We start from the raw sequence: 55,558 nt of genomic DNA on the forward strand, positions 1-55,558 counted from the left end.
TTGCCTGCTAGGGGGCAAGACGGTATCTGCCATCGAGACAGGACATCATGCCGAGCCGCGGCAATGATGCGTCATTCGAGGTGCCCTGAAGTCGCTCCTGTACAGGCGGCGATCTTGCGCTCCATTTGCGTGGATCTTCGTAGGCGCGGCGTCAGCCGCGCCTACGTACACATCGGCGTCATGTCGATGGTGTCGCCGCCGGCAGACAGCCCAGCCCCTGCAGCGTCGCCTCCACCGCCACGTCCAGCGGCGTATGCGGTTCTTCGCCGAGCAGTTCCAGCAGCCGCGCATTGCGCATTCGCAGCGGGTGCCGCCACAGCGGGCGCATCTCGTGCAGTTCGCGCGCCAGCGGCCAGAACGGCTGGGCCAGGGTCAGCAGCGGCCACGGAAAGCGGCGCGTGCGCGGCGGCGCCAGGCCATGGCGCTGCGCCACCCGCGCGATCGCCGCGGCCATCTGCGTGCCGTCGGCGTCCCAGTGCCCGTCCATGTGCAGGCGGGCGAACGCCGGCAGGCGCGTGCGCTGTTGCAGCAGCGCCAGCATGGTCCGCGCCACGTCCGGCACGTAGGCCCATTGGTGGCCGACACCTGGATCGCCCGGCAGGGTCACCGTCGTGACCGGCCGTCCCGGTCGCACCAGTCCCTGCGCGAACCAGCTGTTGCCCACGCGCGGGCCGAAGAAGTCGCCGGCGCGCACCACGATCGCCTGTGCGCCCTGGGCGGTCGCGGCCTGCAGGCGCCGCTCCAGTTCCACCCGGATCGCGCCCTTGCGCGTGACCGGGGCCTGCGGCGCGTCTTCGTCCGGCGCCGGATAGGCGTCCGGGCCGTAGTTGTAGACCGTGCCCGGCAGCACCACGGTGGCGCGCTCGGCGATGGCCGCGGCCACGGTGTTGTCGATCATCGGCAGCACCAGCTCCGACCAGCGCCGGTAGCCGGGCGGGTTCACCGCATGCACGATCACCGCACAGCCCTTGGCCGCCTGCCGCACGTCGGCCTGTCGCATCGCATCGCCGCGCTGCCAGTGGATGCCGTCGCGCTCCTCGCTGGGGTGGGCGAGGCCGCGCTGCAGGGCGCGCACCTGCCAGCCGGCGTCGCGCATCTGCCGCGCCAGTTCGCCGCCGATGCCGCCGCTGGCGCCCAGCACCAGGGCCGTGGAAGAAGAAGAGGACATGGCAGCGCTCCGTCGGGGTCGGCGCTCAGTCTCGGTGCGGGTGCCGCAGAAGAAAATTGGCGAAGAGCGCCGACCAGCTATACATTTCTGTATGGACAATACGATCGGCTGGGAACTCTACCGCTCCTTCCTGGCGGTGCTGGAGGAGGGCTCGTTGTCGGCGGCGGCACGCGCGCTGGGGCTGACCCAGCCCACGGTCGGCCGTCACGTGGCGGCGCTGGAACAGGCGCTGGCGGTGCCGCTGTTCGTGCGCTCGCAGACCGGCCTGCTGCCCACCGATGCCGCCCTGGCCTTGCGCGGGCATGCGCAGGCGATGGGCAGCCTGGCCGCGTCGCTGCAGCGCGCGGCGGGCCGCCACGGCGATGCGGTGCGCGGCACGGTGCGCATCGCCGCCAGCGAGGTGATCGGCGCGGAAGTGCTGCCGCCGGTGCTGGCGGCCTTGCGCCGCGCGCATCCGCACCTGCGGCTGGAACTGGTGTTGAGCAACCGGGTGCAGGACCTGCTGCACCGCGAGGCCGACGTGGCGGTACGCATGACCCGGCCCACCCAGGACGTGCTGGTCGCGCGCCGCGTCGGCGAGGTGGCGGTGGCGCTGTTCGCGCACCAGGACTACGTGGACCGGCATGGCCTGCCGCAGGCGCTGGAGGAACTGCCGCAGCACGCGCTGATCGGATTCGATACGGAAACGCCGTTTCTGCGCGCCGCCCGCAGTGCGCTGCCGCCGTGGCGGCGCGAGGCGTTCGCGTTGCGCGCCGATAGCGACCTGGCGCAACTGGCCTTGCTGCGCGCCGGCTGCGGCATCGGTTTCTGCCAGGTCGCGCTGGCGCGGCGCACGCCGGCGCTGCTGCCGGTGCTGCCGCAGCAGGTGCGCGTCGGCCTGGAGAGCTGGATCGTGATGCACCAGGACGTGCGCGGCAGCGCCTCCTGCAGCGCGGTGTTCGCGGCCCTGGTCGAGGCGATGACCGCGCACACCGCCTGAGGTGCGCGCGCGATGGCGGCCGGCCGGCGCACACGCGCCGCCGGCCGCCCCAACCCGGGCAGGGATGTCAGGACGCTTTTACCAATCCCGACTCCCCACTCCCGAATCCCCGCTTACGGCAGCGTCAGCGCGATCGGGTTGGCCTTCATGCTGGCGCTGATCGCCGGGAACGGATCCACGCCGGACATGGTGATGACGTCGTTGATCGACACCACGTCGCAGTTGATGGTGCTGTCGTTGACGCACATGTAGGCGGCCGCGCCGTTGCCGGGTTCGTACACCGCCTTCCACACGTAGTCCGGGATCTGCACGTGGTCGGCGCCGATGCTGCTGCGCGTGCCGCTGTCGAAGGCCGGGCCGGTGACCACGTAGACCTCGCCGCGCTGCTTGGCCAGCTGACGCACCTGCTCTTCGATCCGCGCCCACTCGCCGGTGTTGAGCTTGTGGTCCTGCGGGACCACGTTGGCCATCGAGAAGGTTTCCTTCTCCGAGTTGGTGGTCGAGGCATCTCCGGCCGGGGTCATGTGGCCGCGGTCGAAGCCGGAGTTGGTGTAGTCCGAGGTGTGCGAGCGGTCGGCGGCCGGGATGCCGGTCTCGTCGTGGAAGGAGCCGACGCGGCCGATCGATTCGGCGCCGGCGACCTGCTGGTCGGTGATGTGCTCGGCCGAGTACAGCGGACCCTTGGTCACGCCGGAGGCCATCAGCACGTATTCGGTATGGCAGACCTCGGTGGTGCGGCTGGTGATCGACGCGTCGAGCGTCGGCGCCTTGCCGCCGGCGTAGAGCGTGGGACAGCTGGTGGCGGCGCTTGCCGCCTGGGCGGCGAACAGCGCAAGCAGGGCAAGACAACCGCGCAGGGAGACGGACATTGCAGGAACCTCGGCTGGTCAGGGGAGGTGAAGAAACTGGCGAGATTCGATGTCTGTCGGGTGACCGCTGGATGTGCCGCAAATGGCAACTGCGCCGTGGGTCACGCTTGGCGGTAGACGCCGCGCGGCGACGGATCAATCGCATGCGATAAGCGTTCTCATTTACAATGCGCGACCGCCCTGTCCCGCACCGCGCCGACGTGATCAAGTCCTTGTTGTTCCAGCTGCACTGGCTGCTCGGCATCAGCGCCGGGCTGGTGCTGTCGGTGATGGGCCTGAGCGGGGCCACGCTCGCCTTCGAGGACGAGATCGTGCGCCTGGCCAATCCGCCGCTGGCCGCCATCGCCGCGCGTCATGCCGCCGGCGAGCAGCCGCTGCCGCTGGCCGAACTGGCGCGGCGCCTGGACCTGGAAGGTGCGCACCGCAGCAACCGCGTGTTGATCGATCCGACCGGCACGCGGCCGTCCGCGGTGCGCCTGCCCGGCCGCGACGGCGGCCGCCTGTACTTCGACCCCTACACCGGCGCGGTGCTGCCGGCGCCGCGCCTGGATGGGTTCTTCTCCTTCGTCGAAGACCTGCACCGGCGCCTGGCCGCCGGCGAGCGCGGCAAGGCGGTCACCGGGGTTTGCGCCTTCGTGCTGATCTTCTTCTGCCTGTCCGGCCTGTACCTGCGCTGGCCGCGGCGCTGGTGGAGCTGGCGCGCCTGGTGGGCGGTAGAGTGGAACCGGCAGGGGCGCAGCTTCCTGTGGAGCCTGCACTCGGTGATCGGCACCTGGTGCCTGCTGGTGTACCTGCTGATCGCCGCGACCGGGCTGTACTGGTCCTACGACTGGTACCGGCAGGGGCTGGTGGCGATGCTCGGCGGCGATGCCGCACCCAAGGAGAAGGAAGGCGGCCGCGGCGGGAAGCCACCGGCGGTGGACTACGCGCGGCTGCAGGCGGCCCTCGCCACCGTGCCGGCCGCGCAGCGCGCCTACCTGGACCTGCGCCTGCCCGGCCGCAGCGGCCAGCCGATCGTGGCCCGCTACCTGCCGCCCAATCCGGCGCACGACCGCGCCTACGACAGCGTGGAGGTCGATCCGGCCAGTGGCCGCGTCCTGCGCCACCTGGAGTATCGGCAGCAACCGCTGGGCCGGCGCCTGCTGACCAGCATGTTCGCGCTGCACAGCGGCAGCTTCTTCGGCCTGCCCGGGCGCGTGGCGATGCTGCTGGCGAGCCTGTGCATGTCGCTGTTCTTCGTCACCGGCTGGATGCTGTACCTGGACCGCCGGCGCAAGAAGCGCGCATTGCGCGCCGCGCGCCGCGCGCTGCCGGGGCTGGTCGGCGATGCCGCCGGCGCCTGGCTGGTGGGCTTTGCCAGCCAGAGCGGCCTGGCCGAGCGCCTGGCCTGGCAGACCGCCGCGCAATTGCAGGCCGCCGGGCTGGCGGTGGAGGTGCGTTCGCTGGCGCAGCTGGACCTGGCCCAGCTACGCGGCAGCCAGCGCGCGCTGTTCGTGGTCAGCACCTTCGGCGACGGCGAACCGCCGGACGCGGCGCGCGGCTTCGTGCGCCGCGTGCTGCGCCAGGCGCAGGCCCTGCCGGAGCTGCGCTACGCCATGCTCGGCCTGGGCGATCGCCAGTACCCGCAGTTCTGCGGCTTCTCGCGGGAGGTGCAGCACTGGCTGGACGCGCAGGGCGCACAGGCGCTGTTCCCGCCACTGGAAGTGGACAACGCCGATCCGCAGGCACTGGCGCAGTGGCAATGGCAACTGTCCGCGCTCACCGGCGTGGCGGCGTCGGCGCCGGTGCTGCAGGCGCCGGAGCCGCTGGACTGGCGCCTGACCAATCGCGTCCTGCTCAATCCCGGCAGCGCCGGCGCGCCGGTGTGGCGTATCGACCTCGTGCCGCCGCCGCAGGCGCACTGGCATGCCGGCGACATCCTGGAAGTTCAGCCCTGCCATGCGGCCGACGCGATCCGCACCTGGCTCGCCGCACAGGCGCTGGACGCGGAACAGACGGTACAGGCCGATGGCCTGCGGCAGCCGCTGTGGCAGGCGCTGGCGTCACGCGCGCTGACGCCGCCAACGCCGGGCGACGACCTGCAGGCCTGGCTGGACGCGCTGCCGACCCTGCCGCTGCGCGAATACTCGATCGCTTCGGTGCCGGCCGACGGGCTGCTGCAACTGGTGGTGCGCCTGACCCTGCGCGACGACGGCCGCCCCGGCGTGGGCGCCGGCTGGCTGTGCCAGCATGCGCCGGTGGGCGCGGTGCTGCGCGCGCAGGTGCGCGCCAACCCCGGGTTCCGCCGGCATGGCGATGCGCCCATGCTGCTGATCGGCAACGGCACCGGTATCGCCGGCCTGCGCAGCCTGCTGCGCGAGGCCGCGCAGGCCGGTGTGCAGGGGCACTGGCTGTTGTTCGGCGAACGCAACGCTGCGCACGATGCGCTGTTCGGCGACGAACTGCAGGCGTGGCAGGCCGCCGGCCATCTGCAGCGCCTGGACCTGCTGTTCTCGCGCGACCAGGCGCACAAGCGCTACGTGCAGGACGGGTTGCGCGAGTCCGCCGACGCGGTTCGCGACTGGGTGGCGCGCGGCGCCACCGTGTACGTCTGCGGCAGCCTCGCCGGCATGGCGCGCGGCGTGGATACGGCATTGCGCGAGATCCTGGGCGAGGACACGCTCGATGCGCTCAGCGCCGAGGGGCGCTATCGGCGCGATGTGTATTGAGGCGATGCGCCGATCGCAGTGCGATCCAGGCTCTTGCGTGCCAGCCCTGATCGTCGCTGCGCATCATGATGCTGGGCTGAGGACGGTGGCAGCAATTTCAGCGAGCCACTGATCCGAGCGGAATGCGCGCGTGCAGCGACCCGGGCGATGCGTCCGAGTGCCATGCGTCGGGACTGAAGTCCCTCCCACAACGCCCTTCTGGTCCCGCTTGTTGTGTGTCGGCGCGGCAGCAGACCGGCATCTGCCGCGCGTCGCCGCGCAATCCGCTTACCTGCAGTCGCCGCTACCGATGGCGGCCGGCGCCTTGATCCGGTACAGGTCGCGCTTGCCGGCCCTGGGCGCGCGGGCGCTGCCGGACAGCAGCAGCTCGCTGGGCTTGGACGCATCCAGCACGGCGCCGGCGGTGTGGCCGTCGCTGCCGTTGAACGATAGCGACAGCGGCTGCGGATCTGCGTAGCGGCCACCGGCGCATTGCGCCAGCAGCACCTGGCTGCTCGTACCGCCACGGGCACGCGCGAACAGCAACGCACGGCCGTCGCCCAGCCACGCAGCATCGGTCTCGTCGTCGGCGCTGTTGACCCCGGCCAACGCCTGCGGTGCTGCGAACGCCTGGCCCTCCTGGCGCGCCACGAACAGGTCCAGGCCGCCGGTGCCGCCATGGCCGTCGCTGGCGAACAGCAGCCGCGTGCCGTCCAGCGACAGGGTCGGCGCACGCTCGTTGCCCGGCGAATTCACTGCCGCGCCCAGGTTCTGCGGCGCGCCGTAGCCGCCGTCGGCCAGCACCGGCGCCCGGTACAGGTCGGTGCCGCCGTGGCCGCCGGGGCGATCCGAGGCGAAGTACAGCCAGCGCCCATCGGCGCTGAAGAACGGGTCGCTGTCCAGGCTCGGCGAGTTCACGGGGGCCGGCAGCGGTTGCGGGTCGCGCCAGCGGCCGTCGCGCAGCACGGCCTGCCACAGGTCGCCGCCGCCGGGCCCGCCGGCGCGGTCGGGACTGGCCCAGACGATGCGCTGGCCGTCGGGCGCCACGCTGGCGCGGGTCTCGTCGGCGGCGGTCGATACCACGCCCATGCCCTCGATGCCGAATTCGGAAAGCGCGAACGCACACGGCGCGCAGAGTAAACTCGCGGCCAGCGCGAGCGGCAGGGCAGGGGTCCGCATGAGGGATTCCATGGAATGTCGCCGCCAGTCTAAAACAACCAACGAGCGCTCCATGCCCAACTCCCGTTTTGCCGTGTTCGGCCATCCCGTCGCCCATTCGCTGTCGCCGCACATCCATGCCGCCTTCGCCAAGCAGACCGGCATCGCCCTGCAGTACGAGGCGATCGACGTCCAGGCCGACGGGTTCGCCGCGGCGCTGGCCGCCTTCGCCGCCGCCGGCGGTGTCGGCGCCAACGTGACCCTGCCGCTGAAGGAAGCCGCGTTCGCCCACAGCGTGGTGCACAGCGCACGCGCGCAGTCGGCCGGTGCGGTCAACACCCTCAGCTTCCGCGACGGCCAGTGGCATGGCGACAACACCGACGGCGCCGGCCTGGTGCGCGACCTGACCGGCCGCAACGGCCTGGACCTGCGCGGCCGCCGTGCGCTGCTGCTGGGCGCCGGCGGCGCCGCGCGCGGCGTGGCGCCGGCGCTGCTGGAGGCCGGCGTACAGCAACTGGTGGTGGTCAACCGCGCGCCGGAACGCGCCGACGCGCTGGTCGATGCGCTGGGCGAGCCGGCGCGCGCGATCTCGCGCTACTGGGAGGACCTGCGCGAGCTGGGCGATTTCGAGCTGATCGTCAATGCCACCACCATCGGCCGCGACCCGGCCGCCAGCTTCACCCTGCCGCTGTCGCTGATCAACAGCATGACCCTGGCAGTGGACCTGAACTACGGCGAGGTCGCGATCGCGTTCCTGGCCTGGGCGCGCGCGGCGCACTGCCGCGACACCGTGGACGGCCTGGGCATGCTGGTGGAACAGGCCGCCGAGAGCTTCGAGGCCTGGCACGGCGTGCGCCCGGACACCGACCCGGTGTACGCCGCGCTGCGCGAGCGCGATGCCGTGCTGGTCAGCGCCGACTGAAACACTTCGCCTCCACCCTCTATCCGGGAATAAACGCATGGACGAATCATTGATGCTGCAGGTGCTGACGCGACTGCTCACGCAGTTGCCGCTCGCGCTGGTCTATGTGGTCGGACTGGCGCTGCTGTTCACGCGCCGTCCTGGCCGTGCGCGCACCTTGGGAATCTGCGGGCTGGCGATCCTGCTGCTGGCCCTGGGCCTGGGGCTGGCGTTGTGGTTCGTGCCGATGTGGTTGATTTCCCAAGGCCATAGTTACTCGTCGATCTCGAGCTTGTTGGGCATCGTCAACGGCGCGGTCGCCTTGATCTTCGCGGTGGGCATGCTGCTGCTGGTGCTGGCGTTGCGCTTCGCCATGCCGCCGCGCGTCGCAAACCCGCACTGATGGCGTCGCGGCGACCCGCGTCCAGGGAGATCGTGCTGCGAGAACCGCAGGGACGCCCGGGTCGCGCCCATGGCGTGGTCCTGGTCGGCGCCGATCGCCCCGTTCGCTGCCCATCAAGAGGAGACCCTGCGTGGACTCTGTCGCCGTGAACTATCTCTTGCTCACCGCGCTGTTCCAGTTCCCGATCCTGGCGATGTCTGCGGTCGGGCTGGGGTTGCTGGCCACGCGCGGTCCTGGCCGGCCGCGTACCCTCGGCTTGTGGGGGTTGGGCGTGCTGGTGCTGGCCGTGGTACTGACGACGGGCATGTCGTTGTTGCCGGCGTGGCTGATGTCGCGCGCGGCGAACGCGACCGAATCCAACCTGTGGATGGTCACGTCGGAGGCGATCGTCGCGCTGCTGACTGCAGTGAGCGCGCTGTTGCTGGTGCTGGCGTTGTGGTTCGCTCTGCCGGCGCGGCGGGCGCCATCGCACTGAAGAACAAGGGCGTGCGTCGTCCAGGGAGGCGAGGATGTTGGCGATGAGCGTGCACCCGGTGCTGGACATGAGCGTGCTGACCGGCGGGCTTGGCCTGCTGGCGCGGCTGTTGCTGCCGCTGATCGCGTTGCTGCTGCTCCCGCGGCTGGCGCCGGGCCGCGCACGCACGCTGGCGCGGCTCGGGCTGACGGTGCTGCTGATGGGCGCGATCCTGCCACGCCTGTTGAACGCGGTGCTGGGCTGGGTGGAACTGATGACGCCCCAGTTCCGCGGCACCCATCCGGACGCCTATGCGCTGGTGCATCTGCTGGACGATGCGCTGTACGTGGCCGGGCTGGCCTTGCTGCTGCGCGCGCTGTGGCTGGCGCTGCCGCGCAAGGCCGCGCCGCCGCCATAACGCGGCGCGCAGCGCCGTTCATTTCCCGCGTTTCAGTCCTTGCGACGGGACGTGAGAAAATGCCGGGATGACCGATTCCGCTTCGCCGTCGACGCCGCCCGCGTCCGGCCCGTCCCCGCGTCAGCTCACCGAACCGGTCAAGCTGGCGATCCGCGATGCCTACGCCAAGCTGCAGGCCAATACGCCGGGCTTCCGCGTGCGCCGCGCGCAGAGCCAGATGATCGGCGTGGTCTCGCGCGCGCTGGGCACCTCCGGCGGCGTGGGCGTGGCCGAGGCGCCCACCGGTGTCGGCAAGAGCCTGGGCTATCTGACCGCCGGCGTGCCGATCGCGCTGGCGAGCAAGAAGAAACTGGTGATCAGCACCGGCACGGTGGCGCTGCAGTCGCAGCTGGTCGAGCGCGACATCCCGGCCTTCCTCAAGGCCACCGGGCTGGAGGCCACGGTGGCGCTGGCCAAGGGCCGCACCCGTTACCTGTGCACGCGCAACGTCGCCGAGCTGCATGGCGAGGCCGCGCAGGACAGCATGTTCGAGGACGAGGCGCCGCTGTACGACCGCCCATTGAGCCCGGCCGAGGCCGAGCAGGCGCGGGCGCTGGCCAAGGCCTACGCCGACCGGACCTGGAACGGCGACCTGGATGCGGCGCCGGAGCCGGTGCCGCCGTCGCTGCGTGCGCGCATCACCACCAATGCGGCCGGCTGCGCCGGGCGCCGCTGTTCGTTCGCGGTGCAGTGTCCGGTGCTGAAGGCGCGCAGCGAGGTGCGCGATGCGCAGATCGTGGTCACCAACCACGCCCTGCTGCTGTCGGCGCTGTCGCTGGGCGACAGCGACAACGGCCAGCCGCTGATCGCGCCGCCGTCGGACATGCTGCTGGTGCTCGACGAAGGCCACCACATCGCGGGCGTCGCCATCGACCAGGGCGCGGCGAACCTGCCGCTGGACGAGATGGCGCGGCGCACCGGCCGCCTGCAGGCGCTGGTCGGCGCCGCCTACCGGCTCGCCGACAAGGACCGCATCGGCAACCAGTTGCCCAACGAGGCGGTCGAACTGGCTGCGCAGGTGGCCAAGGGCCTGAAGGCGTTCCGCGCCGAGATCGAACGGGTGTGGGTGCCGGAGCCGGGCCAGGACGAACCGATGTGGCGCGCGCCCAACGGCCGCCTGCCCGAGGACTGGAAGCCGCTGATCGATGCGCAGGCGCAGGACACCGGGGCGCTGCTGAACTGGGTGCAGGCCGCACACCAGATGGCGGCCAAGTCCAAGCAGGAGGACGCGGCCAAGGAACGCCTGCAGCGCAACCTGGGCATGGCCCTGGAGATGGTCGAGCAGCAGTACGCGCTGTGGCTGGGCTGGCGCCGCGAGGACCAGGACGGGCAGCCGCCGATGGCGCGCTGGATCACCGCCTCGCGCGATGCCGATCTGATCTGCCATTGCTCGCCGGTGTCGGCCGCGCAGGTGCTGCGCTCGCTGCTGTGGAGCGAGGTGGATGCGGCGGTGCTGACCTCGGCCACGCTCACCGGCGGCGGCGACTTCCAGGCGCTGGCGATCGACAACGGCCTGCCCGCGCATGCGGAGATGGTGTCGCTGTCCTCGCCGTTCGACCTGCCCAACCAGGCCGAGCTGATCGTGCCGGCGTTCCCGGTGGCGCCGGACGACCGCGAGGGCCATCCGCGCGAAGTGGCGCGCTACCTGGTGCGCGAACTGGACTGGGGCAAGGGCTCGATCGTGCTGTTCACCTCGCGCTGGAAGATGCTCAAGGTGGCCGACCTGCTGCCGCTCGCGCAGCGCAACCGCGTGCTGGTGCAGGGCGAGGGCTCCAAGTCGCAGATGATCGGCGAGCACATGCGCCGCATCGGCGCCGGCGAAGGCTCGGTGCTGTTCGGCCTCAATTCCTTCGGCGAGGGCCTGGACCTGCCGGGCGAGGCCTGCACCACCGTGGTCATCACCCAGGTGCCGTTCGCGGTGCCGACCGATCCGCAGACCGCCACGCTCGGCGAATGGTTCGAGAGCCGCGGCCTCAACGCCTTCAACCTGATCGCGGTGCCGCACGCGCTGCGCACCCTGACCCAGTTCGCCGGCCGCCTGATCCGCACAGCCGACGACCACGGCCGCGTGATCATTCTCGACTCGCGGCTGCTGACCAAGCGCTACGGCAAACGCATCATCGACGCGCTGCCGCCGTTCAAGCGGGTGATCGGCTAGGCGATGTGACGTCGGTTGGGTTGTCGATGTGACGCCGTTTGCCGAGCTGGCATCGCACTGAGGGCAACGGCGTGCGGTCGCCGCCGCGGCGCGGACAGGGCGCGCGCGCTGGTCTAGTATCGCGGGCGACAGGGGGAATCATGATGCGAATCGCCAGACAGTGGGCGTTCGGAGCGGCGTTGTGCGTGCTGACCGGCATCGCCGTGGCGCAGCCGACGGGCGCACCGACAGAAGACGCAGCAGCGGCAGCGCCGGCCAATCCGGCCTATCGCACGCAACTGCTGCAGTTGATCAGCGACGACGCACAGGTCCGCGCCGATCTCAAGCGCGACTATTCGCCGCAGCGGCTGCAGCACGACACCGTCTCGTTGCGCGCGTATGCGCGCGAGGTGCGAACGGCGCAGAAGGAAAGCCAGGAGCGCCTGACCGATCTGATCCGGCGCCAGGGCTTCCCCGATGCGCAGGCGGTCGGCGCCGACACGGCGCACGCGGTGTTCCTGATCGCCCAGCGCATCACCGAGTCGGGGTTCCGCGCCGACTTCCAGCGGGGCATCGATGCGGCCGTGCAGCGCGAGGCCTACAGCCGCGCCGATCAGACACTGTTCGCCGACCGCAGCCGCGCGCTGAGCGCCAAGCGCTAGCGTCCGCCATCGCGGCGATACGCGCGGTGCATCGCGCCGCGGTGCGCTTGCGGCCGCATCGCCAGGCATCGCCGCTGCCGCTGGCACGCGCGCGCGTCTACATTTTGCGGTCGATCTGCGGCTGCATTGTCGTCGAGTGACGCAGCGACGACGCTGCCGCTGCAACGGATTGCGCGCTCTACCAATGGTCGCGATCACAGTGCGCGGACGCGATTGGCCGCGTCGATGGCACCGATTGCAAGGAACGAATGTTCTGCGCGTCGCACTCCCGCCATGCTGCAGTTCCCTTCACGCGAGCCGACGCCATGCGCCCTGGATCCCTGCTGTTGCTTGTCCTGTTGTCGCCTTCCCTGATCCTGTCGGCCAGCGCCGCGCAGTCCACGCTCACCCGCGACAACGGTGCGCCGGTGGGCGACAACCAGAACTCGCAGACCGCCGGGCCCAACGGCCCGACGCTGCTGCAGGACGTGCAACTGATCCAGAAGCTGCAGCGTTTCGACCGCGAGCGCATCCCCGAGCGCGTGGTGCACGCGCGCGGCACCGGCGTGCATGGCGAGTTCACCGCCACCACCGATATCTCCGAGCTGAGCAAGGCCAAGGTGTTCGCGCCGGGCACGACGACGCCGGTATTCGTGCGCTTCTCCTCGGTGGTGCACGGCAACCATTCGCCGGAGACGCTGCGCGATCCGCACGGTTTCGCCACCAAGTTCTACACCAGCGAAGGCAACTGGGACCTGGTCGGCAACAACTTCCCGACCTTCTTCATCCGCGACGCGATCAAGTTCCCGGACATGGTGCACGCGTTCAAGCCGGACCCGCGCACCAACCTCGACGACGATGCGCGCCGCTTCGACTTCTTCTCGCACGTGCCCGAGGCGACCCGCACCCTGACCCTGCTGTACTCCAACGAAGGCACGCCGGCCGGCTATCGCTTCATGGACGGCAACGGCGTGCATGCCTACAAGCTGGTCAACGCGCAGGGCCAGGTGCACTACGTCAAGTTCCACTGGAAGAGCCTGCAGGGCCTCAAGAACCTGGATCCGCAGCAGGTGGTGGCGGTGCAGGGCAAGGACTACAGCCACCTGACCAACGACCTGGTCGGCGCGATCAAGCGCGGCGACTATCCGAAGTGGGACCTGTACATCCAGGTGCTCGCGCCCGAGGACCTGGCCAAGTTCGACTTCGATCCGCTGGATGCCACCAAGATCTGGCCTGGCGTGCCCGAGCGCAAGATCGGGCAGATGGTGCTGAACAGGAACGTGGACAACTTCTTCCAGGAGACCGAGCAGGTGGCGATGGCGCCGGCCAACCTGGTGCCGGGCATCGAGCCGTCGGAAGACCGCCTGCTGCAGGGGCGGATCTTCTCCTACGCCGACACGCAGCTGTACCGCGTCGGCACCAATGGCCTGAGCCTGCCGGTGAACCGGCCGCGCGTGGCGGTGAACAACGGCAACCAGGACGGCGCGATGAATGCAGGCAGCACCAGCAGCGGCGTGAACTACGAACCGAGCCGACTCAGCCCGCGGCCGCAGGATCCGAACGCGCGCTACAGCCAGTTGCCGCTGTCCGGCACCACCCAGCAGGCCAGGATCACCCGCGAGCAGAACTTCAAGCAGGCCGGCGAACTGTTCCGCAGCTACAGCAAGAAGGAGCAGCAGGACCTGATCCAGAGCTTCGGCGAATCGCTGGCCGGCACCGACGACGAGAGCAAGCACCTCATGCTGTCGTTCCTGTACAAGGCCGACCCGGCCTACGGCAGCGGTGTGGCGCGGGTGGCCAAGGGCGACCTGGCGCGGGTCAAGCGATTGGCTGCGCAGCTGCAGGATTGATCCGTCCCACGCGCGGCCCGGCGGCGGCATCGCCGCGCCGCGCACTTTCTTGCGGAGACTCCCCATGCGTCGTGTTGTCCTCTTCCTTCTTGGCCTCGCGGTCAGCGCCACGGCGGTCGCTGCACCGGCCGCGCCGGCGGCGCCCGATCCGGCCGCGGTGCAGGCGCAATTGCGCAGCTACTTCTTCGATGCCGCGCGGCAGGGCCGCCAGGACATGCTGGCCGAGTTCATCCGCGCCCATTACGACCTCGATACCCGCGACGACAAGGGTTACACCGCGCTGATCCTGGCCGCCTACCACGGCCAGCAGGCGGCGGTGGAGCAGTTGCTGCGCGCCGGTGCCGATCCCTGCGCGCAGGACAAGCGCGGCAACACCGCGCTGATGGGCGCGATCTTCAAGGGCGAGCTGAGCATCGCCAAGCGGCTGATGCAGGCCGATTGCGCGCCGGACCAGCGCAACAACGCCGGTCAGACCGCGGCCATGTATGCGGCGCTGTTCCAGCGCACCGAGGTGCTGAAGGACCTCGCCGCCAAGGGTGCCGACCTGCAGGCCAGGGATGCGCAAGGCAACGACGTGGCCAAACTGCAGCGCGGCGAGTTCGCGACCGCACCGGCGCGCTGAGCGGTCCCGCCTCGCTCCACCTCCGGAGCGGAGGCCGGGACCGGCAATCGCACGGCGCGTGGATCGCAGGCCGCGGATCGGCGAAAATGCCCGGGTGGCCGGTTCCTCCGGCCCGCCGCGGCCCGTGCCGCCGCTGTTCCCGCTCCGGCGGGCGGTGGCGCCGCAGGGCCGCGTGCTGCCCTGTCGGCATCGTGCCGGCGCTCTGCCGCGGCCAGCCGTCGCCCATCCCGGATCTGTCTTGAACGCCACTGCCCCCGTTTCGCCCGACCACCTGCCCCTGGCCGAGCGCCTGCGCATTGCCCTGGACCTGCTCGAGACCATCGCCGCCGACCGGCGCGTGCTCGATACCCTGCCGGAAGCCGAGCGGGTGCGCCTGCTGCAGGTGGTCGCCCAGGTCTTCAATCCCGAGCCCAAGGCGCGGCGCAAGCTGCTCAAGGAACAGGCGCGCGAGCGCCACCAGGAGAAGGTGCGCAAGGCCGAGGCACTGCTGGCGCAGACCGGCATCCGCGCGCTGCGGCGCAAACCGGTGTTCAGCACGCCCAACTATTTCCCGCCGCACACCCCGGAAGCGCTGACCCATGCGCAGGCCGTGGCCGAGGCGCCGGCGGCGCATTCGCCCGAGTTGCGCCACTGCTACGTGTGCAAGCAGAAGTACACCGAGCTGCATCACTTCTACGACCAGATGTGCCCGCCCTGCGCCGAGCTGAACTACTTCAAGCGCACCGAGACCGCGGACCTGCGCGGGCGCGTGGCGCTGCTCACCGGCGGCCGGGTCAAGATCGGCTACCAAGCCGGGCTCAAGCTGCTGCGTGCGGGTGCGGAGCTGATCGTGACCACGCGCTTCCCGCGCGACTCGGCAGCGCGCTACGCGGAAGAGCCGGATTTCGCCGAGTGGGGCCATCGCCTGCAGGTGTACGGGCTGGACCTGCGCCACACGCCCAGCGTCGAGGCGTTCTGCAGCGAATTGCTGGCGACCCGCACGCGCCTGGATTTCATCGTCAACAACGCCTGCCAGACCGTGCGTCGGCCGCCGCAGTTCTACGCGCACATGCTGGCCGGCGAGACCGCCGCGCTGCACGAGCTGCCCGAGCACGTGCGCCGGCTGGTGGGCCAGTACGAAGGCCTGCGCGGCCCCGATCTGCTGCCGGCTGGGGGCAGCACGCAGATGGCCGGGGCGGGCCAGGGGCGCAGCGGTGCCGACGGCCTGCTGCGCGCCGCCGAACTGTCGCAGGTGCCGCTGCTGGCCGACGACCTGCTCGCCCAGCAGCACCTGTTCCCGGAGGGGCGCCTGGACCAGGACCTGCAGCAGGTCGACCTGCGCGGGCGCAACTCCTGGCGCCTGCTGCTGGACGAAGTGTCCTCGGTGGAACTGCTGGAGACGCAACTGGTCAACGCGGTCGCGCCGTTCGTGCTCAACGCGCGGCTCAAGCCGCTGATGCTGCGCACGCCCGAGCGCGACAAGCACATCGTCAACGTGTCGGCGATGGAAGGGCAGTTCTACCGCAACTTCAAGACCACCCGGCATCCGCACACCAACATGGCCAAGGCCGCGTTGAACATGATGACCCGCACCTCGGCGGCCGACTACCAGAACGACGGCATCCACATGAACAGCGTGGACACCGGCTGGGTCACCGACGAGGATCCGGCCGAGATCGCCGCGCGCAAGGTGGAGGAAGAGCGCTTCCATCCGCCGCTGGACATCGTCGACGGCGCCGCGCGCATCGTCGATCCGATCATCCACGGCTTCAACACCGGCGAGCACGTGTGGGGCCAGTTCCTCAAGGACTACGCGCCGACGGACTGGTGAGAGACGGCACGCGGGGGCGGGCTGCGCCAGCGCGTCCGCGTCCCTGTTTCGACGATCGCCGCGGCCATGCCGGCGGCGTTGTCGTGCTTTCGGATGTCAGTCGCCGGCGGCCGCACGCCGCATGGTGCCGCTGTAGCCCCAGGCGAATTGATGCCACTGATCGGTCGGGGGAACGTCGAGATTGTTCACCGTGCGCTGCCAGTAGACGATCATCTCGTCATTGGATGTCCGCGCAAGCGTGAACGACGACGACTCGACCCAGACGCCATCCTCATCGCGTCCCGAGGTGGTGCTGTAAATGAGCGCATGCGGGCCGGAATTGCGCATGCGGAACTGTCCCGGCTTCATTTCCCGCCACGCGCCACTGACCAGGTTGTAGACGCGCACGTGCCAGCGCGAAACCACGAAGCGAAAACGCATGGGAAAGCCTGCGCTATCCACGTAGTGCGGCGCGTCGAAGCCGTCGAGCACGCCTTCCCAGCTGCCTTGAAAGTCGAAGCTGGCATCGCTGGGGTGGGCCAGGACGGGGCGTGGCCGATACGAGTAGAGCGGCGCGGTGATGGTGGCGCAGGCGCTCGTCAGCAGACACAACGCAAGCGCAACGGCCCAGGGTCTACATGCTTTCATGGCACATGGCATCCGATTCGATCGGCCGGCAGCCGGTTCGACATGGTTGGTTCGTAAAAGGCGCATCCGGAGCGGAAAGATCGGACGATGCGCTCGAGGCTTGCCCAACGCCGCTCAACGGGATGGATCGGAGGTGGCCGTCGCTTCGCCTTGGTCGCGTTCGCGGCCCCAGAACTCCACCATGATGGTCATCATGGTCCACACGATCAGCGTCGGCTGCACCTTGTCCGGCAGCAGGGCCTGGCCCTTGAGCATCACGTCGATCACCTTCGGCGGTGCCAGCACCATCAGCAGGGTGTAGATCGCGTACGCCACCCGGTGCCGGCTGCTGGAAATGAACAGGATCGAGATGACCAGGCTGGCGAGGACGCCCAGGACCACACCGAACTGCCAGGCGTTGAGGCGCTCGGTGCCGGTGAGCACCAGGCCCAGGACGGCACCGAAGGACATGTTCAGGCCGTTGAGATTGGCCTGGTACTCGTCCCTGGTCATGCGGCCGAGGCCGACCTTGCCGAACACGTTCCATCCCTTGCGCATGCTCGCTCCCCATCGCATTGCCGCATCCTGGCGTCGCCACGCCTTCCGCTGGCCGCACGCCTCCCCGCCTCCACTGTAGCGAAGATCGCGCGCGTTCGTCGCCTGCCCGCCGCGTGTCGCGTGTCGGTGCGCCCCGGCGCGGGAGCCGCCTGCGCTAGCCCAGGGTCTGCAACTCGCCGCGCGGGCCGGTCGGTGTCAGATACAGGTGGCCGAGGCTGATCGGCAGGCGGAAACGGCGCGGTCCGGCACTGCCCGGGTTGAGGTAGAGCACGCCGTCGTGGGTCTCCAGCAAGGGCTTGTGCGAGTGGCCGCTGATCACCACGTCCACGCCGTCGACGACGCGCGCCAGGGTCTTCAGGTCGTGGCGCACGTGCAGGCGGACGCCGTCGATGTCCAGGTCCAGGGTCTCGGGCAGCGCCTGTGCCCATGGCGCGGTGTCGATGTTGCCGCGGATCGCGTGTAGCGGTGCCAGTTCCCGCAGTGCGTCGAGCACGTCCGGTTTGCCGATGTCGCCGGCATGCACGATCGCGGCGCAGCCGCGCAAGGCCGCCAGCGCCTCGGGGCGCAGCAGGCCATGGGTGTCGGCGATCACGCCGAGATGCAGCGGTCGAACGGGACGCATCGGTGGCGCTTCCTGGTGCGTGACAGCGTGCAGGCTACCCGTTCGGACGTGGTGGCGTCGTTGCGACCTGCGCGTGCTGGCCTGTTTCGTGAGGCGCTGGCGCCAGCGAGCCGAGAGCGGACGTAGAGATCGTATCGACATCGACAGCGACGCTTGGTGCATCACCGGCGCGTATCGGGATGCACCCGATGTTGCATCAGCGGCAGTTCCGGCCTGGGCGTCGTACCGCTGTGCATTAACCCGCACGTAGCGGCGTGCAGCGTCATGGCGGCATGCGCACGCGACGTGTTGTACCGTTGCCGCGCGCCGCCCTTGCTGTCGCACGACATCGCAAGGCAGTGCCGTTTCTTCTCCAGCAGACTTCGACCGATGACCGCTTCCGCACCATCCCCAGCCGAGGCCGCGCCGCACGGCGCCGCCGCCGTGTTCCGCGTGGTCACCGGCAACTTCCTCGAGATGTACGACTTCATGGTCTATGGCTTCTATGCCACGGCCATCGGCCATGCGTTCTTCCCGTCGCACAGCGCGTTCGCCTCGCTGATGCTGTCGCTGGCCACGTTCGGCGCCGGCTTCCTGATGCGGCCGATCGGCGCGCTGGTGCTCGGCGGTTACATCGACCGGCACGGGCGTCGCAAGGGCCTGATCCTGACCCTGGGGCTGATGTCGGCCGGCGTGCTGTTGATCGCCTTCGTCCCCGGCTACGGCACCATCGGCGTGCTGGCGCCGTTGCTGGTGCTGCTCGGCCGCCTGCTGCAGGGCTTCTCCGCCGGCGCCGAGCTGGGCGGCGTGTCGGTGTATCTGGCCGAGATCGCCACGCCGGGCCGGCGCGGCTTCTACGTGGCCTGGCAGTCGGCCAGCCAGCAGGTGGCGGTGGTGTTCGCCGCTGCGCTCGGCGTGGCCCTGCACGCGCTGCTCTCCGACAGCACGATGGACAGCTGGGGCTGGCGCGTGCCGTTCGCCATCGGCAGCTTGATCGTGCCGCTGATCTTCCTGATCCGCCGCTCGCTGCAGGAAACCCCGGAGTTCGCCGCGCGGCAGGCGCCGGACCTGGCCGGCATCGCGCGCTCGCTGCGCGCCAATGTCGGATTGATCCTGGCCGGCGTGGGCATGGTGATGATGACCACCGTGTCGTTCTACCTGATCACCGCCTACATGCCGACCTACGGCCGCGCCGAACTGCACCTGAGCGAGCTGGACAGCCTGGTGGTGACCGGCTGCATCGGCCTGTCCAATTTCGTCTGGCTGCCGGTGATGGGCGCGCTGAGCGACCGCATCGGCCGCAAGCCGCTGCTGGTGTTCGCCAGCGTGGCGATGCTGCTGACGGTGTGGCCGGCGCTGCAGTGGCTGGTCGACGCGCCCTCGTTCGCCCGGCTGCTGCTGGTCGGCGAGTGGCTGTCGCTGCTGTACGGTGCCTACAACGGTGCGATGGTGGTGGCGCTGACCGAGGTGATGCCGGCCGAGGTGCGCACCACCGGCTTCTCGCTGGCCTACAGCCTGGCCACTGCGACGATGGGCGGCTTCACCCCGGCGGTGTCGACCTGGCTGATCCACACCACGCACAGCCGGGCTGCCCCGGCGCTGTGGCTGTCGCTGGCGGCGCTGATCGGCCTGGCCTGCACCTTGCTGCTGTTCCGCCGCCAGCGCGGCGCTGGCACGTTACACGCCGCCTGAGTGCCGCATTGCCTGGACGCGGGGCAGGGCGGCGGCAGTCCGCCCCGCCCTGCGCAACCTGCGCCGGCCTAGCCCAGATCCAGCGCGGCGGTGAGGTCGCCCGGCACCACGCCGCTGGCAGCGTGCATCGCACGTTCGCGCTCGACCAGGCCCGGCAACGGCTCCAGGCCGAAGCGGCGGGTGATGAAGCGCAGGATCGAGCCGGTGTCGTAGACGCTGTGGTCGACGTGGCCGCGCTTGGCGTGCGGCGACACCACCAGCGCCGGGATGCGCGAGCCCGGGCCCCAGCGGTCGGCCTTGGGCGGCGCCACGTGGTCCCACCAGCCGCCGTTCTCGTCGAAGGTGATGAACACGACGGTCTTCTCCCACAGCGGGCTGTTGCGCAGCGCGTCCACCACCATCGCGATGTGGCGATCGCCGGCGGCCACGTCGGAGTAGCCGGCGTGCATGTTGAGGTTGCCTTGCGGCTTGTAGAACGTCACCGGCGGCAGCGTGCCGGCCTGCACGTCGGCGAGGAAGCGGTTCTCCGGGGCGGTGTCGCCCAGGCCGCCGTCGCGCAGCCGGCGCGCCCGCGCCGGCGTGCCCGGGGCGAGGTTGGCGAAGTAGTTGAACGGCTGGTGGTGGATCTGGAAGTTGGGACTGCCCGGGAACTCGCTGGTGTCGCCGGTGTCGCCCTTGCCCTGCACCGCCAGCGCCCAGCCGCCGGCGTACCAGGCCCAGTCCACGCCCTTGGCGTCGAGCGCATCGCCGATATGGCGGTGGGTCTGCGCCGGCAGCGTATTGGGGCTGTTCGGGTCGGCGTAGTCCGGGCGCGTCGGGTCCTGGCTGGTGCTGGGCTGGAACGGCGGGCTCAGGGTATTGATCGCCCAGAAATCCGGGGTCAGCGCGCCGTTGCGCACGAAGCGCGGCCGGCCGTTGAGCGCGGTACCCGGCGAATCGTCCTGCACCGCCAGGCGGATCTCGTCGGGTCGGTCGCTGGCCAGCACGCTGATCTGCGTCCGCCCCGGGCTGGTGTCGGCCTTGGGGTAGTACGGCGCCTGCGCGGCGATCAGGTACTGATGGTTGAGGAACGAACCGCCGAACGCGCCCATGAAGAAGTTGTCGCACAGCGTGTAGTCGCGTGCCAGGCTCCACAGCCGCAGCGTGGCCGGCGCATCGGCGTAGTGGCCCATCACCAGGCCGCCGGCGTCGCTCCATGCTGCGAAGCCGTCGTTGCGGCCGCCGTTGATCTGCATCTGATTCTCGTAGAAGCGATGCACCAGGTCGCGGGTCACGATGCCGTGCGGCAGCAGCTGGCCGTCCGGCGTGCGCAGCGCGAACGGCGCATTGGGCAGCGGCCCGATCGCGTCCTCGCCGATCTTGTAGCGGCGATGCGCCACCACCTGTTCGTCCGGCGCCAGTCCGCCCCAGATCGGCGGCAGGATGTCGAGCACGCTGCCGTCGCGGTCCACCTGCCGCGCCTGCGCCGGCGTCACCTTGGACAGCGGCTGCTGCAGCCCGGGGAACTCGGGGAACAGATTGTTGAAGCTGCGGTTCTCGGCGTAGATCACCACCACGTGCTCGATCTTCTGCCGCAGCTGCCGATCCAGTTCCGTCGGCGACAGCGCACGCGCTGGCGCGCGCTTGGCGCTCTCGGCGTGGGCCTCGGCGGGGCCGCCGAGCGCCAGGGCGCTGCCGGCCAGCGCCAGGCCGCCGAGCAGGCGCCGGCGTTGCGGGTTTTCGGGGGGGGTGTCGGTGTCGGCGGGCGGGGTGGACGCGGGATCCTGGGGCGGCTTCTTCACGGGGTCATCGGGCGAGGGAAAGGCACCCGCCAGTGTGGGCCGCGTGAATGACAAGTCAAAGCCAGCCTGTCCCAGCGCGGGACCGGCGTTCAGCGGCCGTATCGCAGGCCGCGCTCCCGTGACGCTGGATGACGCTGCGCCAGTCGGTGCCCGAGGCCGTCAGCGGCGCACCCGCGCGCGGCCGAATACCTGCTCGCACAGCACCACATAGTCGCCCGAGCCGTCGCGCGCGGCCGCGCCGCTGGCGATGGCGGTGCTCAGCGCCGCGCCGAGTCGCGCCTCGCCCAGGCGCGCGGCCAGTTCCGTCAACTGGGCCTGGAACCGGTGCTGCATGTCGGCGATCTGCTGGGCATCGTGTCCGAGCCAGGCATAGCCCTTGTCGTTGTACGCGGCGGCACAGTGCAAGGTCTCGGCCAGATCGCGTTGCAGGTCCTGCAGATCGGTGGGCATCGTCGCGTGCGGGGCGGGGCGGGGCGGGGCGGGAGCACGCACCGCAGATCAGGCGGCGGGCTTTCCGGCGCCCTCCGCGCCCTCGGCATCGCCCAGCGCGTGCTGCACGTACAGGCGCTTGACCAGCACGTAGAGCACCACGGTGAGCGGCGCCGCCAGCACCACGCCCATCGGCCCGAACAGCACGCCGATACCGAACAGCGAGAACAGCAGCAGCGCCGGCGGCAGGTCCACCGCACGCGCCTGGATCAGCGGCTGCAGCACATGGCCTTCGAGTTGCTGCAGCACCACGAACAGCAGCAGCGCGCCCAGCGCCACCTGCGGGCTGACGGTGAAGCCCAGCAGGATCGCCGGGACCGCGGCCACGATCGGGCCGACGATGGGGATGAAGTCCAGCAGCGCGGTCAACAGGCCGATGCCCAGCGCCACCGGCACGCCCAGCAGCCACAGGCCGATGCCGGTCAGGGTGCCGATCACCGCCATCGCCAGCAACTGGCCGGTCAGCCACGCGCGCAGCGCCTGGCCGCTGGCGGTCAGCGCTTCGTCGGCGACGCCGCGACGGTCGCGCGGCAGCAGGTGCAGCAGGCCCTGGCGATACAGCCGCGGCTGCGCGGCCAGGTACAGCCCGCCGACCATCATCAGCACCGCGTCGGTGACGCCGCCGCCGGCCGACAGCACGATGGCGCCGGCATGCGTGGCCAGGGTCGAGGCGCCGTCGCGCAACTGGTCGGGGATGCGCTCGATCTGCGGCCCCAGCGGGCCGGACTGCAGCCAGGCATGGAACTTGTTCCAGGCTGCCGGCAAGGTGGCGCGGAAGGTGTCGATCTGCGCGGCGACCTCGGCGCCGAACAACAGCACGATCGCCGACAGCGCCAGCACCAGCACCAGGATCACCAGCGCCAGCGCCGCCCATTCCGGTAGCGGCAACCATTTGCGCAACAGCGTGGCCAGCCCGTGCAGCAGCACGCCCACCACCACCGCACCGAACACGATCAGCAGCAGCTCCGACAACTGCCAGGCCAGCAGCGCCAGCGCGCCCAGCGCCATGACGACCAGGACCCGCGCCGCGAAGGGACGCAGGGGCGAGGGGGAACTCGGGAGGGAGGCATTCATCGGTGGCGCGGATCCCGATCAGGACAATGAGCGCGGACAGTAGTGATAGCGCAGTGCAGGGCGAGCGAAGATCATGTGCCGCCGGTCGGTGGCGCCAACCCGCCGGTCGGCGTGCACGGGCGATGTCGGCGGGGCTGGTTCGACGCTGACCGGTCGGGCGTCCCGTGCTACCGGCCGGCCAGTCGACCGGCCGGAGCGGGCACTACTGCCCGGCGGGCGGCTGCCAGAGCTCCACCTTGTTGCCTTCCGGGTCGATGACCCAGGCGAAGGCGCCGTATTCGGACTCATCGATGCGGTCCAGCACGTGGCAGCCTTCCTCGCGCAGCGCCGCGACCAGCGCGTGCAGATCGTGCACCCGGTAATTGATCATGAAGGGTGCCGTGCCGGGCGAGAAGTGCGGCTCCTGCGCCGCCGCGCCGATCGACCAGACGGTGGAGCCGGTGACCGGCGCGCCGCTGCCGTCGTTCCAGGCGAAGGCGGTGCCGCCCCAGGCCTGCACGTCGATGCCGAGATGCCGCTGGTACCAGGCCTGCAGCGCGGCCGGGTCCTGTGCCTTGAAGAAGATGCCGCCAATCCCGGTGACGCGCTTCATGGAGCCTCCGCTGGTCCGATGGTGGGCTGGGCGGGCAGGGGCTCGTAACCGTCGCCGCGGCCGCTCAGCCAGCGCAGTCTACGCTTGCCGGTCTCGCCCAGGTACGCCGCGGCGGCCAGCAGCAGCGGATGCCGCAGGTCCGCGTCGATCATCAAGCGCACGTGCCCGTCCACTTCGATGTTCAGGAAATGCGCATGATCCGCATCGTCGTCGTAGCTGCGCGCCAGCAACCGATCGCTGCCGTCGCTGAAGCGGTAGAGGGTGTAGGCATAGTAGTAACCGTACCCGTCGTCGGGCTCGCTGGCGTCCACGTGGTGGGTGATGTCGATGTGCATGCGGATATCGTGTGCCTGTCAGGCCGCCCTCAAGACCACGTGGCCTGTCCCTTCGCTGCCGTTCGCCCAGAGCGTGAAATCGGCGCCCGCCGGGAAGTGGGCAAGTGCGTCAGGCATCAGCAACTGTACCCCTGCGCGGAACGTGACCCCGGGCGCCGGGCTGCCGGTGAAGGTGAGGCGGGCCGACCACTGTTGCTGGTCGATGCAGAGAATGGCGCACCACTGGCCGGAGACGAGCGCAGTCGCCTTGCTTCCTGGTTGCGCAGGATGCAGCAGCAGATCGGCCAGGAAGTGATGCGGAAGGTCATGCATCAGGTCGATGTCCGGTCACGGCTTGCCCCAGCGCTCCTCGACATTGAACAGCACCTCGCAATCGCAGAAGCCTCCGTGCGCACCGAGCCAGGGGATGACCGACTCCGGAGCGACATCCTGGGACGCGAGGAACTGTGTGGTGAGCCGCAAGGAGTGATCGCAGCCATCGGCGAGCGCGTCGTTCAAGTAATCGAACAAGGCCCAGAGCGTTTCCTTCGGAAGGGGAAGCGCAGTCTCTTCGGATGCGCGCGGCTCGGACTGCACCGTTGTGCGGGGCGCGTTGCGACGTTGGGCTTCCGGATTCTCTGTCATTGTCGACTGTCACGGGGAGGACGCTGCGGCGAGGATTGCCATCAGTGTGAAAGCTGAGATTGAAGTACCGCGCCAATGAATCGCTAACCACCCTCAGACACATGATGAACGATGGAAGGATTGTCCTCGCAATTCCTCAAGACGGCATACTTGCCATCCGTCTTGCCAACTAGCGAAATCGGGAAGGACGTGTTGCCGCCATCGACGGAGATTCTGACCTCCATGTCCTGGTTCTCGAATGTCTTGAGCTCTTCGATCAACTGCGCGACCGATTTGCCTCTGGTTGTCCAATCTGGATTGATCATCTGCGAGTGTCAGGTATCGGAGCAGTAGGCACGTGCCGGACAAGCAGTCGGCTTATCCATCATCTCAGCCGCATCGCAATGGGATCATGCATCGGTTCTGTTCTTTGCCGCTAGCCGCTCGATCGCCTTGATCCCAAGACGCATCTTATCTCCCGCTGAAGTGTTTGCAGAATGGACGTGCATCCTCGGCGGGACGAAGGACCGAAGCGCTACCGCCCTCTCGATCCAGAGCACCACGTCGTAGCCTGTTCCGCGCGCATCATCGCCGAGATCGTGGTCCAGGCTGAGTTCCTCCACCTTCCCGGTTTGGAGCAGCGCGATGACGTCATCCGGCCAATAGGCTCTTGTCCATCCATCGGGTGTCTCGCGCTCGTCGTCCAGAAATACACGCATGGCAATCGGCACCTGTCTTCGGGTCGGCGGGTCTGCCCATCGACCCGTACGCGATGAACCTACTACAGTCCGAGCGTCGGCGCGATCTCGCAATGCTGCGAGAAAAGGGCGACGGCGCGCTGCATCAGCCGGCGAATCGCCATAAAATTCAGCACATCCGTAGCAGCGTATGTCGGACGCAAGGCCTTCCGGCGGGGATTGGTGCCGGCGTACTGCATCGTGTTCCGTAGACGGCGGCAGTTCGATACGCGATCGGATACATCACACCTTCAGGCTTGCAAGGGCGATGATGTGTCTGGCCTTCTCGTCACCAAGCGCGCCTACTTCCGCTTCCTGAATGATGCCGCGACGCAAAAGGGCGGTAGTCGTATGTCTGAGCGATTTCGCGCTGCTTTTTGACGGTTTGGTTGACCAGGGGCCATAGAGCGTCCGGCGTGTCGATGCTTGCGGCACTGCGTTTGAACTCTTGGAGGTAGGCTTGGAGTTCGCGTTGAAGCGCGGTGTCGAACAGTGCCTTGGCTGCCTTTTTCGCGGAAGCGCTCCAGGTCATGTCATGCATGGCGGCTTTCTCTTTCCGGGTGCCCAGCTTGTCATGGATCCTGCCAGAGCGGGGCTGGATGTGATAAGGGGTGGCTTGCGCTGGCGATGCCGGTCGGGGTGCATCCGCCGATTGCCGGATGTGGCTTGCGCAATGCAGTTGGCACGATCAGAAGAGTTGCGTTGATTTCCAGGTAGAACACCCAGGACCGTCAGTCGCTCTGATTCCAGGCCTTGATGGCCAGGGTGACGCGCTGGCGAGTCTCGGCATCCACTTTGCGGGCGAGATACGGCGACCGGCTGCCCAGTACCCCTGGCGCGGTCCATTGCACCTGTTCGGCGAGCTGCACGATGACATCGCGCCCGAGCGCGTGGTACTGCGCCGCTTCTTCCTCGTTCAACGCCATGGTCCATGCGTAGCCGACCGGCCCATGGCTGCAGTTGACGTCGAGCAGGAGCGTGTCGTCGTCGCGCAGTAGAAACCAGGCCTGCGGCGAATGATCCTCTACCTGCATGACGTGCCCATCCGTTGCGCAAGGACGATACGCCGCGTCCCGTCGCTCCAAGCTACTCGCATGAGGTGACCGCTCCTGTCGATCAGGTCGACGGCTTGTTCTTGCTGTACACGATCTTCTTGCTTCCCGCCGCACAACTGCCGATGACCTTCCGATCCTTGACGTCGGCGTTGTCGACGATGTTCAGCGTGTAGTCCTTGACGCCGTGGGCATCGAGTTTCGCGGTGAGCTCGGCCTTCAACTCCTCGCAGGATCTGCCCGCCGCGAAAGCGGACGAGGAGGCGAAGGCAAGCAGCAGAAGCGCGATGGCTTGTTTCATGATGGCACCGATAGTCGATGAGGGAGAAAGAGGTTGCGGAAAAAAACGTAAGGTGTGGCGGCTTTGGCATGGCGGTCGACCTGGTCGCTCGCGGGAGCCGGGCCGTCGCGCCGAGTGTAGCAAGCGCAGATTGCGTCGACCGCTACCGCCACCGCAGTCGGCGGGCGGCCGGTCCGGACGAGCGGGACACCGACACTGCGACATGGATCATCGCATTCAGGGATCGACCCAGACGCCTGCGTCGTACATCAGCCGCATCGTGTAATTGAGCTGCAGCGTCTGGTTCGGGCCGCAGGCGATCTGCGTGGTCTTGTCCGCCGCTCCAGGTCCGGAGACGGAGATGGACGAAGCGGATCTGAGCGGGTCGAACAGGCTGTACCGGTAGCCGCTGTTGCTGAACTCGATCGATGCGTTTCCGTTGGGAAACGTGTTGTAAGTGAAAAGCCCCGTCGGCGGCTTTTTCTCCGCAGGGTACTGCAGCACCAGCTTGCCGCCATCCGACGCTCGGTACTGCAGGTAGCCCGAGGTCCGGTTGAGCGCCTTCGACGAGCATAGTGAAAACTCTCGCTTGCGTGTCTGGCACGTCCACAGGGTGAGTTCGTCCTTGCCGCACAGCGGGCTGTGCTGGTATTCGCTCTCGGACTCCTGCAGTGTCGCTTGGCTGATGGATGGCATTGGCTCAGACGCTGGTGCTGCGAGCGGCAGGCTCGTCAAGGTCGCTGTCATTGCGATGCTTGCCATTGCCTTCTTCATTTTTTTCCTCCTGCGGCAGACCATGTCAAGGGAGGGTGGGTGTGTGAACGACGGCGTTGTCCTACTGTGGTGCGCAGGAGGGTTAGCGTGGATGCGGGGTCCTCGCGAGTAGGATCAGAGCCCGATCAGCCAGCCTGCCGGGATCTCTCAAGTAAATCGTAGGGGCATGGGTGATCGCAATGGTAGTCGCCGCCTGCATTGGTGAGAGCTGGCTAAGCGGCTTGCCGAATTAGCGGTATGCAAAGCTGCGCAGCCCATTGTCGATGCCGTTGTGGGAAAGGATGCAGTAAAGCCCGTACATTGCGAACTGTCGAAGTGCATCGGTAGGAGGATGCTCCAAAGTGCGTTGCGCACCTGCCCCTTACCTTGTGTCAGGTCCGGGTGGACACGTGAAACGACCGCGCGCGCTGCATGCGAGAAGGGGGGGGGGCGTATTGGCGTCGATTAGTTAACGGATCGTCTGGGGAGAAGAGGAATCCTCGGGGGTGGCGTGGGCGAGTGCATCGCGGATCAGAGCCAAATGCGGTCGGATCGCTAGCGCATCGTAGGCAGCGAATACCATACGCGTTGCCAGAATGAGTAGCGCCGTTCCTGTTCCTAGGTAATTGATGACTTCAGCATGGGTGTCAATCAGGTATCGGTGGGCATAGGCGGATGGATGCTTGGTGGGCGCGCAGCTATTGCATTCGGCGTTGATCGGCGACGGGCTGGAACAACCGGCCAACGAGCAAGCCGAAACCTGTGGAGGTGAGCAGTTGTAGTCATTCCAGTCTGAAAAGTACGGTCGGTTCGGGTGGCGAAAGCGCCGCGACCACAGCTGCTTGGGCGGCGCAAGCGACACGGTAGAGGTGGGCATGCGCGAGGCGGTGCTGTGCCGCGCGCTGCGCCAGGTGCCCGAACAGCGCGGCGCATAGCAGGAGGGAGAGGATGGTTCCGGCATTGACCAATCCTCCGAGGTCGAAGATGCCGCTAAAAAAACCAACGTCGCAAGCAACGACAACCGCGCGAATTGCCGCATCGAGGCGACCTCATGCAGCGCATCCTCCGTCGATGTGGGGAGAATTGTTCAGAGCTTCACTAGCTGATGAGATGCTGCTTCAACTTTGCCGACGGTACGTGGTATGGGCGCTAACGTGGAAGTAAAGCGCAGCCGGAGCAATGCGGAGAGAACCACAAGCGCAGCTTGTGGCCGTCCGGCCCGACTGTAGGTTTAGGCTTCAACAGGGAACCCACAGTTTGGTGGCTCGTCAACCATGAGGTAAGGCCAGTCCGATCGTTTTGGCAATGCGGCCCGCGCCTTTGCGACCTGATCCTCAGTGAGAAACATTCCGCTCAGATCGTTGCCACCATAGAAGGCATAGAAACGGACGTTCGAATTTTCGAGGCTTCGATTGACAACGTCGAACAGCGCAATCGATGCCCTCGTCCAGCCCTCGCCTCTCTCGCCGTTTTCGGACCAAATTGTGTAGACCTGTTCCCCGGCTCTTGCCCTGAAGCTTCCATCTCATTCCTCAAACTCCTCTATCGCGGCAATAGGATCTGCGGCGAACTGAAGAATCTCTGGCAACAGCTTCTCGTAGGCGGCAGCGAGACCACCCTCTGCAAGCTCCTCGGCGTCGAGGTGAACCATTTTGTCGTAGTCCAATGGATCCACAAGCTGCACGGCTTGGTGAGGCCGAACCCAAAGGTGCAAGATACTTCTGAGCAAACGTGAAAGGAACGTCTTCATGTTGGCCTTACGCCTGAACTAAGCCGGGATCGCGAGGCGGCGTCGGCTTGAATGAATTGTTAGGCATCATACCCTGGAACCCAAGGATGCGACTGGATAGCCGCGATTTGCCCGTCTGACAGAAGCAGCCAAAGATCGAGTGCATGTTGCGGCGAGGGAAGCTGCATGTGCCAGGGCCCTTCACCGGTCTCAACGTTCTCAAGAACCACGAGGCCGCTACTGAATACGCTCGCGCACCATCCCGACTCGTGACTAAGCGAAACGTCCGGGTGTTCGGGATCCGGCATGACCAAGGAGCTTAGAAGCAATGACATTGCCGCCGCATTTGGCGAGGCGAATGTCCTTCCCATTCTGTCGTAAGCGAAGTAGCTCATATTGGTCCTAACGACTGAAGTCACTAACAGAGCCTAGTTGAGCACAGATTCGCATGTGGCAACATTGGCCGCATGGCCCGCCGCAAAGAGACCCGCCGCGCTGTGGAAGCGCATCGAACCGCTGATCCCATCAGTAACGCCTTCGCCCAAAGGAAGGCGGCCTCGCGTCAGCGATCAGCAGGCCCTCAACGGCATCGTCTATGTCCTGCGTACCGGCATCCCATGGGAAGAACTTCCCCTGGATTTGGGCTACGGCAGCGGCATGACCTGTTGGCGCCGGTTGCGCGACTGGCAGGCCGCCGGCGTCTGGCATCGCCTGCATCAGGTCCTGCTGTCCGAATTGCGGCGAGCCGACAAGCTGGACCTGAGCCGAGCCAGCCTGGACGCGGCCAGTGTGGCCTCCCCCCCCCCCCGCCCCGGGGGGGGGGGCGAACACCGGGCCGAACCCGACCGATCGCGGCAAACTCGGCACCAAGCGGCATCTTCAGTGAGCGAGATGGAAATTGAACGAATAGCGTTTAGGTCGGGCATTGATCATCATATTTTCAAAGAAACGCTGTTTGGGCCTTGGCGCCTGAGTTAATTCGCGCCGAAGGCGTCGGCTTGAATGATTGGTTAGGTTGCGCCCGCGGCAAGATCGTACGGAAATGTCTTTCTGGTGACCACTTTCATGCCGCTGATACTCTCGATCTGCCGGCTGCCCTGGGATCGCCACACAGTGCGCGCGCCAGTCCATTGATGCATTACTTCCGATGAATCCCATACTAGTGACTCCAAAAGGCTCTCGTAGGCCACTATCCATTCCTCCTCTAGATCCCAAAATTCTTTGTAGTAGGCGGCGAAGTGGATGAGATGGCCGTAGTAACTATGTCCGCGATGGTTTGGTAACAACGAGAACATGGGCCTGACTAGCAAAGATCCTGTATCGCCAAGACCTTCAAGCACCCTTCTGTTATGGGCCTCGACGTCAGTCTCCGAGCGGAAGCAGTGGATGTAGCCGTTCACAATGCTGGACATTGGGGGTGCAACCTTACGCCTAAGTTAAGACGCACCGCGGAGCGGGGTCGGCTTGAATGAATAGTTAGACGGTCGTGCCAGGAGGTGGTGAGCAAGAAGCGTGCTCCCCAGCACTTGCGCCAATAGCCGAGCATGCCACAAATAGCGGTATTGGGGCTCGCCCGAGATGCTGGCCGCTGGATGTGACCGAAACCATAGGCAATGAGCGCAGCAGAGCAACGAAGCTGGATGACCAAGTAGCGGGCGATCCGATGGCGGTAGACGTGAGGATTGCGAACCGAGGCCGACCGCTGAAGCGCTATCGCTGTCACCGATGGCGTAAGTCGCGCCGCACGCACAACACTACCGCCTAACACCTGAGTTGGCGGCTTCGTGAAGCGGCGCCGGCTTGAATAAATTTTTAGGCCCCGTAACAACGCAAAACAATACGCCACAAACGAGACCGATAAAGCCGCCAGCTGCGAAATTGGCAAGATAGGGCTGTGAGCCAACGCCTAGAAGCATGAGACTGCCCGGCAGCGAAAATGTTCCGGCTATGAAAGCACCAGCGCATACACTGAGCCAGCTCAAATAGCCAGCGCACCGAAGCCACGTGACGTAGGGTAAGCCGAGAGCGGCCATCGCTCCATATGCGATGGGTAGACCGAAAGAAAAATAGATTACAACGGCAATGGGCCAATCCTTGAGCCCTGGCAGCCCTTCCCGCACTAGAGCGGACGCCAGCGAGTACAGCAAGAATGCCACTGGTGCCCCGAGAGGAGCGATAAGTGCACCGAACAGGATCGATCTTTTGGTCTGCAGTGAGTTCATGCCAACGGCCTAACACTGGAAATAAGCCGCGTGCCGTAGGCACGTCGGCTTAATTGACTGGTTAGGCCGGGATGGCCCAACGAAGATGGCGCGCCGAACTAATACGTCGACGACCGTGTTGTCTGGTGCTGCGTCCGATACAGGGCCTGCCACGTTGACCATTCGATGAGGTGACACAGCCAAGTGTCAGCCGGCGATGTGGTGGATGCAAACGCGGCTCCAACACCAAGCCAATGCCAGCCGCCTAACGCTTGAATTAAGCCGCCCGCCGCTGGCGTAGCCAGTGGACGGTCGGCTTGGATGAATTGTTAGGGCGCGGCCACGCCACCACCTATCTGAGTTGAACTGTTCGGGAATGAGGTCATCGCCTCCTGGGTCTGAGTAGCCACGCTCAGCGAGTTCTTTGTACCACTCGGACGGTAGCGAAGACGGAAGGTCCTTGCCGCACCAAGGGCAAAACCGCAGGACGGTCGACGTGTAGCCATCGTATGAAACCGGGGGGACGTCGGAACCTGGATCCATTGCTCTTCATCCATTGCCCTTCGGATCAGACTATCCCTAGAGAAATAGGATCAGAAGCCGGGGTTGGGGCCGAATTTGACATTCTGGCACGCGAGCGATGGGAAGCCGATATAGAATTCTTCGCTGGTTTCACCTAACGACTTGCACATCGGCATGGATGAATCGGTCTTCTTGCTTGTGATCGTTAGTTTCCATGCTGCGTGGGCACCAGCACTTGCCAGCGTGTAGCTGCTGACGATGCCGCATAGCACGGACGGGGGCGATACTGCAATCCAAGTGTTGTCAGCGGTCTTACGAAACTTGACCTCCTGGCCGTCTGATGAGACGCCAAGTACACATTGCTCTGGGCCGCCACCAAGCACCTTGCGCTGGAGCTCGTCTCCCTTGACCAAATTGATCCTCGCGAGCCGGCAACCGAACTCGTCGTCCTCGCGTGTGCCATCGCAGAGCCCGATGATCTGCGACACCGAATTGGTGTCTTCCTTTAGCACTGAAAAGCGTATTGGCCTTGCGGCGGGCGGCCCTGCATATGCCATTCCCACAGTGAGGAACGCCGTCAACAGCATAATCGCGGTGAGCTTCATCGTGGCCCGTCTTCCCTGGAGCTTAAGCCGAGTTGCGAAGCAACTTCGGCTTGACTGAGTTGTTAGGCAGTAAGTGGCCCCAAAGGTTGGATTGTGCAACCCTGCTCCCCAGCACTGCCGCCTGGACCAAGTGTGCCACAGCCTGCGGGATGGAGCTTGCCCAGCGACGCACCGATGCGTGCTGCCACCGAATCCAAGTGCAACGAGCGTAGCGTGGGAATGACGGGTAAGGGCAAAGCACCGAACTTACTGCAACCAGCAACGGTAACAGCGACTTGCCGGAACCGACCGCCGGCATGCCAGCCAACCGACGAAGCCCGACCCACCAGCTGATTTGCTCCACCACCGCCTAACGCCTGAATTAAGCCGCGCCGCGAAGTGGCGTCGGCTTGAATGAACTGTTAGGTGCCATACTGGAGCACTTTACGGCTCAATGTCCACGTTTAGCTCGGCGCGCTGATTGAGCGAGTTCTCCTCCCGTTTGCCAGCGATCGGGCGAGTGGACCCGTACTCGGTTAGAGCAATGACACAAAGCGGATCCACGCCAGCGGCTAGCAGGAACATGTATAGGAGAAGCGCTCGACGTTGGGCGAGATAGCGGCACTCTTGCCCGGAACACTCATACTGATCAGTATGGCCCGCAATCTCGAACCTGACGTCCGGGTGGCGCTTGATTAGCTCGACAGAGCGATTCAAGTTGGCAATTTGGTCTGCCCCAGTTGCAGCCTCGTCGATCGTCTCACCCTTGATGGGATGGCCGGCCTTGAAGAAAGCACCATACAGGTCGAGTGAAGAACTGCATGCAGCGCCGGAATATCCACCGAGCAGAGCTGTCGATAGCAGGATTGAGAGGAGCTTGGACATGTCACCTAACGCTGGAAATAAGCCGCGTGCCGTAGGCACGTCGGCTTGATTGACTGGTTAGGCCAGGATGGCCCAACGAAGGTGGGGCGCCGGAACGAGGTGCCGACGACCGTATTGTCTGGTGCTGCGTCCGATGCAGGGCTTGCCACGTTGACCATCCGTTGAGGTGACCTGCCAAGTGTCAGGCGGCGCGGTGGTTGGTGCAACCGGAAGCGCCAAGCCAAAGAAGAAGCCACACGCCTAACGCTTGAGACAAGCCGCATGCCGTAGGCATGTCGGCTTGATTGAATTGTTAGGCCGCGGCGCGCCGGAACTCAATGACATAGTTCTCTCCGGATACGTCAGCGACCCTCCCCACGAGATCGTCCCGCACGGCAAAGGTCTTGGGAATCTTGCTCCCATCTTCGCCGCGCTGTACACGATCCGGCTCCAGTGCGCGAGCAAGCACTAAGCGGACCACAGCGCCAGTGTCAAAGGCACGAACGACGTTGGTGCGAAATTCCGTATTGCCGGGACCTGACCAGCGATCAAAGCGGTCGCCGAATGCCAAGATGTTTGGCCCGTAGCCTTTGATGTGGTGATGATTCCAGAGGCTCACTACCAACGTGTCGTCATCGACCCACGAGCTCACGGACCAGTTGACGTTCTTGAGTGTGGCCCCGTAACGCCGGAATGCTTCAGAGATACCAAGCTTCATAAGCAGCCTAACACCTGAGTTAAGCCGCGCCGAGAAGCGGCGTCGGCTTGAATGAATTGTTAGGGCGCACCCGCTGCTTCACCCCTGATGGATATCTATCACGTGCCGAGGCTGGAACCATAGCTCCATGCCAGCCTGCAGCCGGTCTGTGCAGTGCGGGTCGTTATCTAGCGCGCCCCGGTACCAGCCCGCCTGGCACTCCAAGACCTCTACCCACATGCGCTCGCCGTGCTCGACCTTCTCGCCGGACGCGTCAGGGCCCAGGATGTAGAACCGGAGCTTAGCTATGTCGCCGGGTGCGAGCCCACGGCGGGCTTCTGCATGCGGGATCCAGAACGACTCCGGGCTCTCGGCATGGGCCTCTTCGCCGTCCGATAGCCACCAGCCGTCGTGTTCTCTTGTAGCGAGTCGCGGTGTGCTCACCTGGGCGCCCTAACGCCTGAATTAAGCCGCGCCGCGAAGCGGCGTCGGCTTGAATGAATTGTTAGGCGCCAAGCCCGGGTTCTCCGCGGTAGGGCGCCAAAAGAAGGTTGTGCACGTTGTTCAAGCGAGTCAGAAGGCCAGAAATTGAACTACTACGGGTTGATAGTTGTTTGGACAGCGCCTGAAGTTCCTCCGAACTGCACGGCTGTCGCCGGAACATGACCAGCGAAGCCTGATGGGCAACATAGTCTCGATGAGGAATCTCGGCTTGGAGATCTTTGACAAGCTGAGAGTCTGAGCATGTCTTTGCGAAGACCTTCAGGAGTGTGCCAAGCGCTGCGTTGTCATAGTCGCTGCCCGTGAAGCCGAAGTGTAAGTCGCGACCCAAGCGATGCTTGGCGATGTTGAAGTAGTTACGCAAGTAAGTCTTTAGCAGTGCCTCGATAAGCTGGTAGCCGCCAAGCGTCAAGTTGGCGATCTCTTGATAGCTCTTTACTTCAAAATCCCGATCTGCGTCCATGGCGCCTAATGCTTGAATTAAGCCGCGCCGCGAAGCGACGTCGGCTTGAATGAGTTGTTAGGCCGACGACGGACGCGACCAGAGTAGAGATTGAATGTATGCCGAACTGGAGCCATCCCAGCCGCAGATGGCACATTGCCCTGAAATGAACTCATGTGGACACTTTGGAGTGCCATACAGGATATGAGCGCACTCTGGACAAAGCGATGACATGCTTGAAGCCGTTGCGATGTATCGGCTCCCGCATTCATCGCACTTCCCAGAAGTTCTTTCCATTGCGGCCTAACTACTATTTGGACGGCCCAAAAGCGGTGATGCCCCAAGTATCAACCAACGCCAGACGTCTGCAAAGCGGGAAATTCCCGCCCTGCATCAATGACTTGCCTGATTTTGGCCGGGGCTCCGTGCGCCAATGCTGGCTACGTTATCCGACGTTCGAACTGTCGTGTGAGTTACACCCGTGACGATGAAGGCGTAACGGCGCATCAACCGCCGAGGTTGCTGGAGGAAATGCCTCACCCCTCCAACATCGCCTTGTCCCGCACCGCCCCCTTGTCCGCACTGGTCGCCAGCAACGCGTAGGCCTTCAACGCCGTACTGACCTTGCGCGGGCGCGGCTCCGCTGGCTTCCAGCCACGGGCGTCCTGGTCGGCGCGGCGCGTGGCCAGTTCCGCGTCGGAGACCAGCAGGTCGATGCGGCGCTGGGGGATGTCGATGCGGATGCGGTCGCCGTCGCGGACCAGGCCGATGGCGCCGCCCGCCGCCGCTTCCGGCGAGGCGTGGCCGATCGACAGGCCGGAGGTGCCGCCGGAGAAGCGGCCGTCGGTGAGCAGGGCGCATTGCTTGCCCAGGCCCTTGGACTTCAGGTACGAGGTCGGGTACAGCATCTCCTGCATGCCGGGGCCGCCCTTGGGGCCTTCGTAGCGGATCACCACGACGTCGCCGGCCTGCACCTCGTCGGCGAGGATGCCCTTCACCGCGGCGTCCTGGCTTTCGAACACCTTGGCGTTGCCCTCGAACACGTGGATGGATTCGTCCACGCCGGCGGTCTTCACCACGCAGCCGTCCTCGGCGATGTTGCCGTATAGCACCGCCAGGCCGCCCTCCTGCGAGTAGGCGTGGGCGACGTCGCGGATGCAGCCGCTGGCGCGGTCGGCGTCCAGGCTCGGCCAGCGCGTGGCCTGGCTGAAGGCGACCTGGGTGGGGATGCCGGCCGGCCCGGCCTGGTAGAACGTCTGCACCGCGGGGTCGTCGCTCTCGGTGATGTCCCACTGCGCGATGGCGTCGGCCAGGGTGCGGCTGTGCACGGTGGCCTGGTCGGTGTGCAGCAGGCCGCCGCGCGCCAGTTCGCCGAGGATGGCGACGATGCCGCCGGCGCGGTGCACGTCCTCGATGTGGTACTTCTGCGTGTTCGGCGCCACCTTGCACAGCTGCGGCACGCGCTTGGACAGGCGGTCGATGTCGCGCAGGGTGAACGGCACCTCGGCTTCCTGCGCGGCGGCGAGCAGGTGCAGGATGGTGTTGGTGGAGCCGCCCATCGCGATGTCCAGGGTCATCGCGTTCTCGAACGCCTCGAAGGTGGCGATGCCGCGCGGCAGCGCGCGCGGGTCTTCGGCGCCGTACCAGCGGTGGCACAGTTCCACCGCGGTGCGGCCGGCCTTGAGGAACAGTTGCTCGCGGTCGGCGTGGGTTGCGACCACGGTGCCGTTGCCGGGCAGGGCCAGGCCCAGCGCTTCGGTCAGGCAGTTCATCGAGTTGGCGGTGAACATGCCCGAGCAGGAGCCGCAGGTGGGGCAGGCGCTGCGCTCGAACGCGGCGACCTTCTCGTCGGAGGCGGTGGGATCGGCGGCGATCACCATCGCGTCGATCAGGTCCAGGTTGTGGTCGGCGAGCTTGGTCTTGCCGGCTTCCATCGGCCCGCCGGAGACGAACACGGTGGGGATGTTGAGGCGCAGGGCGGCCATCAGCATGCCGGGGGTGATCTTGTCGCAGTTGGAGATGCACACCAGCGCGTCGGCGCAGTGCGCGTTGACCATGTACTCCACCGAGTCGGCGATGATCTCGCGGCTCGGCAGCGAGTACAGCATGCCGTCGTGGCCCATGGCGATGCCGTCGTCCACGGCGATGGTGTCGAACTCCTTGGCCACGCCGCCGACGCGCTCGATCTCGCGCGCGACCAGTTGCCCGAGATCCTTCAGGTGCACGTGGCCGGGCACGAACTGGGTGAAGGAATTGGCGATGGCGATGATCGGCTTGTGGAAGTCGGCGTCCTGCATGCCGGTGGCGCGCCACAGCGCGCGGGCGCCGGCCATGTTGCGGCCGTGGGTGGAGGTCTTGGAGCGATAGTCGGGCATGGGAGCAGCGAACGAGCGGGCGGGGAGGCTGGCGATGGTGGCGCGATCGGATCGTTGCTGCTGCAACCGTCCTGGACGCCCACCGGTGGGCCGACCACGTTAGCACGCAGGCTGGCGCCGCCGCGCGCCGCCCGGGAGTGCGGAGCGGGTCGCAGACCTGCCTGCCTGCGCTTGGCAGACTGCGGTGGCCGGTGCGTCAGGGGGCGTAGGCCCGGCTCGCCCATCATGACCACAGGAGGTGTCCATGCTCCGGCATGTGCGTTCGTCGTCTTCCGCTGTTTCCTCCCCCATCCCGTCCCTTGTGTCCACCCCTGCCGATCCGGGCCGCCGCAGCGTGCTGCGCGCCGGTGTCGGCATCGCCGCCGGCGCCGCGCTCTGGGGCCTTGGCGGCCAGGCCCGCGCCGCGGGCACGTTGCCGTTCGCCGGCCTCAACCTGTCCGGATTGGCGTCCAACAACTTCGTCGACAACGCCGTCATCGACCGGCACTACCGCGACATCAGCGACCAGCACATCGCCGCCGCCGGCGCCTGCCCGCTGTTCCGCCTGCCCACCACCGCCGCACGCTTCAGTACCGGCCAGGGCATGCCGCTCAACGCCACGTATTGCGACCAAGTCGAGAAAGTGCTGAACCGGCTCGCGCAGCGCGGCAAGGTGGCGATCCTGGAGTTGCACGACTACATGCGCCTGCCGATCAAGGTCGCGAGCAAGTCCGGTTACCGGCGCGATGGCGCCGGCCAGCTGATCGGGCCGGACGGCCGCGCGGTCGCCGATCCGGCCGACCAATCGGTGTGGAACGGGACCTACCGCAGAGGCAATTTCCTGTACCTGGCCTACTTCGATCCTGCCGACAACCTGCTCAAGCTCTACGAATATCGCGTGATCGGCACGCCGGGCTGCACGCTGTACAACGCTGCCGGCCTACCGGATCTGTGGAGCCGCATCGTGCAGCGTTTCCGCTCGCATCCGGCGATCTTCGGCTGGGGCCTGATGAACGAGCCCTACCAGGGACCGGAGCGCTATGCCGACGGCAGCACGCTGGTGATGGCCGACCACTGGCTGCGCACCGCCACCGCCACCGCGGCGCGCATCTTCGATTTCGACCGATCGCATTACGTGTTCGTTTGCGGCAACGAATACGCCAGCGCCCGCCGGTGGAAAGAGGCGTCCAACAATCTGGACACGATTCCCGACCCGTACGACCGCATCGTCTACGAGGCGCACAACTATCTGGACGACGAGGGCCGCGGAGGCGGTGCTTGGACCAATCGCAATGAAAACGTTGCGCCGGACACCGGCATCGAGATGGTCAAGCCATTCATCGACTGGCTGGGATACCGAGGCAAGCGCGGCTTTCTCGGCGAGCACGGCTATCCGGCCGGCAATGCCAGCGCGGAATTGGCGACAAAGCGCATGCTCGCGCACCTGCAGGCCAACAACATCCCCAGCACGCAGTGGTGCTTCGGCCCCGGTTGGCCGGACAACGACGTGCTGGGCATGAGCCGCGACGTCGGCATGGACATCCAGGTCAAGTCCAATATCGCCGCGGTGCAGCCGTACTTCGATGCGCGCCTGTCCAGCTACGTGCCGCCGCCGCCGAAGAGCTGACGCGTCGCGCGTGCGTCCGCGGTGATGCCCAACCGCCGGCCGCGGGTTTCCGCGGCCGGCGGAACCGGGCATCATCGTGGTTGGACTCAGGAAGACGTTGCCATGAAAAGGTCGAAGACGACCGCCTTGTTGCTGATGAGCGCTGCGCCGCTGCTGTTCACCGCCTGCGGGCGCGAGCCAGAGGCCAAGGCCCAGGAAGGCCTGTACACCTCGGTGGACGCCTGCGTGGCGCAGACCCACGACATCGCGACCTGCCGCGAGGCCTTCGCGCAGGCGCAGAAGCAGGCGGCCGAGCAGGGGCCCAAGTACGCCAGCCGCGAGCAGTGCGCGCAGGACTATGCGCAGGATCGCTGCGTGGAGCAGCGCGACAGCCACGGCCATTCCTTCATCGGGCCGATGATGACCGGCTTCTTCCTGTCGCAGATGCTCAACAACAACCGCGCTGCCGGGTTCAATGCCGCGCCCGCCTACCAGGACCGGCAGAACCAGTGGCAGCGGCCGGCGTCCTATTCCGGCGGTGCCGGTGCGGCGGCCGCCAGCGGCACGATGCTGCGCGGCAACCAGACCATGACCCATATCGGCGCCACGCCGAACCGGGCGGTCACCGTCAGCCGCGGCGGTTTCGGCGAATCCGCCGGTGGGCGCGGCTTCGGTAGTTGAGTCCGGCTTTTCCCTCATCGCACGAGACCCCGCATGAAACGCATCGCGATCGTCGAGCGCGGCGACTGGCGCGCCCAGGCCGCGGAGTACGGTTTCCGCTTCCACACCATCGACGGCCAGCGCTACTGGGACGAACGCGCCTACTACGCGTTCAACCTGCGCCAGATCGAGCGCGATCTGGAAGATCCCAGCGCCGAACTGCACGCGATGGCGATGGGCCTGCTCGACGAGATCGTCGCCAGCGAGGCGCTGATGCAGCGGCTGGCGATCCCGCCGGCGTTCCGCGACTGGATCGCCGACAGCTGGCGGCGCCGCGAGCCGCATCTGTACGGGCGCCTGGACCTGGCCTACGACGGCCGCGGCCCGGCCAAGCTCTACGAACTCAACTACGACACGCCGACCTCGCTGTTCGAGTCGGCGTTCTTCCAGTGGCAGTGGCTGGAGGACCAGCGCGCGCAGGGCCGCCTGCCGGATGACGCCGACCAGTTCAACTCCATCCACGAAGCCTTGCTGGAGCGCTTCGCCGCGCTCGCCGGCGGGCTGCCGCCGCCGCTGTACTTCGCCGCGGTGCGCGATTCGGAAGAGGACCAGGGCACGGTCGCCTATCTGCGCGACTGCGCCGCGCAGGCCGGCGTCGGCGGCGAGCTGATCGCGATCGAGGACATCGGCCTGTCCAGCGACGGCCGCTATACCGATCTGGACGATACGGTGATCGGCGCGCTGTTCAAGCTGTATCCGCTGGAGGACATGTTCGCCGAGCGTTTCGGCCAGGCGCTGCCGGGATCGGGCCTGCGCCTGCTGGAGCCGCCGTGGAAGGCGCTGCTCAGCAACAAGGGCATCCTGCCGCTGCTGTGGGAGCGCCATCGCGGCCATCCGAACCTGCTGCCGGCCGCATTCGACGACGGCACCACGTTGCCGCCGGGCTGGGTGCGCAAGCCGCTGCATTCGCGCGAGGGCGCCAACATCGTGCTGCACCTGGACGATGGCCGCGTGCTGGAGAGCGACGGCCCCTATGCCGGGCCCTACATCCGCCAGCAGGCGCATCCGCTGCCGGCGTTCGAGGGGCGCTACCCGATGGTCGGCAGCTGGATCGTCGGCGACCGCGCCTGCGGCATCGGCATTCGCGAGGACGATGGCCCGATCACCCGCGACAGCGCGCGGTTCCTGCCGCACGCCATCGTCGAGGACGCGCGGCCGGGTGTGCTGTATGCGTGAGTCGCTATTGCGCGCCGACGCGGCGTCGCCTGGCGCGCCGCGCCGGCATCGCAACGACGGAACACCCTTGGCTGCCTACGCGGACCAGGTGGCGGTGCGCTGCCATCGCTGCGGCACGCCGGGCTGGGTGCTGGCGCAATGGGAGCCGTATCGCTGGCAGGCGCGATTCCGTTGTGGGCAGTGCGCTACTGGGCTGGACAGCGACGCCGATGACTGGGTGGGAGCCGTGCAATTGGAAGGCCATCGCGCCTGCGGCCATTGCGGACACAAGTGGGTGCGGGTCCGTGCGACGTCGACCGGTGCAACCCCGGTGCCCGCGAACTTGCCCGGGCGTTGCGCGCATTGCGGGAAAAGCAGCGCGGTGGCCGTCACCACGTACCGCATGTGCGACGGATCGCCCAGCGATCCGCATTTCGGCATGCCGCTGGCGCTGGTCGCACCGACCCGCGCCGGTCTGCTGTGGGCCTACAACCCGCGCCACCTGCAGGAGTTGCAGGACTACGTGGCGGCGACGCTGCGCGAACGCCGCGGCCTGTTCGGGCGCTCGATGGTGGCGCGGTTGCCGGCGTGGATGAAGCTGGCGCGGCATCGGCCGCTGATGCTTCGGGCGCTGCAGCGTCTGCAGCAGGCCAGTGCGCAGCTGCCGTCGGTGCCTGCCGCGGCAACGTAGCGGCGGCGTCTGCGGTTTCATTCTTCGCCGTGAATGCGGCCGGCGCAGTCGCGCCACGCGCGACGCATGCGAAATGTCTACGATGTGATACTCGTCACGATTGACCGGGCTTGCCTGTCTGACGAAGATCGACATCGGGGAGTGCTGCGGGGGCCGGCATGTCTGCATCTCGTATTCGCGCCAGAGTGCTGGTGCTGCTGGCGTGCGTCGCAGCCAACTGCAGTGCGTGCGCGGTGGTGACGGTCTCCACCGCGCGAGAGGACGTGGTCGTGCGTGGCCTGTTCGGCGCACGCGTCGCCACGACGGGATTGGCCCCTGTGGCGATCCGTTCGCGCGGGTTGGGAATTTCGCAGACCCCGCGCGCGTGGACGCTGGGCTGGCACGCCGAAACCGCGATCTATGTTCCCCCGGATGCGGACGCGTGCCGCATCGTGCTGATGTCCAATACCGAAGCCGAGGTCCGCCGCCTGCTTGCGATCCTGCAGGCCGGCGGTGGCGATGTGTCTCAGGTCTGCATCGCATCACAGGAGGTGTCACGATGAAAACGTCTCTTGCTTGTTTCTCTGTTCTGCTGTTGGGCGGCTGCGCACATTTGGAGCAGGCGCCGTTGGTCTACGCGTCGAAGACGAGCTTCGGTGTCGATGTTTCCACGGCATCCACCGAAAACCCAGGCATTTCGATGAACCTGGGCTACAAGCAGGTGGATGCGGCCTATGTGCCGGTGGCGGTGGCGAGAAAGTGCAACGACGGCGTTGCCGGTGCCGACTGCAGCAAAAAGGGCTACGAGCTGCTGGTGATCTCCGGCGTCGCCAGAGAGGGCGATTCGGACGCCGACGGGACCAGCGAAGATGCGCGGATCGAAGCGGCCAAGAAGGCATCGACTGACTATGCGAGGGCGTTGTCGGAGGAGACGCTGGCGAAGCAGGCGATGATCGAGGCCGATAGCAAGCTCAAGCAACTGCGCGACAGCTACAGCGCAGCCGCCAAGCGGCAAAGCGCATACGATCAAGCGAAGCTGAAATGGGCGTCGCTGCAGGCAGCGGCGGCGAGCCCGGGCACGGTCGAAGAGGCGGACGTGATCGCCGCGAAGAGCGCCATGGACGCGCTCGCGCCCACTGCCGAAGATCAGGCGATTCTCGCGGGCTTCGCTCAGAGCGAGAACGACCTGCGGCAGAACGCCGCCGCCGTGGCGTCCGAGTACGCCAGCAAGCAAAAAGCGTCGGAGTTGCAGGAAGCCATTCTCAAGTCCGCCAATGCGAAGATCGCGCGCAGCAATCTGGGCGACTCCTATTCCGTCTTTGGCAGCTTCGATGGCACGAGCACCGTCAATGGCAAGGGCTCGGCGTCGATCGGGTTGGGCAAGATGTTCTCGACCGGCGTGGCTGCGCAACGGTTGGCGAGCGGCATATCGACCATGGCCTGCTACGACCTGATCAAGAGCAAGGCACCTGCCGCCGTCGCCGCGGCGGAACTGGAGAAGCTGTTGCAGCACTGCCAGTGAGTGCCGTGGTTTGCGCGGCCGAGCGGTGCGGCGGCGCCGCCGCCGCGCGCTACAGCAACCCGTCGCGCTTCACCGCCAGGTAGCGCTCGATCAGCGCGGCGGGCAGTTCCTCGCCGGTGACGTCGAGCACCATCACGCCGTGGCTGCGCAGTGCGTCGTGCGCGGCGCTGCGCTGCTGCAGGTAGCGCGCCACCGCGCCGGCCTGCACCGCCTGCGGCAGCTCCTGTGCGTCCTCCGCCAGCGCCTGGTCCAGTTCGCGCTCGCGCAGGCTGGCCACGCACACCAGGTGGCGGCGCTGCAGCAGGCGTACGGCGGCCAGCAGGTCTTCGATGTCCTCGTCGCGCACGTTGCTGACCAGCATCACCAGCGCGCGGCGGCGCTGGCGCAGCGACAGTTCGGTGGCCGCGGTCAGATAATCGGTGGCCACCGGCTGCGGCTGCAGGTCGTAGCTGGCGCGCAGCAGCACGTCGACGGTGGCCATGCCGCGTTGCGGCGCCACCCAGCGCGCGTCGCCGCCGCTGGCCATCATGCCCACCGCGTCGCCCTGGCGCAGCGCCAGGTACGACACCACCAGAGCGGCGTTGAGCACATGGTCGAAGTGCGACAGGCCACGCTCGCTGGCCAACATGCGCCGTCCGGTGTCGATCAGCATCAGCAACTGCTGGTTCTTCTCGTCCTGGTACTCGCGCGAGATCAGCTTGCGCGCGCGCGAGGTCGCCTTCCAGTCGATCTGGCGCAGGCTGTCGCCGACCCGGTATTCGCGCATCTGGTGGAAGTCGGTGCCTTCGCCGCGGCGCCGCTTCAGGTGCGCGCCGACCAGGCGCGAAGCCTGTTCGGCGCTGAACAGGGCGAAGCGGGTCAGCGGCGCGAAGTTCGGATACACGCGCACGGTCCGTGCGGACCCGGCCAGACGCTGCTGCCACCACAGGCGCCACGGCGCATGCAGGCGCAGGTGGGTGCCGTCGAAGACGAAGCTGCCGCGCGCGGTCGGACGCAGCTGGTAGCGCACCTGGGTCTGATGCGCGGCGGGCAGGGTCATGCGCTGCGGCAGGCCCTGCAGCTCCCAGCCACTGGGCACCAGGTCGAACAGGTCCACGCGCTGGCGCTGCGCGCTGTCCAGGTGCAGCACCACGTCGCGCTGGACGCCCAGCGGCAGCGCTTCGGGCAGCTCGCGGCGCACCTGCGGCGTCGGCCGGCGCCACAGCCGCCATGCATCCAGCGCCGCGACCAGCGCGATGCCCGCTGCGACCGCCTGCCAGCTCCACAGCGGCAGCCAGCCCAGCGCCACGGCCAGGCCGTACAGCGCCCACAGCGCGAGCAGGGCCAGCAGGAGCGGGGCGGGTCTCATCGCTTGGGGGCCGGGAGTGGGGAATGGGGAATGGGGAATGGGAAAAGCGGCAGGGCTGCAGCGCGACGGGTCGCTGCGTTCGTCAGCTCACTGCAATCGGGAATTACGGGCAACGCCGGGAACCCCGGCTTTTCCCATTCCCGATTCCCCATTCCCGACTCCCCGCTCATTTCCTCGGCGCCTCCACCTTGGCCAGCAACCCACCGAGGGCGTCGTCGGCACTCTGGCCTTCGATCTGCAGTTCCGGGGCCAGGGCGATGCGGTGGCGCAGCGCCGGTTTGGCCACGTCGCGGATGTCGTCGGGGATGACGAAGTCGCGGCCGGACAGCACGGCCTGCGCGCGCGCCGCGCGAACCAGGGCGATGCTGCCGCGCGGGCCGGCGCCCAGGGCAATGCCGGGCCAGCGGCGGGTGGCGGCGACGATGCGCACGGCGTAGTCGATGACCTGCGGGTCGACGGCGATGGCCGCGGTGCCGGCCTGCATCGCCACCACGTCCTCGGCGCCGAGCACGCGCGGCACCTGCGACAGGTCGAAGTCGCCGGCGCTGCGGCCGCTGGTGACCGCGGCGACCATGCGCGCCTCGTCTTCCAGTTGCGGGTAGTCGATCAGGATCTTCAGCAGGAAGCGGTCCAGCTGCGCTTCCGGCAACGGGTAGGTGCCTTCCTGCTCGACCGGGTTCTGCGTGGCCAGCGCCAGGAACGGCGGCGCCAGCGGGAAGGCCGTGCCTTCGATGGTGACCTGGCCTTCCTGCATCACTTCGAGCAGCGCCGACTGGGTCTTGGCCGGGGCGCGGTTGATCTCGTCTGCCAGCAGCAGGTGGGTGAACACCGGGCCGCGGCGGATCTTGAAGCTCTCGGTCTTGGGGTCGTACACGGCGTGGCCGCTGACGTCGCTGGGCATCAGGTCCGGGGTGAACTGCACGCGTGCGTAGTTCAGTTCCAGGGCCTGCGCCAGCGCGCGCACCAGCAGGGTCTTGCCGAGGCCGGGCACGCCCTCGATCAGCACATGCCCGCCGGCCAGCAGCGCGATCAGGATCTGCTCCAGCACCTCCGGCTGGCCGATGAAGGCGTGGCCGACCGCGGCGCGGATCGCCTCGGCGCGTTCGATCAGGGCAGGGCCGGCGAGCGGCGCGACGGCGTCGGAGGAGGCGGTGGTCATAACTGGTTTCTCATCTGGACGAGGAGGCGGATGCGCTCGCGCAAGGCGGCGGGTTGGTTGGGCGGCGGCGGTTGCAGCGCCTGTTCGACCTGCGCCACGGGCAGCTGCAGGCGTTCGGCGATGGCGGCGGCCTGGGCCGGACCCTCCAGCGCGGCGGCGATCGGCGCGCGCCGGCGCAGCCGCGCCAGGAACGCCTCGCGTACCGCCGCGTGCAGCAGGTCGGCGCGGCCGTAGCGCAGCAGGTGTTCGCCGCTGGCGCGCACGTGTTCCAGCAGCGAACGGCGATCCTCGGCCGGCGCCGCGAGCAGCGGCCCGAAACGCTGCATGCGCGACCACAGCCAGGCCAGCAGGACCAGCAACGCGGGCAGCCAGGCCGGCCAGCCGCGGGTGAACAGGGTGCGCCACAGCGACGGCAGTTCGGCCGAATAGATCAGGTGGATGGTGCCCTGGCCGTAGTTCGGCCCCAGCACCTGGCGTGCCAGCAGGCGGTTGCCGGCCTCGCGCAGCCCGCCGCTGCGCAGCACCGGATCGTCTTCCATCGGCGAGCCCTCGAACATCTTGCCGAGCCGGTCGTCCTGGTTCTCGAGGAAATCCAGCTCCGACAGCACGTCCACGCTGCCGTCGCCGTAGGGCACGCGCGCGAACACGAAGTCGTCGTCCTCGCCGCTCCACCAGTTGTCGGGCGTGTCCGGGTCGATGTGGAAGCGGCGACCGTCGCAGAACACCTTCTGCGGCGCCGCGCCCGGCACCGCCATGACCAGACAGTCGTCCGGGCTGCGCGCCTCGACGGTGATGTCCAGCGCTTCCAGGATCGGCACGTCGCCGCGCTTGACCTCTGCGGTGGGCGTGCGCAGCACCAGATGTCCGCCATGCTCCACCCAGTCCAGCAAGGCGTCGCCGTCGGCCTTGCCGAGCATGCGTGGGTCGCCATACAGCACCACGCTGTCGTGCGGGCGCAGGCGCATCGCCTCCAGGTCCAGGCGTTGCCGCGACTCGGCACGCACGCCGTCGGCGCGCAGGGTCTGGCGCAGCGCGTACAGCGGGTTGTAGGCGGCCTCGCCGCGCGGCGGCAGCACGATCTCCCGCTCGGCGCGTTCGTAGCGGCCGAAGAACCAGGCCGCGCCGACGCTGACCAGCAGCAGGCCGACCAGGAAGATCAGCGCATTGCGCGTGCCGCTGTTCATGCCTGCCACCGGAACTGGTGCTGCAGGTCGTCGACCAGCGCATCGAAGGCGCTGTCATCGGGCAGCCGGCCTGCATAGGCGGCGTGCTGCCAGACCCGCACCATGCGTGCGAACAGGCCGCGGTCGGCGTCGTCGGGCAGGCGTTGCGCGGCGCGCAGGCACTGCGCCTCGGTGGCGCTGGGCGGCAGCACCAGATCGGCGCGCTCGCACAGCGTCGCCACGCTGGCCCGGTACAGCAGCGCCAGCGCGTCGCGGTGGCGGCCTTCGCGCCAGGCGCGTCGTGCCACCGTCGCCACGTCGTCCGGCAGCGGTTGCGGCGCCAGCACCGGCGTATGTTCCGGCGCCGTCGCCACCGGTGCACGCCGGCGCCCGGCGCCGCGCATCCACGGCAGCCAGTGCCTGGCGGTCAGCAGCAGCACCAGCAGCAGGATGCCGGCCAGCACCCACATGCCCCACTTGCCGACGAACGCGATGGCCTGGGCCGCGGCCTTCATCCATTTGCCGAACGCGGTGAGGTCTTGCTGCTTGTCGTCCGGCTTGGGCGGTTCGTCGGGATTGCGTTTCTTCCAGTAGCCGATGGTGCGCTTGGCGGTCAGCAGCGGATCGGCGTAGGCGCGGTCGGCGGCGCGGGCGAAGCGCGCATCGGCGGCGGGCTCGGTGTCGAACACTTCGTCCAGCGGGACCGGATGCGCGGCGTTGTGGTGGTGGGTATCGGCGGCGGACTTGCTATCGGTGTCGGCTTCCGCATCCGCATCACTGTCAGTGTCCGTGTCGGCATCGGTCCCGTCATCGCGCCCGGCATCGGCGGGAGCATCCTGCTCCGCCGCCGTCTGCACCGCCGTGTCGTCGGCCGCCGGCTGCGCACGCAGTGCCGCGGCCGGCGCGGCGAGCAGGGCCACGCACAGCAACGCCAGCGGCGCGGCGCCGCGCAGGCGCGCGGCCATCCGGCGCAGCGCCATTTCCACGTCCCAGGCTTCGAGCTGGGTGCGCCGGTTGAGGTACAGGCCGAAGCCGGCGCCGACGAAGAACGGTTCGATCAGGGTCATCGCCAGCCAGGCGATGGCGTTGAAGCCGATGTCTGCCCACACCGGGGTCTGCTGGCCGATCAGCGACCAGGCCGCGCGCGCGGTTTCCGGCAGCAGGTCGATGGGCACGAACAGGAAGATCGTGGCGATGCAGGCCAGGCTGAGCATGCCCTCGAACGTGGCGAAGACGCTGGCCATCAGCAGCGCATGGCCGTAGATGGCCCCGCCCAGGGTGCGGCGGCGCTCGCGCTGCTGGCTGGCGCTGGCGCCTTCCAGCAGTTCCAGCGGCATGAACACGCTGCGCGCCGGACTCAACCGGCGCCAGGTCAGGTAGCCGATCAGGGTGCGCCAGCCCCAGGCGCCCTGCGCGCGCACGGTGTCGCGCACGCGCGGCACGTCGCCGAACACCGCACGCGAGATCACGAACAGCGGGATCCGGTCCAGCACCGGCTTCAGCCACCACAGCAGCAGCGGTGCCAGCCACAGCGCATCGATCGCCCAGGCGCCAAGGTTGAGCACGGCGAACAGCGGCAGGGTGACCAGCAGCCAGGGCTTCCAGATCGCCCCGGCGTGGCGGCGGACCAGGGCGCTGCCCAGTTCCATCGCTTCCCAGGCCGAGCGTGCGCGCAGCACCACGTCCAGGCGCTCAATCCGCATCGATGGCCTCCGCCCGGCCGCGCCCGCCGCGCCACAGCCACGCCAGCACCAGCGTCCAGAGTGCCGCCGACACGCTGTACTTGATCCACGCCGGCACGGTCGCGATGGACGACCAGAACGCCTCGATGAAGGCGGCCACCAGCAGCATCGCAGCCACGCCCAGGCACAGCCGCGCGCCGATCTTGCCGCCTTCCACCAGTGCATCGATGCGCCGCCGTCGTCCCGGCGCCAGCACCTTCAGGCCGAGCTGCAGACCGGCGCCGCCGGCGATCACGATCGCGGTCAGTTCGAACGGCGCATGCCCGGCGACGAAGCGCCAGAAGGTGACGCCGTAGCCGATCTGGTGCAGGTGCCCGGCCACCGCGCCGATGGTGATGCCGTTGAACAGCAGCACCAGCACCGTGCCCAGCCCCGCCAGCAGGCCACTGGCGAACGTGCGTAGGCCGATGCTGATGTTGTTCATGATGTAGTGGCCGAACATCTGCCAATCGGTGCCGCTGTCGCGGCCGAGCTTCTGTGCGCTGGCGGCCGGGTCGTACATGCGCTCGACCTGGGTGACCTGCATCGGGTCCATCAACCCGTGGATCAGTTCCGGACGGAACTGCAGCAGCACGAAGATGGTCACCAGCGGCACCACGAACAGCGCGGTGGCCGCCGCCATATAGCCGGCCTGGCTGCGCACCAGCTGCGGGAATTCGGCGAACAGGAATTCCGCCGCGCGCCGCCAGCGCGGACGCGGCGCCCGGTACAGGACGGTGTGGCCCTGCTGCATCAGATGCTGCAGACGCGCGGTGACCTGCGGGCTGTAGCCGCGCCTGCGCGCCAGCGCCAGCTGGTGGCACACGCGCCGGTAGCGCGCCGGCATGTCCTCGTCGGCGAGCGGCGTCGGCTGGTCTGGAATCGGGATCGCGGTCGGCGGCGCGGCGGTCTTGCTGGCGTCGTCGGCGGCGCCGGCCTTGTTCGGCGCCGACCTGCGCGCGCTGCGCTGCAGCCAGGCCTCGAACACCTGCCATTCCTGCTGATGACGGAGGACGAACTGTTCCTGTTTCATCGGCGTCCCAGCAGCCAGTTGGCCATCGCGTACAGGCGCAGCACCCCGGCCTGGCCCGGCGTCTCGGTCAGCGGCTGCGCCAGCGCGGCCAGTTCCAGTTGCCGCTCCGGGGTGAGCCGCGGCGCGCGCTCGGCGAAGGCGATCAGCGCCGCCTGTTCGGCCGGCAGCAGCGGTCGCGGCGGCGCGAGCGCGCTGGCGATCGGCGGCAGCGCCTCGTCCTCGCGCGGCGGCTGGTGCACCACCAGCGTGCCCGCGACCAGGTCGCCCAGGCGCCGCGAATGGGTGTCGAACAGGCAGGCGATCAGGCCGACGGCGTAGCCGAACGGCAGCATGTCCACGGTGCGCAGCAGGTTGCGGGTGATCGCGGCCATCCAGCCCACCGGCGCGCCGTTGCGCGCCACCACGCGCAGGCCCAGCGCCTGCTTGCCCAGGGTCTGGCCGCGCCAGCCCTCCAGCACGATCGGGTACGCCCAGAACACCAGGAACATCGCCACCAGGTACAGGCCCTGGCCGAGGCCGCCGAGCAGGCCGAGGAACATGCCCATGGCGGTGAGCAGGGCGAAGCGCAGCGCCAGGTCGATCAGCCAGGCCAGCGCGCGCGGCACCGCACCGGCGGCCGGCAGATGCAGCGGCACGCCCTCGGGGGTGATGACTTCGCGGTAGGTATCGAGCATGCCGCTTACCGCCGCCAGGTGGTGCGGCGGACACGGGCACCTGCGATGTGGGGAGGCCGTCCTTCCGTTCGGCCGGCTGCCTGTGGCGGCATGCTGCTCTCGACTGCGTCCTGCTCCGAAGCGGCACTTTAGCCGGCGTGGCGTGAATTGCCCAGCACGCCGGCGGCGCCGATCAGCGTACCGTGCCGCCGTCGCGCTGGCGCCCGGAGAACAGCTTGCGCACGCCGGCGACCAGCGCCATCAGGCCGATCAGCAGCAGCTTCCAGGCCTTGGCCAACAACAGGCCCAGCTTGGCGAACAGGCCGGCCTTGGCCGCCAGGCCGCCGCCGATCAGGGTGGCCAGGCCGTAGCTGGCGATCTTGTCGGTGGACGGGTTGTGGTCGGCATAGCGGGCGCCGCTGTCGAACTCGGCCATCGGCAGCAACTGCTGCATGCCCTCGCGCACCTGCGCCAGTTCGCCCATGCCTGAGACCGCATTGAGGCTGAGGTAGCCATGCCGGCCGAGCACGCGGATGTCGTAGTTGAGGGTGTGCTCGTGCTCGCCGGCGAACGCCAGCTCGCGCGCCCAGTACAGCTTCTTGCTGCCGGTGTCGTAGCGCGGCGGCACCGCCCAGCCGATCAGGTCGACCTGCTCGTAGCCGGCCTTCTTGCGCTGTGCGTTTGAGTCGCGCGTCTCCTCCTGCATGTCCTTGAGCATGGCCTGGTAGTCGATCTTGCTGGCGTCCTCGTCGGACACGTAGCCGTCGTCGGAATAGGTGACGACCACCGCCCAGCTGCCCTTCTCGTCGAGCGCGGGCTGGCGCGGCACGATCAGGCCCAGCACGTCGTCGTCGGGCGGGTTGCCCCAGTAGCTTTCCAGCACCCGCCGCGCATCGGTCTTGTCTAGGTAGCGGAATTCCGGGCCGAGGTCGAAATGCACCTTGGCCTGCGGCAGTTCGATATGCCCGTCGCGGAAATGCAGCGAGCCGACGAACTGCTCGGCGGTCATGTCCGGGCCGCTGTCCTGGGCCAGCACTGGGCCGGAGGTGGCGCACAGCGCGCAGAAAAAAGCGGCCAGCAGGCCGCGCAGCGAAGTCTTGAGCATCGGCGATTCCATTCGTTCGGTGGCGTCCCCACGCCAGAGGCGCCTAGTGTCGCGCAAGCGCGCGGCGCACGCCAGTCGCGGCGCAGGTGCCGCAACCACCGCGGTGGCCTCAGCCGTTGCCGGTGAGGTAACGGTCCTTCAGCCGCACGTAGTGCTGCGCCGAGTAGTGCAGGCTCTCGATCTCCTTGTCGCTGAGCATGCGCGCCTTGCGCGCGGGATTGCCCAGCCACAGCTCGCCCTCGCCGACGGTCTTGCCCGGGCCGACCACCGCACCGGCACCGACGAAGCCGTATTTCTTCACCGTGGCGCCATCGAGGATGCAGGCGCCCATGCCGATCAGGCACAGGTCCTCGATGGTGCAGGCATGGATGATGGTGCCGTGGCCCACGGTCACGTCCGCGCCGATCAGGGTCGGGTAGCCGGCCGCGTTGAACGGGCTGTGGTGGCTGACGTGGATGATGGTGCCGTCCTGGATGTTGCTGCGCGCGCCGATGCGCACGTAGTTGACGTCGCCGCGGATCACCGTGCCCGGCCATACCGACACGTCGTCCTCCAGCACCACGTCGCCGATCACGGTGCAGGCCGGGTCGACATAGACGCGCGCGCCCAGCTGCGGAGTCGTGTCGAGGTAGGGGCGGATCGGGGACATGCTGCTCTCCGGCGGTGGGCGGCCGGCGGCCACGCGGGCGCCGATGATAGCGCGGCGCCTGGTGCCGGCTGCCGCCCGTGGAGCGCCACAGAGGCTGGGCGAAGCACGCGATTGTGCGATAAACGCACCGCTAATCGATATTCGCACTTGAATGGTGCAGTGCGATAAAACTAGCGTTGCCGCTGTCCCGGCGCCTGGCAGCGCACGACGCGTGCCCGCTGGCGGCCGCGGCGCCGCCCGCCGCCGGTGCGGTCCCGATTCTGTTGGAGATGGTGCATGTCCTGTGCGTTTTCTCGCGGCCTGGCCCTGCTCGCGGCCCTGCTTCCCGGTGCCGTGTGCGCCTACCAGGCCGAGCCGCCGCCGCCGGAGCGCAGCGTGCTCACCGTGGACCGCTACGCCGACGACGATGCCCCGGGCTCCTTGCGCTGGGCGATCACCACCGCCAACCAGGCCCCCGGCCGCTACCGCATCGAGATCGCCGCGGTGGGCGCGCCGCCGTATGTGATCCGCCCGCGCGCACCGCTGCCGGCGCTGCAGGGGCCGCTGCAGGTGGTGGGCCTGGCACGGGCGCACGACGGCCAGTACATCGCCATCGACGGCGCCGGCTACATCCGCGGCAAGGGCACCGCCGCCTGCCCGGGCGCCGAGAAGGGCCAGTTCGGCACCAACGTGCGCAGCACCACGCTGCCGGGCCTGGTGCTGCGCGATACCCATGGCGTGGAACTGAGCGGCCTGGAGATCCGCAACTTCTGCATCGGCGTGCTGCTCAACCGCGCCAGCGACAATGTGCTGCGCGACAACCGCATCGTCGCCAACCACGGCGGCGCCGGGGTGATGCTGACCGGCGACGACGGCAACGGCCAGTCCACCGCCACCACCACGGTGCGCAACCGCATCGAGCGCAACACCTTCCTCGACAACGGCGACGGCCTGGAACTGACCCGCGGCGCGGCCTGGAACCTGGTGGCCGACAACCTGTTCCGCTCCACCGATGCCAACCCCGAGCCCTCGCAGGGCATCGAGATCCTGTGGGGCAACGACAACACCGTGCTGCGCAATCGGTTCGAGCGCTATTCCGACGGGCTGCAGATCAACTGGGGCAACCGCAACACCATCGCCGACAACGACTTCGCCGGCAATTCGATCGGGGTCAGCGTCACCGGCCGCGACAACCTGATCGAGGGCAACCGCCTGACCGGCAACGGCATCGGCATCGCGGTACGCCCGCAGCCGCGCAGCGAGCCCAACCGGTTCAGCGCCAACCTGCTGTCCGGCAACGGCCTGAAGATCGAACGCTGCTTCGCTGGCGGTGCCTGCGCCCCGGGCCAGCCGCGCGGCGCCATCGTGTTCGGCGTGCCGGGCCTGGAGCATGCGCCCTTCGTCGGCTCGCGCGGGATCGGTGTCGATCCGGATCCGCGCAAGCGCGCGACGATCTGCGGCGCTGCTGCGCCCGACGGTTGCCAACCGCCGCCGAACTTCGGCCAGGCCGCTCCGCAGTTGCGCAAGATCGAACGCGGCGCCGGCGTGCCGCAGGTGCAGGGCAGCTTCGTCGGCCGGCCCGGCCATCTGTACACGGTGGAATTGTTCGGCAATCGCCACCGCGGCGACGACGAAGCCGAACGCTATCTCGGCCGCGTCGAAGCGGCGGTGGATGCGCAGGGACAGGGCCGCTTCGCGCTGCCGCTGGACGGCGACAGCGCGGTGCTTGCCACGCTCACCGCCACCGTCACCAGCGACGATGGCGCGACCTCGCCGCTGAGCGCGCCGCTGGCGGTGGCGCCGTGAGCCGCCTAGCGTCGCTACCGGCCTGGTCGCTGCTGGCTGCGGCCATCGCCTTCGCCCCGGCGGTCGCCGCCGCGCAGGACGCCGCCGACCTGGCGCACAGCACCTTGACCGGCGACTGGGACGGCACGCGCAGCGACTGGCTGCAACGCGGCGTCAACGTGCGCGGCGACTACGTCGGCGAAGCCATGGGCGTGGTCGACGGCGGCCGCGGCGAGCGCGGCGCGCGCTATGCGCAGCAGGTGCGGCTGGGCGTGGACCTGGACCTGGCGAAACTCGCCGGCTGGAACGGCGGCACGCTGCACGTGACCGTCAACGACCGCCGCGGCCGCAGCACCTCGGCCGATCTGCTCGGCAACCGCTTCCCGATCCAGGAAGCCTATGGCGGCCAGTTCACCCGGCTGACCGAACTGAGCTACGACCGCCGCTTCAACGACGGGCGCAGCTACATCAAGGCCGGCTTCTACGCGATGGGCAACCAGTTCGGCGCGCACACGCTGCTGACCAACTTCGTCAACGCCGCGTTCTGCGCGCATCCGCTGGCGATGTCCGGCAACAGCGGCTGGTACAACTATCCGAACGCACGCTGGGGCGCGGAAGTGGCGCAGCAACTGACGCCGGCGGCGAACCTGCGGGTCGGCTGGTTCCAGGTCAACCCCAGCACCAACAACAACGTGCACACCGCGTTCGACCTGACCGCGCGCGGCACCACCGGCTCGCTGTTCCCCGTCGAGCTCACCTGGACGCCGGGTGCCGGCGGCGCCTATCCGGGCACCTACAAGTTCGGCGGCTACTACGACTCCTCGCGGGTGCCGCGCAAGGGTCTGGACCCGCGCGCCACCACCGGCCGCGACGGCGCCTACCTGCTGGTGGAGCAGAAGCTGTATTCGCCCGGCGGCGAGCGCGTCCGCGGCCTCACCGGCTTCGCCCAGTACATGGTGTCCGACCGCGCCACCGCGCAGATCACCCGCTGGTACGCGCTGGGCGGCGTGTACCAGGGCATCGGCCGGCGCAGCCAGGACCGCATCGCCCTGGGCTACGTCGGCGCCGACATCAACCACCGCCTGCTCGACGCGCGGCGCGCGGCGCTGCGCGATGCTGGCGTGCCGCCGGAGGCGCCGGTGTTCGCGCTCGACACCGCCGAGCAACTCTACGAACTGTCCTACAGCGCGCAGCTGACGCCGTGGCTGATGCTGCGGCCGGACGTGCAGTACATCGTCAACCCCGGCACCTTCGCCTATGCGCGCACCGACAACGCGCTGGCGGTGGGGCTGCAGGTCAAGCTCACCTTCTGAGCGCGCGCTGCGCGCCTCCTGCCCAGGCCGATCCCGATGTCCCTGTTCCCACGACGACTGACCTTCCTGTGCTGCGCCGGCCTGCTGCTGGCCTCGCCGCTGCAGGCCGCACCCGCGGCGCCTCCGGCAGCGGCGCCCGCCGCGCCGTCCGCGGGCGCGCCGCTGCCGCCGCCGCGCGTGCTGCAGATCCGCGGGCTCGCCATCGGCACCGGCCTGCCCAAGATCATCGTGCCGATCACCGCGCACGATGCCGGGGAGGCGCTGGCGCAGGCGCAGCGCATCGCCGCCTCGCCCGATGCGGACCTGGCCGAGTGGCGCATCGACCTGATGGACGGGGCCACCGACGCGGCGGCGCTGGCGGCCCTGGGGCCGCGCCTGGCGCAGGCGCTGCACGGCAAGCCGCTGCTGCTGACCTTCCGCACCAAGGCCGAGGGCGGCGCGGTGGCGATCGACGATGCCGCCTACGGCGCGCTGTACGCGCGCCTGCTGGACGCGCGCTTTGCCGACCTGATCGACGTGGAGATGTTCCGCGACCCGGCGGTGCTGCGGCAAGTGGTTGAGCATGCGCACCGGCAGGACGTGTATGTGGTGATGTCCAGCCACGACTTCCACGCCACTCCCCCGGTAGCGGAGATGGTGGCGCGGCTGCAGCGGCAGCAGGCGCTGGGCGCCGACGTGCTGAAGATCGCGGTGATGCCGCGAGATCCGGGCGACGTGCTGCACCTGCTCGACGCCACCTGGCAGATGCGCCAGCGCAGCGGGCAGCCGCTGCTGACCATGTCGATGGGGCCGCT

At 68.0% G+C, this 55,558-nt stretch carries 56 protein-coding genes and 1 pseudogene (1 of these 57 cut by a window edge); 22 read left to right on the forward strand and 35 right to left on the reverse strand.

The window, feature by feature from the left end; genetic code table 11:
• Positions 1–178 precede the first annotated feature (178 nt).
• The gene (locus SLW56_RS19325) at positions 179–1,168 is read right to left on the reverse strand and encodes an NAD-dependent epimerase/dehydratase family protein (protein ID WP_320695333.1); all 990 of its coding nucleotides are present in this window, start codon (positions 1,166–1,168) and stop codon (positions 179–181) included.
• Positions 1,169–1,259: 91 nt separating this feature from the next.
• Here SLW56_RS19325 and SLW56_RS19330 point away from each other — a divergent pair, with 91 nt between their 5' ends.
• Positions 1,260–2,147 carry a LysR family transcriptional regulator gene (locus tag SLW56_RS19330; RefSeq protein WP_267085652.1) on the forward strand — a complete coding sequence of 296 codons (888 nt, stop codon included), beginning with the start codon at positions 1,260–1,262 and terminating at the stop codon, positions 2,145–2,147.
• Positions 2,148–2,260: 113 nt separating this feature from the next.
• Here the strand turns inward: SLW56_RS19330 and SLW56_RS19335 are convergent, their stop codons facing one another.
• Positions 2,261–3,016, reverse strand: coding sequence for a DNA/RNA non-specific endonuclease (locus SLW56_RS19335; protein ID WP_017909707.1), 756 nt, complete (start codon positions 3,014–3,016; stop codon positions 2,261–2,263).
• Between the two features lie 200 nt (positions 3,017–3,216).
• On the opposite strand from SLW56_RS19335, the gene SLW56_RS19340 reads away from it, so the two are divergent.
• Complete coding sequence (locus SLW56_RS19340; protein ID WP_320695334.1) at positions 3,217–5,724, forward strand: sulfite reductase flavoprotein subunit alpha; 2,508 nt, start codon at positions 3,217–3,219, stop codon at positions 5,722–5,724.
• 267 nt (positions 5,725–5,991) lie between these two features.
• Here SLW56_RS19340 and SLW56_RS19345 read toward each other — a convergent pair whose 3' ends face one another.
• Positions 5,992–6,882 carry a TolB-like protein gene (locus tag SLW56_RS19345; RefSeq protein ID WP_320695335.1) on the reverse strand — a complete coding sequence of 297 codons (891 nt, stop codon included), beginning with the start codon at positions 6,880–6,882 and terminating at the stop codon, positions 5,992–5,994.
• Between the two features lie 52 nt (positions 6,883–6,934).
• Between SLW56_RS19345 and aroE the strand changes: the two genes are divergently transcribed.
• The 9 genes from aroE to SLW56_RS19390 all read left to right on the forward strand — a co-directional run bounded on the left by aroE (position 6,935) and on the right by SLW56_RS19390 (position 16,136).
• Entirely contained in the window at positions 6,935–7,783 is an 849-nt protein-coding gene (aroE, locus tag SLW56_RS19350; protein WP_148827519.1) for a shikimate dehydrogenase, read from the forward strand.
• Positions 7,784–7,835: 52 nt separating this feature from the next.
• On the forward strand, positions 7,836–8,165 hold the full coding sequence (locus tag SLW56_RS19355; RefSeq protein WP_225851504.1) for a hypothetical protein: 330 nt from the start codon (positions 7,836–7,838) through the stop codon (positions 8,163–8,165).
• Between the two features lie 130 nt (positions 8,166–8,295).
• Entirely contained in the window at positions 8,296–8,640 is a 345-nt protein-coding gene (locus SLW56_RS19360; protein ID WP_320695336.1) for a hypothetical protein, read from the forward strand.
• Between the two features lie 43 nt (positions 8,641–8,683).
• Positions 8,684–9,037 (forward strand): hypothetical protein, encoded by a 354-nt coding sequence (locus SLW56_RS19365; protein WP_320695337.1) that lies wholly within the window; start codon positions 8,684–8,686, stop codon positions 9,035–9,037.
• Between the two features lie 67 nt (positions 9,038–9,104).
• Positions 9,105–11,234 (forward strand): ATP-dependent DNA helicase DinG, encoded by a 2,130-nt coding sequence (dinG, locus tag SLW56_RS19370; RefSeq protein ID WP_017907401.1) that lies wholly within the window; start codon positions 9,105–9,107, stop codon positions 11,232–11,234.
• Positions 11,235–11,377: 143 nt separating this feature from the next.
• Positions 11,378–11,875 carry a hypothetical protein gene (locus tag SLW56_RS19375; protein ID WP_320695338.1) on the forward strand — a complete coding sequence of 166 codons (498 nt, stop codon included), beginning with the start codon at positions 11,378–11,380 and terminating at the stop codon, positions 11,873–11,875.
• Positions 11,876–12,180: 305 nt separating this feature from the next.
• Entirely contained in the window at positions 12,181–13,704 is a 1,524-nt protein-coding gene (katB, locus tag SLW56_RS19380; RefSeq protein WP_320695339.1) for a catalase KatB, read from the forward strand.
• Between the two features lie 64 nt (positions 13,705–13,768).
• On the forward strand, positions 13,769–14,326 hold the full coding sequence (locus SLW56_RS19385) for an ankyrin repeat domain-containing protein (protein ID WP_148827515.1): 558 nt from the start codon (positions 13,769–13,771) through the stop codon (positions 14,324–14,326).
• Positions 14,327–14,564: 238 nt separating this feature from the next.
• Positions 14,565–16,136 carry an SDR family oxidoreductase gene (locus tag SLW56_RS19390; protein ID WP_320695340.1) on the forward strand — a complete coding sequence of 524 codons (1,572 nt, stop codon included), beginning with the start codon at positions 14,565–14,567 and terminating at the stop codon, positions 16,134–16,136.
• 96 nt (positions 16,137–16,232) lie between these two features.
• On the opposite strand, the gene SLW56_RS19395 is transcribed toward SLW56_RS19390, so the two are convergent.
• From SLW56_RS19395 to SLW56_RS19405, 3 genes are all read right to left on the reverse strand, one after another.
• Complete coding sequence (locus SLW56_RS19395; protein WP_225851501.1) at positions 16,233–16,763, reverse strand: hypothetical protein; 531 nt, start codon at positions 16,761–16,763, stop codon at positions 16,233–16,235.
• A 114-nt stretch (positions 16,764–16,877) separates the two neighbouring features.
• On the reverse strand, positions 16,878–17,300 hold the full coding sequence (locus SLW56_RS19400) for a hypothetical protein (RefSeq protein WP_320695341.1): 423 nt from the start codon (positions 17,298–17,300) through the stop codon (positions 16,878–16,880).
• A 154-nt stretch (positions 17,301–17,454) separates the two neighbouring features.
• Entirely contained in the window at positions 17,455–17,922 is a 468-nt protein-coding gene (locus SLW56_RS19405) for a metallophosphoesterase family protein (RefSeq protein WP_320695342.1), read from the reverse strand.
• Between the two features lie 369 nt (positions 17,923–18,291).
• Here SLW56_RS19405 and SLW56_RS19410 point away from each other — a divergent pair, with 369 nt between their 5' ends.
• Complete coding sequence (locus SLW56_RS19410; RefSeq protein ID WP_267085642.1) at positions 18,292–19,593, forward strand: MFS transporter; 1,302 nt, start codon at positions 18,292–18,294, stop codon at positions 19,591–19,593.
• 68 nt (positions 19,594–19,661) lie between these two features.
• Here the strand turns inward: SLW56_RS19410 and acpA are convergent, their stop codons facing one another.
• From acpA to SLW56_RS19485, 15 genes are all read right to left on the reverse strand, one after another.
• A complete protein-coding gene (acpA, locus tag SLW56_RS19415) occupies positions 19,662–21,374 on the reverse strand; it encodes an acid phosphatase (protein ID WP_267085641.1) in 1,713 nt (570 codons plus the stop codon).
• Between the two features lie 159 nt (positions 21,375–21,533).
• On the reverse strand, positions 21,534–21,824 hold the full coding sequence (locus SLW56_RS19420; RefSeq protein WP_295938977.1) for a hypothetical protein: 291 nt from the start codon (positions 21,822–21,824) through the stop codon (positions 21,534–21,536).
• 48 nt (positions 21,825–21,872) lie between these two features.
• Entirely contained in the window at positions 21,873–22,871 is a 999-nt protein-coding gene (locus SLW56_RS19425; RefSeq protein WP_043095472.1) for an AI-2E family transporter, read from the reverse strand.
• A 268-nt stretch (positions 22,872–23,139) separates the two neighbouring features.
• Positions 23,140–23,529: a VOC family protein gene (locus SLW56_RS19430; RefSeq protein ID WP_017907682.1), complete on the reverse strand. Its 390-nt coding sequence runs from the start codon at positions 23,527–23,529 to the stop codon at positions 23,140–23,142.
• Positions 23,526–23,864 (reverse strand): hypothetical protein, encoded by a 339-nt coding sequence (locus SLW56_RS19435; RefSeq protein WP_152240408.1) that lies wholly within the window; start codon positions 23,862–23,864, stop codon positions 23,526–23,528. The genes SLW56_RS19430 and SLW56_RS19435 overlap by 4 nt, the downstream gene beginning before the upstream one ends.
• An 18-nt stretch (positions 23,865–23,882) precedes the next feature.
• Positions 23,883–24,176, reverse strand: a complete 294-nt coding sequence (locus tag SLW56_RS19440) for a hypothetical protein (RefSeq protein WP_152240409.1) — start codon at positions 24,174–24,176, stop codon at positions 23,883–23,885.
• 15 nt (positions 24,177–24,191) lie between these two features.
• A complete protein-coding gene (locus tag SLW56_RS19445; protein ID WP_226977976.1) occupies positions 24,192–24,488 on the reverse strand; it encodes a DUF2695 domain-containing protein in 297 nt (98 codons plus the stop codon).
• 389 nt (positions 24,489–24,877) lie between these two features.
• Entirely contained in the window at positions 24,878–25,186 is a 309-nt protein-coding gene (locus tag SLW56_RS19450) for a cyclic-phosphate processing receiver domain-containing protein (RefSeq protein WP_152240411.1), read from the reverse strand.
• Positions 25,187–25,248: 62 nt separating this feature from the next.
• Entirely contained in the window at positions 25,249–25,404 is a 156-nt protein-coding gene (locus tag SLW56_RS19455) for a hypothetical protein (protein ID WP_193314261.1), read from the reverse strand.
• A gap of 89 nt (positions 25,405–25,493) precedes the next feature.
• A complete protein-coding gene (locus tag SLW56_RS19460; RefSeq protein ID WP_152240412.1) occupies positions 25,494–25,745 on the reverse strand; it encodes a hypothetical protein in 252 nt (83 codons plus the stop codon).
• 190 nt (positions 25,746–25,935) lie between these two features.
• Positions 25,936–26,238, reverse strand: coding sequence for a hypothetical protein (locus SLW56_RS19465; RefSeq protein WP_152240413.1), 303 nt, complete (start codon positions 26,236–26,238; stop codon positions 25,936–25,938).
• 82 nt (positions 26,239–26,320) lie between these two features.
• Positions 26,321–26,557, reverse strand: coding sequence for a DUF1161 domain-containing protein (locus SLW56_RS19470; RefSeq protein ID WP_017915150.1), 237 nt, complete (start codon positions 26,555–26,557; stop codon positions 26,321–26,323).
• Between the two features lie 216 nt (positions 26,558–26,773).
• The gene (locus tag SLW56_RS19475; RefSeq protein ID WP_226978687.1) at positions 26,774–27,310 is read right to left on the reverse strand and encodes a hypothetical protein; all 537 of its coding nucleotides are present in this window, start codon (positions 27,308–27,310) and stop codon (positions 26,774–26,776) included.
• 448 nt (positions 27,311–27,758) lie between these two features.
• Entirely contained in the window at positions 27,759–28,250 is a 492-nt protein-coding gene (locus tag SLW56_RS19480; protein WP_320695343.1) for a hypothetical protein, read from the reverse strand.
• A gap of 564 nt (positions 28,251–28,814) precedes the next feature.
• Positions 28,815–29,039, reverse strand: coding sequence for a hypothetical protein (locus SLW56_RS19485; protein WP_320695344.1), 225 nt, complete (start codon positions 29,037–29,039; stop codon positions 28,815–28,817).
• Between the two features lie 446 nt (positions 29,040–29,485).
• Here SLW56_RS19485 and SLW56_RS19490 point away from each other — a divergent pair.
• Positions 29,486–29,898 (forward strand): annotated as a pseudogene (locus SLW56_RS19490) (IS5 family transposase); the annotation flags it as partial.
• Positions 29,899–30,028: 130 nt separating this feature from the next.
• Here SLW56_RS19490 and SLW56_RS19495 read toward each other — a convergent pair.
• The 6 genes from SLW56_RS19495 to ilvD form a co-directional block, all read right to left on the reverse strand.
• The gene (locus tag SLW56_RS19495; protein ID WP_152237715.1) at positions 30,029–30,430 is read right to left on the reverse strand and encodes a hypothetical protein; all 402 of its coding nucleotides are present in this window, start codon (positions 30,428–30,430) and stop codon (positions 30,029–30,031) included.
• Between the two features lie 1,382 nt (positions 30,431–31,812).
• Positions 31,813–32,346 carry a hypothetical protein gene (locus tag SLW56_RS19500; protein WP_193312699.1) on the reverse strand — a complete coding sequence of 178 codons (534 nt, stop codon included), beginning with the start codon at positions 32,344–32,346 and terminating at the stop codon, positions 31,813–31,815.
• Positions 32,347–32,769: 423 nt separating this feature from the next.
• Positions 32,770–33,210 (reverse strand): OmpA family protein, encoded by a 441-nt coding sequence (locus tag SLW56_RS19505; RefSeq protein ID WP_152237716.1) that lies wholly within the window; start codon positions 33,208–33,210, stop codon positions 32,770–32,772.
• A 292-nt stretch (positions 33,211–33,502) separates the two neighbouring features.
• The gene (locus SLW56_RS19510; protein WP_152237717.1) at positions 33,503–33,907 is read right to left on the reverse strand and encodes a hypothetical protein; all 405 of its coding nucleotides are present in this window, start codon (positions 33,905–33,907) and stop codon (positions 33,503–33,505) included.
• A 484-nt stretch (positions 33,908–34,391) separates the two neighbouring features.
• Positions 34,392–34,850 (reverse strand): hypothetical protein, encoded by a 459-nt coding sequence (locus tag SLW56_RS19515; protein ID WP_152237719.1) that lies wholly within the window; start codon positions 34,848–34,850, stop codon positions 34,392–34,394.
• Positions 34,851–35,365: 515 nt separating this feature from the next.
• Positions 35,366–37,204, reverse strand: coding sequence for a dihydroxy-acid dehydratase (ilvD, locus tag SLW56_RS19520; protein ID WP_152237721.1), 1,839 nt, complete (start codon positions 37,202–37,204; stop codon positions 35,366–35,368).
• 355 nt (positions 37,205–37,559) lie between these two features.
• On the opposite strand from ilvD, the gene SLW56_RS19525 reads away from it, so the two are divergent.
• The 6 genes from SLW56_RS19525 (at position 37,560) to SLW56_RS19550 (ending at position 42,856) form a co-directional block, all read left to right on the forward strand.
• Complete coding sequence (locus SLW56_RS19525) at positions 37,560–38,810, forward strand: cellulase family glycosylhydrolase (RefSeq protein ID WP_226978657.1); 1,251 nt, start codon at positions 37,560–37,562, stop codon at positions 38,808–38,810.
• 102 nt (positions 38,811–38,912) lie between these two features.
• Entirely contained in the window at positions 38,913–39,470 is a 558-nt protein-coding gene (locus tag SLW56_RS19530; protein ID WP_026143325.1) for a DUF1190 domain-containing protein, read from the forward strand.
• A gap of 33 nt (positions 39,471–39,503) precedes the next feature.
• Positions 39,504–40,685 carry a glutathionylspermidine synthase family protein gene (locus SLW56_RS19535; protein WP_295969210.1) on the forward strand — a complete coding sequence of 394 codons (1,182 nt, stop codon included), beginning with the start codon at positions 39,504–39,506 and terminating at the stop codon, positions 40,683–40,685.
• 361 nt (positions 40,686–41,046) lie between these two features.
• A complete protein-coding gene (locus SLW56_RS19540; protein WP_320695345.1) occupies positions 41,047–41,355 on the forward strand; it encodes a hypothetical protein in 309 nt (102 codons plus the stop codon).
• A 158-nt stretch (positions 41,356–41,513) separates the two neighbouring features.
• Positions 41,514–41,897, forward strand: coding sequence for a hypothetical protein (locus SLW56_RS19545; RefSeq protein ID WP_225851499.1), 384 nt, complete (start codon positions 41,514–41,516; stop codon positions 41,895–41,897).
• The gene (locus tag SLW56_RS19550; RefSeq protein ID WP_226977985.1) at positions 41,894–42,856 is read left to right on the forward strand and encodes a hypothetical protein; all 963 of its coding nucleotides are present in this window, start codon (positions 41,894–41,896) and stop codon (positions 42,854–42,856) included. Before SLW56_RS19545 ends, SLW56_RS19550 begins: the two co-directional genes overlap by 4 nt.
• A 49-nt stretch (positions 42,857–42,905) precedes the next feature.
• On the opposite strand, the gene SLW56_RS19555 is transcribed toward SLW56_RS19550, so the two are convergent.
• The 8 genes from SLW56_RS19555 to SLW56_RS19590 form a co-directional block, all read right to left on the reverse strand.
• A complete protein-coding gene (locus tag SLW56_RS19555) occupies positions 42,906–44,204 on the reverse strand; it encodes a DUF58 domain-containing protein (protein ID WP_295942636.1) in 1,299 nt (432 codons plus the stop codon).
• A gap of 166 nt (positions 44,205–44,370) precedes the next feature.
• Positions 44,371–45,363, reverse strand: a complete 993-nt coding sequence (locus SLW56_RS19560; RefSeq protein ID WP_043094277.1) for a MoxR family ATPase — start codon at positions 45,361–45,363, stop codon at positions 44,371–44,373.
• Positions 45,360–46,547: a DUF4350 domain-containing protein gene (locus SLW56_RS19565; protein ID WP_295920635.1), complete on the reverse strand. Its 1,188-nt coding sequence runs from the start codon at positions 46,545–46,547 to the stop codon at positions 45,360–45,362. The genes SLW56_RS19560 and SLW56_RS19565 overlap by 4 nt, the downstream gene beginning before the upstream one ends.
• Positions 46,544–48,229, reverse strand: a complete 1,686-nt coding sequence (locus SLW56_RS19570; protein ID WP_320695346.1) for a DUF4129 domain-containing protein — start codon at positions 48,227–48,229, stop codon at positions 46,544–46,546. The genes SLW56_RS19565 and SLW56_RS19570 overlap by 4 nt, the downstream gene beginning before the upstream one ends.
• Positions 48,219–49,280 (reverse strand): stage II sporulation protein M, encoded by a 1,062-nt coding sequence (locus SLW56_RS19575; protein WP_295911134.1) that lies wholly within the window; start codon positions 49,278–49,280, stop codon positions 48,219–48,221. The genes SLW56_RS19570 and SLW56_RS19575 overlap by 11 nt, the downstream gene beginning before the upstream one ends.
• On the reverse strand, positions 49,277–49,954 hold the full coding sequence (locus tag SLW56_RS19580) for an RDD family protein (protein ID WP_043094282.1): 678 nt from the start codon (positions 49,952–49,954) through the stop codon (positions 49,277–49,279). Before SLW56_RS19580 ends, SLW56_RS19575 begins: the two co-directional genes overlap by 4 nt.
• 172 nt (positions 49,955–50,126) lie before the next feature.
• Positions 50,127–51,050, reverse strand: a complete 924-nt coding sequence (locus SLW56_RS19585; RefSeq protein WP_267103815.1) for a DUF2167 domain-containing protein — start codon at positions 51,048–51,050, stop codon at positions 50,127–50,129.
• Positions 51,051–51,147: 97 nt separating this feature from the next.
• Entirely contained in the window at positions 51,148–51,687 is a 540-nt protein-coding gene (locus tag SLW56_RS19590; protein ID WP_017915009.1) for a gamma carbonic anhydrase family protein, read from the reverse strand.
• Positions 51,688–51,963: 276 nt separating this feature from the next.
• Between SLW56_RS19590 and SLW56_RS19595 the strand changes: the two genes are divergently transcribed.
• The 3 genes in view from SLW56_RS19595 to aroD are tightly spaced (at most 36 nt apart) and all read left to right on the forward strand, a layout consistent with a single transcriptional unit that may run on beyond the window.
• Complete coding sequence (locus tag SLW56_RS19595; protein ID WP_320695347.1) at positions 51,964–53,472, forward strand: NosD domain-containing protein; 1,509 nt, start codon at positions 51,964–51,966, stop codon at positions 53,470–53,472.
• Positions 53,469–54,764, forward strand: coding sequence for a carbohydrate porin (locus tag SLW56_RS19600; RefSeq protein ID WP_320695348.1), 1,296 nt, complete (start codon positions 53,469–53,471; stop codon positions 54,762–54,764). Before SLW56_RS19595 ends, SLW56_RS19600 begins: the two co-directional genes overlap by 4 nt.
• A gap of 36 nt (positions 54,765–54,800) precedes the next feature.
• Positions 54,801–55,558 carry the 5' portion of a type I 3-dehydroquinate dehydratase gene (gene aroD / locus SLW56_RS19605; RefSeq protein WP_267093360.1) on the forward strand. It continues 148 nt past the right edge of the window, so 758 of the gene's 906 nt are visible here — the first part of the coding sequence; it begins with the start codon at positions 54,801–54,803; its stop codon lies beyond the right edge, outside the window.

Origin of the sequence: Xanthomonas sp. LF07-6, from assembly GCF_034105445.1 — a bacterium.
Classification (GTDB): Bacteria; Pseudomonadota; Gammaproteobacteria; order Xanthomonadales; family Xanthomonadaceae; genus Xanthomonas_A; species Xanthomonas_A sontii.

Excerpts from the sequence above, each read along its gene's own strand:
- SLW56_RS19325 (WP_320695333.1), bottom strand. The coding sequence starts at position 1,168 with ATGTCCTCTTCTTCTTCCACGGCCCTGGTGCTGGGCGCCAGCGGCGGC.
- SLW56_RS19330 (WP_267085652.1), top strand. The coding sequence starts at position 1,260 with ATGGACAATACGATCGGCTGGGAACTCTACCGCTCCTTCCTGGCGGTG.
- SLW56_RS19335 (WP_017909707.1), bottom strand. The coding sequence starts at position 3,016 with ATGTCCGTCTCCCTGCGCGGTTGTCTTGCCCTGCTTGCGCTGTTCGCC.
- SLW56_RS19345 (WP_320695335.1), bottom strand. The coding sequence starts at position 6,882 with ATGCGGACCCCTGCCCTGCCGCTCGCGCTGGCCGCGAGTTTACTCTGC.
- aroE (WP_148827519.1), top strand. The coding sequence starts at position 6,935 with ATGCCCAACTCCCGTTTTGCCGTGTTCGGCCATCCCGTCGCCCATTCG.
- SLW56_RS19355 (WP_225851504.1), top strand. The coding sequence starts at position 7,836 with ATGCTGCAGGTGCTGACGCGACTGCTCACGCAGTTGCCGCTCGCGCTG.
- SLW56_RS19365 (WP_320695337.1), top strand. The coding sequence starts at position 8,684 with ATGAGCGTGCACCCGGTGCTGGACATGAGCGTGCTGACCGGCGGGCTT.
- dinG (WP_017907401.1), top strand. The coding sequence starts at position 9,105 with ATGACCGATTCCGCTTCGCCGTCGACGCCGCCCGCGTCCGGCCCGTCC.
- SLW56_RS19375 (WP_320695338.1), top strand. The coding sequence starts at position 11,378 with ATGCGAATCGCCAGACAGTGGGCGTTCGGAGCGGCGTTGTGCGTGCTG.
- katB (WP_320695339.1), top strand. The coding sequence starts at position 12,181 with ATGCGCCCTGGATCCCTGCTGTTGCTTGTCCTGTTGTCGCCTTCCCTG.
- SLW56_RS19385 (WP_148827515.1), top strand. The coding sequence starts at position 13,769 with ATGCGTCGTGTTGTCCTCTTCCTTCTTGGCCTCGCGGTCAGCGCCACG.
- SLW56_RS19395 (WP_225851501.1), bottom strand. The coding sequence starts at position 16,763 with ATGAAAGCATGTAGACCCTGGGCCGTTGCGCTTGCGTTGTGTCTGCTG.
- SLW56_RS19400 (WP_320695341.1), bottom strand. The coding sequence starts at position 17,300 with ATGCGCAAGGGATGGAACGTGTTCGGCAAGGTCGGCCTCGGCCGCATG.
- SLW56_RS19405 (WP_320695342.1), bottom strand. The coding sequence starts at position 17,922 with ATGCGTCCCGTTCGACCGCTGCATCTCGGCGTGATCGCCGACACCCAT.
- SLW56_RS19410 (WP_267085642.1), top strand. The coding sequence starts at position 18,292 with ATGACCGCTTCCGCACCATCCCCAGCCGAGGCCGCGCCGCACGGCGCC.
- SLW56_RS19420 (WP_295938977.1), bottom strand. The coding sequence starts at position 21,824 with ATGCCCACCGATCTGCAGGACCTGCAACGCGATCTGGCCGAGACCTTG.
- SLW56_RS19425 (WP_043095472.1), bottom strand. The coding sequence starts at position 22,871 with ATGGCGCTGGGCGCGCTGGCGCTGCTGGCCTGGCAGTTGTCGGAGCTG.
- SLW56_RS19430 (WP_017907682.1), bottom strand. The coding sequence starts at position 23,529 with ATGAAGCGCGTCACCGGGATTGGCGGCATCTTCTTCAAGGCACAGGAC.
- SLW56_RS19435 (WP_152240408.1), bottom strand. The coding sequence starts at position 23,864 with ATGCACATCGACATCACCCACCACGTGGACGCCAGCGAGCCCGACGAC.
- SLW56_RS19440 (WP_152240409.1), bottom strand. The coding sequence starts at position 24,176 with ATGCATGACCTTCCGCATCACTTCCTGGCCGATCTGCTGCTGCATCCT.
- SLW56_RS19445 (WP_226977976.1), bottom strand. The coding sequence starts at position 24,488 with ATGACAGAGAATCCGGAAGCCCAACGTCGCAACGCGCCCCGCACAACG.
- SLW56_RS19450 (WP_152240411.1), bottom strand. The coding sequence starts at position 25,186 with ATGCGTGTATTTCTGGACGACGAGCGCGAGACACCCGATGGATGGACA.
- SLW56_RS19455 (WP_193314261.1), bottom strand. The coding sequence starts at position 25,404 with ATGCAGTACGCCGGCACCAATCCCCGCCGGAAGGCCTTGCGTCCGACA.
- SLW56_RS19460 (WP_152240412.1), bottom strand. The coding sequence starts at position 25,745 with ATGCATGACATGACCTGGAGCGCTTCCGCGAAAAAGGCAGCCAAGGCA.
- SLW56_RS19465 (WP_152240413.1), bottom strand. The coding sequence starts at position 26,238 with ATGCAGGTAGAGGATCATTCGCCGCAGGCCTGGTTTCTACTGCGCGAC.
- SLW56_RS19470 (WP_017915150.1), bottom strand. The coding sequence starts at position 26,557 with ATGAAACAAGCCATCGCGCTTCTGCTGCTTGCCTTCGCCTCCTCGTCC.
- SLW56_RS19475 (WP_226978687.1), bottom strand. The coding sequence starts at position 27,310 with ATGAAGAAGGCAATGGCAAGCATCGCAATGACAGCGACCTTGACGAGC.
- SLW56_RS19480 (WP_320695343.1), bottom strand. The coding sequence starts at position 28,250 with ATGCCGGAACCATCCTCTCCCTCCTGCTATGCGCCGCGCTGTTCGGGC.
- SLW56_RS19485 (WP_320695344.1), bottom strand. The coding sequence starts at position 29,039 with ATGAAGACGTTCCTTTCACGTTTGCTCAGAAGTATCTTGCACCTTTGG.
- SLW56_RS19495 (WP_152237715.1), bottom strand. The coding sequence starts at position 30,430 with ATGTCCAGCATTGTGAACGGCTACATCCACTGCTTCCGCTCGGAGACT.
- SLW56_RS19500 (WP_193312699.1), bottom strand. The coding sequence starts at position 32,346 with ATGAAGCTCACCGCGATTATGCTGTTGACGGCGTTCCTCACTGTGGGA.
- SLW56_RS19505 (WP_152237716.1), bottom strand. The coding sequence starts at position 33,210 with ATGTCCAAGCTCCTCTCAATCCTGCTATCGACAGCTCTGCTCGGTGGA.
- SLW56_RS19510 (WP_152237717.1), bottom strand. The coding sequence starts at position 33,907 with ATGAAGCTTGGTATCTCTGAAGCATTCCGGCGTTACGGGGCCACACTC.
- SLW56_RS19515 (WP_152237719.1), bottom strand. The coding sequence starts at position 34,850 with ATGGACGCAGATCGGGATTTTGAAGTAAAGAGCTATCAAGAGATCGCC.
- ilvD (WP_152237721.1), bottom strand. The coding sequence starts at position 37,204 with ATGCCCGACTATCGCTCCAAGACCTCCACCCACGGCCGCAACATGGCC.
- SLW56_RS19530 (WP_026143325.1), top strand. The coding sequence starts at position 38,913 with ATGAAAAGGTCGAAGACGACCGCCTTGTTGCTGATGAGCGCTGCGCCG.
- SLW56_RS19535 (WP_295969210.1), top strand. The coding sequence starts at position 39,504 with ATGAAACGCATCGCGATCGTCGAGCGCGGCGACTGGCGCGCCCAGGCC.
- SLW56_RS19545 (WP_225851499.1), top strand. The coding sequence starts at position 41,514 with ATGTCTGCATCTCGTATTCGCGCCAGAGTGCTGGTGCTGCTGGCGTGC.
- SLW56_RS19550 (WP_226977985.1), top strand. The coding sequence starts at position 41,894 with ATGAAAACGTCTCTTGCTTGTTTCTCTGTTCTGCTGTTGGGCGGCTGC.
- SLW56_RS19555 (WP_295942636.1), bottom strand. The coding sequence starts at position 44,204 with ATGAGACCCGCCCCGCTCCTGCTGGCCCTGCTCGCGCTGTGGGCGCTG.
- SLW56_RS19560 (WP_043094277.1), bottom strand. The coding sequence starts at position 45,363 with ATGACCACCGCCTCCTCCGACGCCGTCGCGCCGCTCGCCGGCCCTGCC.
- SLW56_RS19565 (WP_295920635.1), bottom strand. The coding sequence starts at position 46,547 with ATGAACAGCGGCACGCGCAATGCGCTGATCTTCCTGGTCGGCCTGCTG.
- SLW56_RS19570 (WP_320695346.1), bottom strand. The coding sequence starts at position 48,229 with ATGCGGATTGAGCGCCTGGACGTGGTGCTGCGCGCACGCTCGGCCTGG.
- SLW56_RS19575 (WP_295911134.1), bottom strand. The coding sequence starts at position 49,280 with ATGAAACAGGAACAGTTCGTCCTCCGTCATCAGCAGGAATGGCAGGTG.
- SLW56_RS19580 (WP_043094282.1), bottom strand. The coding sequence starts at position 49,954 with ATGCTCGATACCTACCGCGAAGTCATCACCCCCGAGGGCGTGCCGCTG.
- SLW56_RS19585 (WP_267103815.1), bottom strand. The coding sequence starts at position 51,050 with ATGGAATCGCCGATGCTCAAGACTTCGCTGCGCGGCCTGCTGGCCGCT.
- SLW56_RS19590 (WP_017915009.1), bottom strand. The coding sequence starts at position 51,687 with ATGTCCCCGATCCGCCCCTACCTCGACACGACTCCGCAGCTGGGCGCG.
- SLW56_RS19595 (WP_320695347.1), top strand. The coding sequence starts at position 51,964 with ATGTCCTGTGCGTTTTCTCGCGGCCTGGCCCTGCTCGCGGCCCTGCTT.